We start from the raw sequence: 49,958 nt of genomic DNA, 5'->3' as shown, positions 1-49,958 counted from the left end.
CTTGCTCATCTTGATCGATTCGGGATTGGACGAATTGCCTTGCAGGCCGCGGCGGTAGACGCCCTGGGCGATGGCGGCGAGCCGGAACAGGGAGAAGGCGAGGTAGTAGTTCCAGTCGGGGATCGACGAGCGCCCCGTACGCCGGCAGTAAGCGGCGACATAGTCCTGCTCGGTCGGAAGCCCCAGCGCCGCGAAGTCGACCTTGGCGAAGCCGTGCGGCGGCTCCTCGAGGTGATAGCCGAGGCAGTTGTAGGCGACGTCGCACAGAGGATGTCCGAGGGTCGACAGCTCCCAGTCGAGAACCGCCACGACCCGCGGCTCGGTCGGATGCACGATCAGGTTGCCGAGGCGATAATCGCCATGGACGATGGTAGTGGGATCGCCGTCGTCGGGGATGTTCTCCGGCAGCCAGGACGAGAGCTTGTCCATGGCCGGGATGTCTTCGGTCTTGAGCTCGGCATATTGCCGGCTCCAGCGCGAGATCTGCCGGCCGATGTACTGGCCGCTGCGGCCGTAGTCACCGAGCCCGACCTTCGCGGGATCGACCTTGTGCAGGCGTGCCAACACCTCGTTCATCGAGTCGAAGATGGCGGTCCGCTCGGCCGGCGTCTGGTCAGGCATCGCCGGGTTCACGAGGATGCGGCCGGGCACGGCTTGCATGACGTAGAACATCTGTCCGATGACGGCGTCGTCGTCGCACAGCAGAAGGGCCGGCGCGACGGGCACGTCGGTCGCGGCGAGGGCGGAGATCACGCGGAACTCGCGATCAACCTGATGCGCTGAGGCGACCAGCTGACCGGGCGGTTTCTTGCGCAGCACGAAGTCGCAGCGGCCCTCCGCCATGTCGGCGGCGACGAAGAAGGTCGGGTTGGAATGGCCGGAGTCAAACTGCCGGACTTCGAGGCCTCCGCGATAGCCCTCGAGCTTCTCGCGGAAGTAGCGGTCGAGGGAAGCCACCTCGAAACGGTGGCGTTCCATCACGGGGACGGTGTCAGCGTATGTCGGCATGCGGCGTCGAGCCTAGGGTCCGCGAGAGGCCTTGTGCAAACGTCGGATCCCGCAGGGAGGAACACGCGGGAACTCGCCCTTCAACTGGGCGTTACTGCGGATCAGCGAGGTTCCGTGTCCCAGAATTCAGTCCTGCGGGTTCCGACTGTCCATTTACGCGGAGGGTCGGCGATACGGCGTCCGCTCATCGTTCTGGCGGTTTGCGCCGTCGGGGTCGTGGCCTATCTGGCGCGCGACTTTCTCATTCCGACTGCCGCTGCGATCGTCCTCGCGCTGATCCTCACGCCTGTGGCGAAGAAATTCGAGCGCCTGCGACTGCCGCCAACCGTTGCGGCAGGTGCATCGGTCTCCTTGCTCGCCCTGGTGGTTGGGGGCTTACTGGTGATCTCCGCCCCAGCTCTGTCCAGCTGGGCTGAGCAGGCGCCTTACCTGACCCGCACGCTGGAACGGAAGCTCGAGGGGCTGCGCAAGTCGCTGGCCTTCGTGAAGCAGCTCACGGATCGCGTCGAGCAGGCAACCCAGGCACAGCAACCGCAGACCAGCGCAAAGGAGGAGCCACCGGCACAGGTCGTGGTGCGGGACAAATCACTGATTTCGGAATTGATGAGCACGACGCCGGCGGTGTTGTTGCAGATCGGCTATGCCGCGGTGCTTTCGTTCATGATCCTGGCGCATCGCAACGACCATAAGAGGCAGATCCTGCGGGTGCCGATCAACTTCACCACGCGGGTGAGGATCGCGCGCGTCATGCGGGACATCAACGACCGGGTCGGCACCTACCTGTTCGCTCTCGTGGTCATCTACTCCCTCGTCGCCGTGATCTCGACCATCGTGCTCGCGCTGTTGGGGTTCCCCAATCCCATCCTGTGGGGCGTCCTCGTGGGGCTTGCGTCCTTCGTACCCTTCATCGGACCACCCGTGGCCATTGGGCTTGTGGCGTTCGTCGCGCTGCTGACCTACGACGACTGGACGCACATGTTGGCGGCGCCGGCGATCCTGGCGGCCATCCATTTCGTCGAGTCGCAGCTTATCACTCCGACCTTCGTCAGCCGCCGTTGCGCGCTCAACACCGTAGCGGTGTTTGCGGGTGTCGCGTTTCTGGGATGGATGTGGGGTGCGGTGGGCGCGATCGTGGCGGTGCCGTTGCTGATCCTGATCAGCACCGTGGCGGCCCACCTCCCCTCACTTCGCTGGCTGGAAGTCCTTCTCTCGGAGGACCGGCCGGTGAGCGAGCGACTGGCTGTTAAGCCTCCGCTCGCATCGGTTACGCCGATTCAGGTACGGCGACGGCGCGTGGCGACAAAATAGCTGCCGCCCAGCATTGCCCAGAACAGACCGACGATCGCGGACGCTCCCGCATGATCGAGCCGACTTTCTAGAAAAGCGTAGGCCGAGAAAGACAGGAACGTGGCGCCCACGGCAACGGCCAACGCCGCCCCTAAAGTCAGGAGGGCATTGTTCAGCGCACTGTCTGCGGCTGCGCGCAGCGAACGGGCCGCGACCGAATTGGCCGCGACCCGGAGCACGGGGCCGATCATCGAGGGTGCCGCCGACGCGACGGGCGAGGTGGTTGTTGGCTTCGGCCGATTACTGCCGACGACAAAGCCAGCCTGCGAGAAAGCCAATACCCGCGATCGCGGCCAGAGTCGTCAGCGGACGCGCTTCGGTCTGCTCCACGAGCGTGTCCGTCGCCTTGTTCTTGAGGGCCACCGTGTCGTCGGCAATCGCCTTGGCGGTGTCGCCGTACTTGGCGATCAGTTCGCGCGCCGCCTTGAGGGTGTCCTCCACGACCTCCTCGCCCCGGGCGACCATCGACTGGCCGGTACCGTTCATCGATTCGGCGAGGTCCTCGAGCTGGGCCTTGAGGGCGGCGATCTCCTTGCTCAGATCCTTGCCGTTGGCGTGGCTGGTAGCGCGCATGGTCGTCCTCCGGATGGTCATGGGGAATGTCTGTTAGAGAACGCTCCCCGGCGCCGGTGGTTGCCTCTCAGCCGTCCCAGACGTTCTTAGGCATCGGCAATCCCGCGAAATCCGCCTCCACGAGCGGCCGCGGATGGGAAACGCCCTCGCGCTCCAGGAGCATCATCCACTGCCGGACGTGCTGGCCGGAATGCCAGGTCGTGCGCTCCAGCAATTCATGCAGGCTCTGTGGGCCGTAGTAGGTCGGAAGGGTGCGGGTCGCGCTGGTATCGCCGTCGATCCACCAGGCGCGGAAGCTCTTCTGCACGGCGGCACCGTAGGCCGCGACCGAGGCCATGTCGGCGTCCGGCGCGGGCTCCTCGCGGAAAGCCGCCTGCTCGAGCGTCGTGCCCCGTTCGGCGTCGAGAAAGGCCGAGACGACCCGGAAGAGATGGAAGGCCAGGGCCCGATAGCTGCGCGGTCGCCCCGGCACGTGGATATGCAGCTTCTCGTAGGGCATGAGCGGCAGCAGAGCGATCGCCGCGGTCATGAATTTATCGAGACGCGCCTGGAGCTCCGTGGGTGAAAGTTGCGGCCCCGATTTTTCCTGCAGGCCAAGGAAGGTCACGATCTCCCGGGTGCTCTGGCCGAAGATGAAGTTACTGCCACGGGAAAGCACCGGCACTGAGCGCACGCCCAGCGCCTGAAGCTCGGCCAGGCCGGCCGGGTCTTCGAGGACGTTCACGGAGATGAAGTCGATCCCACGGACCGATAGAAACTCTTTGAGTCTCAGGCAGCTCGTTCAACCGGGCTGCCAGAAGACCTTCAGCGGCTCTGTCATGATCTGCTCCTCGCGCCGCCCAGTTGGCGGGCTGGAGGCGCCGCGTGTCAAGCCGTGCGCTTCGCCTCGCGAGCCGCGGCCTCCTACGCCTTGCGGTGGCAGACCACGCAGATCTTGTTGCCGTCCAGGTCGCGGAGATAGGCACCGTAGTAGTTGGGGTGATAGTGGGCCCGAAGGCCGGGTGCGCCCTCGTCCTTGCCGCCCGCTGCCAAGGCTGCCTTGTGCGCGGCATCGACTGCACTGCGGTCGGGCGCTTCGAGGCCGATCGTGATGCCGTTACCGGTCGAAGCGGCCTTCTTGTCGATCGGACTCAGGATCCAGAGCTGGGGTCGCCCGTCTGCGGGTCCGTAGCCGACCGCGTGCGGATAGTCCATGTGGCGCACCAGGCCGAGCGGTTGCAGCAGAGCGTCGTAGAAGAGCTTGGCCCTGCCCACATCGTTGCTGCCGATCGTGACGTGACTGAACATGGTGGTCTCTCCGCCTGGGGATTGCCTCAGGATGCTCCAGCCGCGGGGCGCGGCAAGCCGAAATGATCGCGCAGCGTCCTGCCGTCATAGGCGGTCCGGAACAGCCCGCGCTTCTGCAAGAGAGGTACGACCTCGGTCACGAATACGTCCAGCATCGAGGGCAGCAGGGGCGGCATGAGGTTGAAGCCGTCGGCGGCGCCGTCGTTGAACCAGTCTTCGATCAGGTCCGCGATCTGCTCGGGCGTGCCGGCGGTCGTGAAGTGGCCGCGCGCGCCGGCCAGATAGGCGAGGAGCTGGCGCAGGGTGAACTTCTCTCGCCGGACCAGCCCGACGATCACCTCGGTGCGGCTGCGGGCGGCCTGGACGGTGCCGGGGTCGGGGAAGTCCTCGGCCGTCAGCGGGCGGTCGAGCGGCAGATGCGAGAAATCGTGGCCCCCGAACCGGCCGCTCAGCCGCTTGCGCCCGACTTCGGGATCGGTGAGTTCGTTCAGCTCCTTGGCAAGCCGCTTCGCCTCCGTTTCGGTCGAGGCGATCACGGGACTGAGGCCGGGCAGGATCAGCACATGCTCCGACGGACGGCCCTCCGCCGCCGCGAGCGTCTTGAGGTCTGCATAGAATTCCTGGGCCGTGGTCTTTTCCATCTGGGCGGTGAAGACCGCCTCGGCATGGCGTGCGGCGAAGCGCCGGCCGGTGTCGGATGAGCCGGCCTGGACGAACACCGGTCGTCCCTGCGGTCCGCGCGGCATGTTGAGCGGGCCGGCCACGCGATAGTACTTGCCCTCGTGATCAATCGGCAGGATGCGATCCGCTCGCGCATAGTGGCCGCTGGCGCGGTCGTCGAGCACGGCATCGTCCGCCCAGCTGTCCCACAGGGCCTTCGCGACCTGCACGAACTCCTCGCCGCGCTCGTAGCGCTCGTCGTGGCTCACCAGACCCGCGCCGCCGAAGTTGCGCGCGGCCGGCGCAAGCCAGGAGGTGACGATGTTCCAGCCGACCCGGCCACCGCTGATATGGTCGAGGGAACCGAATTGCCGCGCGAGGTTGAACGGCTCGGAGTAGGTGGTCGAGGCCGTGGCGATGAGGCCGATGCGCTGCGTCGAGCCGGCGATGGCGGCAAGCGCCGTGATCGGCTCCAGCCAGGTGCTGGCGGCATGGGCCACGGTATCGGCCAGCGCCAGCTGATCGGCCAGGAAGATCGAGTCGAACAGGCCGGCTTCGGCGCGCCGCGCGAGATCGCGGAAATACTCGATATCCGTCAGCGCGAGCGGCGAGGAGTCGGGATGCCGCCACGAGGCTTCGTGATGGCCGCGGCTCTGGATGAAGAGGTTGAGGTGGAGCTGTCGCTTCATCCCCTCACTGTGCAGCCGGCGCGTAGACCGACGCAAGCTGACGCGACACGAGGCGAGCATAGAGACCGCCGCGCGAAACCAGAGAAGCGTGCGTGCCGCTTTCCGCTACCCGGCCCTCGTCGAGCACCACGATCAGGTCGGCATCGCGCACGGTCGAGAGCCGGTGGGCGATCACGATGGTTGTCCGGTCGGCCTTCAGGACGTCGAGTGCACGACGCACCGCCTGCTCGTTCACCGCGTCGAGATGCGAGGTCGCTTCGTCGAGGATCAGGATCGGCGCATCCTTCAGGAAGGCGCGCGCGATGGCGACCCTCTGGCGCTGACCGCCGCTCAGGCTGGTGCCACGCTCGCCGACCGGCGAGTCGAGGCCCTGCGGCAGCGCCGCGACCAGCTCGCCCAGCGACGCATGCTCGATGGCCGCGAGCAGCTCGGCCTCCGTCGCTTCGGGACGCGCGATCAGGATGTTGGCGCGCAGCGTGTCGTTGAACAGGTAGGTGTCCTGCGCCACCAGCGCCACGAGGCCGCGCAACTCGTCGAGCTTGTAATCGCGCAGGTCCGTGCCGTTCAGCGTGATACGGCCGGTGTCGGGATCCCAGAAGCGCATCAGGAGCTGCGCCGTCGTGGTCTTGCCGGCGCCCGACGTGCCGACCAGCGCCACCGTCCTGCCGGCGGGAATGGCGAAGCTGACGTCGGACAGCGCCTGCCGCGTCTGGCCGGGATAGGTGAAGTTCACCTGCTCGAGCGCGAGTGCCGCCGCCCCGCGCGCGGCGGGCACGCCGCGTCCGTCACGCACCGGGATCGGCTCGTTGGCCAGGGCATAGACGCGTCGCGTTGCGCCCAGCGTGTCGGCGAGCTGGCGGCCGATCTGCGCGATCTCCGAGACCGGCAGGAAGGCCGACATGGCAAGGATGGCCATCAGCGGCAGTAGACCCGGGTCGAGCGTGCCGCGCGAGGCCAGGATCGCACCGACCACGACGATGGCGAGGCCGCCCAGGCCCGTCAGCACTTCGAGGATGGCGTGCTGCATCGTGAGTTCGCTGAAGAAGGGCAGGCGCAGGGCGATGTGGCGCTCCGACAGCTCGTCGAGCTTGTCGCCACGCGCGCGCTCCTGCTGGTTGGCGACGATCTCGCCCAGCCCCTGCACCGAATCCACGGCGAAGGCGCCGAGCTCGCCGGCTGCCTCGCGCGCCTGGCTGCCGAGGCGATCGACCCTCTTGCGCATCAGGAAGGGGCTGAGGCCCACGGCCAGCAGGAACGGCACCAGGGTGATCGCCAGCCAGCCGCTCGCCGTCGCCAGCGCGATCACGACGGCGGCGGGGATGAGGATCGCCACGAAGGCCGGTGCCACCGTGTGGGCGAAGAAATACTCGACCAGCTCGATGTCGTGCGTGGCCAGAGCCATCAGGTCGCCGGTGCGGCGGCGGGTGAGATAGGCCGGCGCCAGCGCGTCGAGCTTGCGGAAAGCGTCGATGCGCATCTCGGCCAGCAGCCGGAAGGCCATGTCGTGCGCCAGCCAGGATTCGAACCAGTGCAGGATGCCAGAGACCGGCGCGAGGATGGCGAGTGCGATCGCGAGGCCGCCATAGGGCTCGTGGTTCTTGAGCGCGAGCACGATCAGGGCGGAGAGCACGCCGATGCCGATGAACGAGACGACACGGGCCACGCCCAGCAGGAAGGTGGCGGCGAGCTTGCCCTTCCACGGCATGATGACGCCCATCAGCGTGGCAACCACCTGATACCAGGTCAGGCCCTCGGCCTTGATGATGCCTTCCGTCAACGGCTTCACCGCGCCGCCCGAGGTGCTGGCCATCGTCTCGGCGCGCTGCGGTGCCGCGAGAGTGTCGAGTGTGACGCCGGCCTGCTGCTCGCGCGCCTGCTCGGCCATGAGCTGAGCGTAGACGCCGCCCCGGCCCATCAGCGCAGCATGCTTGCCTTCCTCCGCGACATGGCCGCGGTCGAGGACGAGGATGCGGTCGCAGTCGATGACGCTCGACAGGCGATGCGCGAGGATCAGCGTCGTGCGGCCCTGCATCAGCCGGTCGAGCGCCTCCTGGATCACGGCCTCATTCTCGGCGTCGACGGCCGAGAGGGCCTCGTCGAGCACGAGGATCGGCGTGTCGCGCAGCAGCGCGCGGGCGATGGCCACGCGCTGGCGCTGGCCGCCCGAGAGCTTGATGCCCTTCTCGCCGATGATGGTCGCATAGCCCTGCGGCAGGCTCTCTATGAAGTCGTGGATATTGGCGGCCCGCGCCGCGTCTTCCATCTCCTCGCGAGAGGCGCCCGGCCGGCCTAGGCGGATATTCTCCTCGACCGTGCCGTGGAACAGGAACGTATCCTGGTTCACCACCGAGATCAGCGAACGGATCTGCGCAAAGGACAAGGTGCGCAGATCGTGGCCGCCCAGCAGGATGCGGCCCTGGTCGGGATCGTAGAAGCGCAGCAGGAGGCGCACGATCGACGACTTGCCGCCGCCCGAGGAGCCCACGAGACCGAGCCGTTCGCCCGCGGCGGCCTTGAAGTTCAGTCGTTCGTGCACGGTGCGGCGCGTGCCGGGATAGGTGAAGCGCACATCTTCGAAGGTGATGGTGGGGGCCAGCAGCCCATCAAGACGGGCCGGTGCCGGGTCGACTACCGACGGCGTGTCGTCGAGGATGCGGTAGATGCCCTGTGCCGCCGATAGACCCACCATGCCCTGGTGCAGCACCGAACGCAGCTCGCGCATCGGCCGGAAGATCTCGATGCCCAGCATCAGGATCACCAGCAGCGAGGTGAGCGTCATGGTGCCGGCCTCGACCCTCGACGCGCCATAGATCAGTGCTGCGGCCGCGCCGCCCGCGATCGAGGTGTCGGTGATGCCGCGCGCGAGCGAGTTGGTGCCCAGCACCCACATGGTGCGACGGAACAGGTCGCGCGCCTCGATCTCGAGCTTGTCGGCCCGTGCCTTGCCCTGGCCGAACGCCTTGAGGGTCGCGAGTCCCTGGATCGAATCGAGGAACTCCGCCGCGAACGACTTGTAGGCCGTCATGCGCGCGATCGAGGCGCGGACGTCCCACTTGTGCCAGAGCGCCGGGGCGAACAGCGCGACCAGCGCGAAGCCCAGCATCACCAGCGCCACCGGCAGGTCGATGAAAGAGATCACCGCGAAGATCAGCAGCGGCGTCAGCAGCGCGATCAGGAACTGCGGCAGGAACTGGCCGAAATAGGTTTCGAGCTGCTCGACGCCGTCGATCATGGACAGGGTGAGACCGCCCGAGCGCTGGCGGCCGACCGTCGCCGGCCCGAGCGAGGCGACCTTGTCGTACAGCGTGCGACGCAGCACCTTCTGGACCCGCGCGGCCGTCTCGTGAGCCAGCACGGCCCGCCAATGTTCGGCGACGCCGCGCAGCACCATCACCAGGGCGATCAGCAGGATGGGCAGCACCAGCTCCCGCAGCGGTCGTCCGACAAAGATCTGGCCGATCAGCCAGCCGAGAAGGCCGAGCCGGGCGATGCCACAGCCCACGCCCAGCAGGCCGACGGCGACGGTGGCGGCGATGCGGGCACGGACGCCCTTGGTGAAGACGAGGAGGCGGGGTTCGATGTGCATGGGGCAATGCTAGGGCGAACATCCGTATTCGTCAGTCCACATTTCGGAAAGGCACCTGTACAATTCTGAACATGGACAAGAACTGGGACGATCTCCGCATCTTCCTCGCTTTGGCGCGTGGCGGCACGCTGACCGCGGCGGCGAAGGCGCTGGGCGTCAGCCATCCGACGGTGTCGCGGCGGGTGCAGGCCTTGGAAAAGCAGATCGGCGCCCGCCTGTTCGACCGGTTGCCCGATCGCTTCGTGCCCACCGGCGCGGGTGAGGAACTGCTGGCCGACACCGAGGCGATGGAGAAGGCGGCCCAGTCGATCCATCGCCGCAGCGCCGGCCTCAGCGACACGGTGAGTGGCACGGTGCGCCTCTCGGCCGAGGAGGCAACGGCCGCGCTGATCGCCCGCTACTCGGCCGAGCTTCGAAGCAAGCTGCGCCAGATCGAGTTCGAGGTGGTTTCAAGCCATACCCTGGCCAACCTGTCGCGTCGCGAGGCCGACCTCCTGATCCGCGAGCAGGTGCCAGAACTGGGCGGCATCGTCGCCCGCAAGCTGGGACGGCTGGCCTATGCGGTTTATGCGGCGCGCGATTTCCCGGTGAAGCGGTCCACCCCGGCTGCGCTGGCCGCGCTGCCGTGGGTCGGCTTCGACGACGATCATCTGCGCATGCAGGGCCAGAGCTGGCTGCTGGCCCTTCGCGGCGGCCGCCGACCCGAGATTCGCGGTAACAACTGGCTGGTGCTGCACGAGGCTGCCCGCACCGGCGCGGGCCTGGCGGTTCTGCCCTGCCATCTAGGCGATTCCGATCCGTTGCTGCGCCGGATCGGCGGCATCATCCCGGACGTCTTCGCCGACCAGTGGCTGCTGGTCCACCGCGACCTGCGCGCTCTGCCTCGGGTCCGTGCCGTCATGGACGCCGTCATTGGTCTCTTTCAACGCGAGCGCCCCCTGCTCGAGGGTCGCTCTCATGTGTCGAAGAGGGTTTCTGCAACGTCCTGACGGGCCGTCGGCCCTTGTGTTGCAGGTCGTTTGGGCTAACGATGGCGAAAAAGACGCTTCACTTCAGCGCGGGGTTGCCCCGCACGCAGTGGCGCGCCCCAGCGAGGAACCATGAAGACGATCTTTCTTGCTTTGGCTCTCAGTGCAGTCTCCATTGAGGCGAGCGCTCAGGAATGGGTGCTGCCGATGGCGGCAGAGCCTGAGGAAGTGGGGCTCTCGTCCGCTCAGCTCAAGCGCATCGAGGCGGTCACTCAGAAGCATATCGACGATGGGCTCGTGCCCGGCGCGGTCATGCTGGTGGCGCGGCGCGGGAAGGTCGCTTGGGTCTCGACGCTCGGCAAGCGCGACGTCGCGCAAGGCGATCCGATGAAGGACGACTCGATCTTTCGTATCTATTCGATGACCAAGCCGATCGTCAGCGTTGCGGTCATGCAGATGGTGGAGGAGGGGCGCCTGCAGGTCAGCGATCCGGTGGCGAAGTACCTGCCCGAGATCGACAAGATGAAGGTCGCGCACGAGAAGACCGGTTCCGACGGCACGCATACCCTGCTGCTCTCTGATCCCGAGCGGCCGATGACGGTGCAGGACCTGCTGCGCCACACGTCCGGCCTGATCTATGGCGGCCGAGGCGCCTCGCTGGTCAACAAGGCCTATGTCGCGGCAAAGATCGGCGACCGGTCGATGAGCAACCAGGAGTTCGTCGCCAAGCTCTCGACCCTGCCGCTGCGCTTTTCACCCGGCGCCCGTTGGGAGTATGGCGTCTCGACCGACGTGCTGGGACGTCTCGTCGAGGTCATCGACGGCAAGCCGCTGGGCGAGTCGCTGTCGGAGCGCATCTTCAAGCCGCTCGGCATGGTCGATACCCAGTTTCAGGTGCCGGCCGCCAAGGTGGCGCGGGCCGCGCAGCCCGGGCCGCGTCCGGGCGGTCAGCCGATGACGCCGCGCTTCAAGGTCGACGATGGCGCCAAGTATGAATCCGGCGGCGGTGGACTCACGTCGACGATGGCCGACTACCTGCGTTTCACTGCCATGCTGGCCAACGGCGGTGAGCTGAACGGCAAGCGACTGGTCGGCAGGCAGACCCTGGCCTTCATGACGGCCGACCATACCGGGATACGGCCGGGCCGGCCGCCGGGCCTGGGCTTTGGGCTAGGCTTCGAAGTCAGGACCATGACGGGCGAGGCGGCGCTGCCGGGATCCGTGGGCGAATATGGCTGGGCCGGCAATGCCGGGACGCTCTTCTGGGTCGACCCGAAGAACGAGCTGACGGCCATCTACATGGTCCAGGTGAGCGATCCCGACCGGGTGGCGCTCAGGAATCAATTCCGCACGATGGTGCAAGCCGCGATCATGGATTAGAAGAACCTCCTCCAGGGAGGGAGATACTTCATGATTCGTCGTTCGTTTCTGGTGCTGTCCGGTCTGCTTCTGGCCGGTCCGGCCGCCGCCCAGCAGCCGCCGCTCAAGGTGGCGCTGATCTACAGCAAGACCGGTCCGCTCGAGGCCTATGCGCGGCAGACCGAGGCGGGCTTCATGCTGGGCCTGGAATACGCCACCAAGGGCACGATGGAAGTCGATGGCCGCAAGATCCAGGTCATCCTGAAGGACGACCAGTTCAAGCCCGATCTCGCCAAGGCGGCGCTGGAACAGGCCTATGGCGACGACAAGGTCGACATCGCCGTCGGCACCACCGGTTCGGCCGGCGCGCTCGCCATGCTGCCGATTGCCGAGGAATACAAGAAGCTGCTGATCGTTGAGCCGGCCGTGGCCGACCAGATCACCGGCGAAAAGTGGAACCGCTACATCTTCCGCACCGGGCGCAACTCCACCCAGGACGCGCTGGCCTCCGCCGCGACCCTAAAGGATGAGAACATCAGCATTGCCACGCTCGCCCAGGACTATGCCTTCGGCAAGGATGGCGTCGCCGCGGTGAAGGCTGCGCTGGCCGCGGTCGGCTCCAAGGCCAAGATCGTGCACGAGGAATATGCCCCGCAGGCCACGACCGATTTCACGGCGTCGGCGCAGCGCATCTTCGACGCGCTGAAGGACAAGCCCGGCCGCAAGGTCGTGGTCGTGGTGTGGGCCGGCGCCCATCCGTTGCCGAAGCTGATGGACCTGAAGCCCGAGCGCTTCGGCATCGAGATGGCGCCCGGCGGCAACCTGCTGCCGGTGATGGCCGGCTGGAAGCAGTTCCCGGGTCTTGAAGGCGCGATCTACTACTACTGGGGCTTCCCGAAGAACCCGGTGAACGACTGGCTGGTCACCGAGTACAAGAAGAAGAACAACGGCGTGCCGCCGGACTTCTTCGTGGCCGGCGGCATGAGCGCCGCCATCGCGCTCGTGGAGGCGGTGAAGAAGGCCAAGTCGACCGACAGCGAAAAGCTGATCGCGGCTATGGAAGGCATGAGCTTCGAGACGCCGAAGGGCACGATGACCTTCCGCAAGGAAGACCACCAGGCCCTGCAGGAGATGTATCACTGGCGCATGAAGAAGGAGGCGCTGGACAATGTCGACTTGCTCGAACTGGTGCGCGTGATCCCGGCGAGCGAGATGACGCTGCCGATCAAGAACAAACGTTAAGGAGTCAGCGGAGCGCGCCCCTGTGGCGCTCATGATCATGATGCGCCAATGGAGTGGCGCGCTCCGATGAGCCCGATGCTCGAAACCAAAGACCTCACCATCCGCTTCGGCGGACACGCGGCCGTCGACGGGGTGTCGTGCGCCTTCGAGAAGGGCACGCTCACGTCGATCGTCGGGCCGAACGGTGCGGGCAAAACGACCTACTTCAACCTGATCTCCGGGCAGCTTCCGGCCACCTCAGGCCGGGTCACGTTGAACGGCGAGGACATCACCAACCTCGCGGCGCCACGCCGGACGCGACTTGGTCTCGGCCGCGCCTTCCAGCTCACCAATCTCTTTCCCAATCTCAGCACGCTCGAAAACGTGCGGCTGGCCGTGCAGGTGAAGAGCGGCAAGGGCTATGACCTGTTCAGCCGGACCTTGACGCATCGCGAGCTGATCGACCGGGCGATGGCGCATCTCGCCGCCGTGTCGCTGGCCGACCGCGCCCAGGCGATCGCCGCGACCCTGCCGCACGGCGACCAGCGCAAGCTCGAGGTTGCGATCCTGCTCGCGCTCGAGCCCGACGTCTTCATGTTCGACGAGCCGACGGCGGGCATGAGCATCGACGAGGTGCCGACGATCCTGGACATCATCGCCGCCATCAAGCAGCGCGGCGACAAGACCATCCTGCTGGTCGAGCACAAGATGGACGTAGTGCGCTCGCTGTCCGACCGCATCGTCGTGCTGCACCAGGGCAGACTGGTGGCCGACGGCAAGCCCGCCGAAGTCATCAACTCCGACATCGTGCGCGAAGCGTATCTGGGTACGGCGGCTGGCAATGGCTGAACCTCTTCTTTCCCTGCGCGGCGTGCAGACGCATATCGGTCGCTACCACATCTTGCACGGCGTCGAGTTCGACGTGGCCGAGGGTGGGCTCACCATGCTGCTGGGGCGCAACGGGGCGGGGAAGACCACGACCCTGCGCACGATCATGGGCATGTGGCGCGCGGTGGCGGGCGAGATCCGCTTCGACGGGCACGACATCACCCATCTGCCGACGCCCGACATCGCGCGGCTGGGCATCGCCTATGTACCCGAGAGCATGGCGATCTTCGCCGACCTGACGGTCCAGGAGAATCTCGTGCTGGCCGCGCGGTCGGGACCGCCCGACCGGAAGCGGCTTGACTGGATCTTCGCGCGCTTCGAGGCGCTCAAGCGGTTCTGGACCCTGCCGGCGGGACACCTGTCGGGCGGCCAGAAGCAGATGCTGGCGGTGGCGCGCGCCATCATCGAACCGCGCCGGCTGCTGCTGATCGACGAGCCGACCAAGGGGCTGGCGCCGGCCATCATCGCCAACATGATCGATGCCTTCCGCGAGCTGAAGGACGGCGAATCGACCCTGCTGGTGGTCGAACAGAACTTCGCCTTCGCCCGCCAGCTCGGCGACTCCGTTGCAGTGATGGACGACGGCAGGGTGGCGCACCAGGGCAGCATGGCGGCCTTTGCCGCGGACTCCGCCCTGCAGCAGCACCTGCTCGGACTGGGGATGGATACGCACCAATGAAACGCGCCCCATGAAACGTGATTGGCTTCCGCTGCTGCTCATCCCGGCGCTGATGATCGGCGCGCTGCCGCTGATCGGCTCGCCGGCGAGCTGGGTGACGCTCACCGTCGCCGGCCTCGCGATGGGCCTGATGATCTTCATCATGGCCTCGGGCCTCACGCTGACCTTCGGCCTGATGGACGTGCTGAACTTCGGCCATGGCGCCTTCATCGCCGTGGGCGCCTTCGTGGCGGCCAGCGTCATGCTGGCGCTGGCGCCTTGGATGACCGCCGATTCGATATGGCTGAATCTCGCAGCCATCGGCCCCGCCGTGCTGGCGGCCATGGTGGTGAGCGGCGTGCTGGGGTTCGGCTTCGAACGCGTCATCGTGCGGCCGGTCTACGGCCAGCACCTGAAGCAGATCCTGGTGACCACGGGCGGCCTGATCGTGGCTGAACAGCTCCTGAAGGTGATCTGGGGACCCGACCAGATCACGCTCAGCCGGCCGGCGGCACTGCGCGGCGCCTTCCTGTTCGGCGACGTGGCGATCGAGAAGTATCGCGTGCTGGCTGTCGCGGTCGGTCTGGCCGTGTTCGCCGCCCTGGCACTGACGCTGAACCGCACCCGACTCGGCCTGCTGATCCGGGCTGGCGTGGAGAATGGCGAGATGGTCGAGGCGCTGGGCTATCGGATCCGCCGCCTGTTCGTTGGCGTCTTCGTCGTCGGTTCGGCGCTGGCGGGCCTCGGAGGCGCGATGTGGGGCCTCTACCAGGAGACGGTAACGGCGGCGATCGGCGCCCAGGTCGCCGTGCTGGTCTTCATCGTCATCATCATCGGGGGGCTGGGCTCGGTCGGCGGCTGCTTCATCGGCGCCCTCCTGGTTGGGCTCACGGCCAACTACGTCGGATTCCTCGCGCCCAAGGTGGCTCTAGGCTCCAACATCCTGCTGATGGCGATGATCCTGCTGTGGCGGCCGCAGGGTCTCTATCCCGTGGCGAAGAGGTAGGGCCGATGCTGCGCTCGATCCTGTCCGACGACCTGCCGCGCAGCCGCTGGCTGGCGCTCGCGCTGGTCGCCATCCTGGTCGGCCTCGCCGTGGCGCCGTTCCTGTTCCCGGGCGCCAAGTCGCTGAACGTCGCCGCCAAGATCTGCGTGTTCATCGTGCTGGCCGCCTCGTTCGACCTGTTGCTCGGCTATACCGGCATCGTCTCCTTTGCCCACACGATGTTCTTCGGCATCGGCGCCTACGGGGTCGCCATCTCGCTCACACGCATGGGGGCGGGATGGGACGCGGTCGCCGTCGGCACCGTGGCGGGCCTCATGGTCGCGATCGTGCTGGCGACGGTGATCGGCCTGTTCAGCCTGCGCGTCCGCACGATCTTCTTCGCCATGATCACCCTGGCGGTCGCGAGTGCCTTCGCGATCCTGGCCTCGCAGCTCTCCGACCTGACCGGCGGCGAGGACGGGCTGAACTACCGGCTGCCGGCGGTCCTGCGCAGTTCCTTCTCCTTCGGCGACCCGCTGTTCGGGGTGCGGCTCAACGGTCGGCTGCTCGACTACTATCTGGTCTATGCGGCGTCGCTGATCCTGATCCTGGTCCTGCTGCGCATCGTGAACTCGCCGTTCGGCAGCGTGCTGATGGCGATCCGCGAGAATCCGTTCCGGGCCGAGGCGATCGGCTACCGCACCGTGGTCTACCGCACGATCGCGAGCTGCATCGCCGCCGCCACCGCGGCGCTGGCCGGGGCGCTGCTGGCGCTGTGGTCGAGCCAGACCAATCCCGACACGACGCTCAGCTTCGACATCATGGTCGACATCCTGCTGATGGTGGTGATCGGCGGCATGGGCACGATGTATGGCGCCGTCATCGGCGCGGTGCTCCTGGTTTTCGCCCAGAATTACCTGCAGGACCTGCTGGCGGTCGCCAACAAGGCGCTGGTCGGCGTGCCGCTGCTGGCCAACCTGTTCCACCCCGACCGCTGGCTGCTGTGGCTGGGCGTGGCCTTCATCCTCTGCGTCTACTTCTTCCCGGCCGGCATCGTCGGGCGTTTGCGCCAGAAGCGCTAACGCATCGCAGGGCGGCCCTGCTCGTATCGTGGAAGGCAATCAACGATCGAGCTTCTGTTCCGCAATGACGCGCGTGAAGCTTCGGACAACTTCAACAAAGGAGGATCGTCCGTGGCCATCAACAGGCGCGCTTTTGTAACGGGTACGTCCGCACTGGCGGCGTTTGCCGGTACCGGCATCCAGGGGGCGTTTGCGCAGAAGAAATATTCCGACGGGGTCAGCGACACCGAGATCAAGCTCGGCCATACCGGCCCCTACAGCGGCCCGGCATCGGCGTACGGCACGATCGGCAAGGGCATCGAAGCCTACTGGAAGATGGTGAACGACCAGGGCGGCATCAATGGGCGCAAGATCAACTTCATCACCTACGACGACGGCTTCTCGCCGCCGAAGACGGTCGAGATGGTGCGCCGGCTCGTCGAGAACGACAAGGTCTTCGCGACCTTCCAGACGCTTGGTACCGCGTGCAACACCGCGATTCACAAGTTCATGAACCAGAAGAAAGTCCCTCAGCTCTTCGTCAGCACCGGCGCGTCCAAGTGGGGCAACCCGAAGCAGTTCCCGTGGACGATCGGCTGGCAGCCCGACTACGTGACGGAAAGCGGCATCTACGCCAAGCACATCCTGGCCCAGCACAAGGGCGAGAAGATCGGCGTGCTCTGGCTGAACGACGATTCCGGCAAGGACTATGTCTCCGGCTTCATGAAGGGGCTGGGCAAGGAAAACGAGAAGCTGGTCTCGGCGGCGGTGAGCTATGAGGTCACCGATCCCACGGTCGATTCACAGATCATCCAGCTCAAGAGCTCCGGCGCGACCGTCTTCTTCTGTCATGCCACGCCGAAGCATGCGTCGCAGGCGATTCGCAAGGCGGCTGAGCTCGGCTGGAAGCCAGCCTTCTATCTCGTGAACGTCTCGATTTCGGTCGACGCCGTGCTGAAGCCGGCCGGCCTGGACAACTGCCAGGGCATCATCACGGCGGCCTACTACAAGGATCCGACGGATCCGCAATGGGCCAACACGCCCGACTTCGTGGAATGGAAGGCGTGGATGGCCAAATACCTGCCGGCCGCCAATGCGGGCGACGCGTTCTATACCTATGCCTACGCGGTCTCGGCGACGATGCACGAAATGCTGAAGCGGTGCGGCAACGAGCTGACGCGGGAAAACCTCATGAAGCAGGTTGCCGGCATGAAGGACCTCGAGGTGCCGCTGTTGCTGCCGGGCATCAAGCTCAACACCAGTCCGACGGACTTCTATCCCATCCAGTCAATGCAGCTTCAGCGCTTCGAGGGCGACACCTGGAAGCTGTTCGGCGGCGTCATCTCCAACGAAGGCAGCTAGGCATCGCCGCCCCGGAAGCCCTGGCGGCTTCCGGGGAACGGCTCGACATAGGTCTCGCCGCCGCGGCCGTAATAGACGGCGCGCTGGCCCTGCATGGAGACGAGGTAGCCGACGCAGCCGGCCTCCAGGATCTCGCGGCAGAAGGTCAGGTACTTCGTCTTTCCAGTCTGGATCACGCGCACCGCCGCGAGGACGCCCTCGGCCGAAAAGGAGCCGGCCGGTCGTGCGTCCAGGGCAGAGTAGGTCACGCGATGGGACCGGCCGTCGGGCATGAAATAGGTCGTCTCTCCGCGCACCAGATCGGCGTGATAGCGCTCGACGCCCGCGCCGATGAGGCGGCCGACGACTTCGCCGAAGGTGATGCGCTCCTCGTGGGAGGCACGGGTGCATTCTTCCATGACGGCGATGTCCATGGCTCTGTCCTACTTGGTGGGGATGGTCTTGAGATCGTGGCGGCGCACGATCTCCTTCAGCGCGTTCTCAAGCGCCGCGCGTTCCGCCGGTTCCAGATGGCCGAAGAACTCGGCATCGTTGCGGTCGGCCAGTTCTGCCAGCGTCGGCACCAGCGTGCGGCCGTCGTCCGTCAACGACAGCGTCTGCTGGCGCCGGTCCTCGGTCGAGGCGGTGCGCGCGATCAATTCCTTGGCAATCAGCCGGTCGGCCAGCTTCGAGATCGCCCCGCGGGTCATCCCCAGCCGGTCGGCCAACGTGCTGGGTTGGATATCGGCGAGGTCGAACAGCTCGCGCAGCACGACCCATTCGGCAACGGTAACGTCGCGCGCCTGCAGCTTGAGGCTGAAGGCGTGCGAGACTTGATTGGACACGAAGCGCAGCCAGTAGCCCAGATGGTTTTCAAGGTCGGACGTCATTTGTTGAATAGGAAACTATATGGATGTGATTTCCTAGTCAACTACTGTGCGTGCGCATGAAGCTGCGCCCCGGCGATATCGTCAACCAGCACAAACGAAATAAGCGAAATAAACGAAACATTCAAAACGGAGGGAGACTTCCGAATTTGTGGTAACCGCTTACCGCGCGAATCTCCGGGCCACACCGCTCATGACGCGCCACTTCAGCGCGGGGTACCCCGCGCGCAGTGGCGCGCCCCCGGCAATGATCAGAGCTCGATCTGGCGGATGCCGCCGCGCGGGCGGCCCGCCTCGATCTCCTGCCACAGGACCTCGTGACCCTGGGGCAGGGGGCGGTTGTTGCGCATGGTGAGCCAGAGGCGCAGCAGCATGCGGTCGTGGCCGGATGTGGCGTCGTCCTCGAACGGCGTGCGGCCGTGATAGGTGACGTGGCTGTTGATCAGCTGCAGGTCGCCGGGTTCGAGCGTCATCTCGAAGCAGAGCTCTTCGGCGGTTTGCATCAGCACGTCGATCGCCTCGCGCTGGGCGTCCGTCAGCTTCGGCACGCCGGGCGCCATCTGCGCTGCCTCGATGAAGGTCAGCGAATAGTGCGACGTGAACTTGCCGTCGCGCAGGCCGAAGATCGGCAGCGGATAGGCGGTCTCGCGCGTCGTCGCCTCGCCGTCCTTCTTGGTGCCCTCCTCGCCGAAGCGGCTGCGCCAGTAGTCCTGGAACAGCAGGTCGAGCAGGTCGGGCCGGCGCTCGAGCATCGCGTTGTGGATGGCGGGCGTCGAGGCGAGCTTGCTGACGCCGCCGGCGCGGGCCTGGCGCACGCACAGCAGGGTCACGACGTCAGTGCGGTCGGTGTGGAAGCGCAACGCGCCGTTGGTCAGGGTGCGGGCATAGGAGGAGAGAAAGGTCGAGCCCTTCTCGTCCTTGGTCTCGCCGTAGGTGCGACCGACATGGGCGCCCTCGTCGCGAATGGCGCGCATCAGTTCGCCATTGCGGTTCTGGAAGACCGGCGTGCCGACATGCGTGCCGATGGCGAAATAGAGGCGCCGCAGATCCTCCTCGCTGTAGCGATCGACCGGGATGCCGCGCAGCTTCACGATGCCGCTGCCATTCTCCAGCTCGTCGGCGATATCGTCGAACAGCTCGTCGAGGGTCGGCAGGTGGAAATCGTCGCGCGAAATCTCCGACCATTCCATGCCGCGCAGGCCCTTCAGCGCGGCGTCGAGCTCGTCGACGCCATCTTGCGTGAGGGTGCGAATCCAACGCGTGGAATTCTTGATGTCCTGGCCATGCCAGACAGATGGACCGGTGAGGGGTGTGCGGCTGCTCATGCCTTTCAGAATAGCAGATCGTGCCCCCGGTTGCTCAACGGTCAATCGGTCGCGTCGGTGCGAGGCACGGAAGAATTTCGGTCAGGAAAGTGACTTGCGCATGTTGATCGAGGTCGGATAGTCGAAACCCGGATGGGCCTCGCGCGATGTCTCGCGGTAGCCAAGCGCGTGGAACAGACGCTGGTTGTCCGTGAGCACGATGCGCACGGCCAGGCGGATACCCGAAAGGCTGCGACGGCGGGCCTCGGCTTCGACGGCATCGATCAGTTGCCTGGCGAGGCCCTGGCCGCGCGCCGACGGGAGAACCGAGAGGCGGCCGAAATAGAGGTCACCCTCCTTTTCCTCGACGAGCACGCAGCCGATCATTTCGCCGTTCCGCTCCGCGACGATCGCGCTGGCGCCGCCGTCGAGTTCGGCGGCGATGGTCGCGGCCGTCTCGCGAAAGGCGCCGGATTCCGGCACGAGCCTGCCGCGATATTGGGCGAACGATGCGGCGATCACGGCGGCCATGCCGGCGGCGTCGTCGGCGGTCGCGGTGCGCAGGACGAGGGTGTCGCTCATCCGTAGGTTCTCGCGTAGGCTGCGGCCAAAATCGAGAGGAATTGCCGGATGGCCCTGATCACTTACCTGACCCGTATCCAGTTCGACTTCGGCGCTCTGAAGCTGCTCGAGCAGGAATTGCAGCTCATGGGCATGCGGCGCCCTCTGATCGTCACCGACAAGGGCGTCATCGCGGCCGGCCTGTGGGCCAAAGTCAAGGAACAGCTGCCAGGCAACATGCCGATTACGATCTACGACGAGACACCGGAGAATCCGACCGAGGCGGCGATGCGCGATGCGCTCAGGATCTATAAGGAAGAGGGCTGCGACGGCATCATCGCCATCGGCGGCGGCTCGCCGATGGATCTGGCCAAGGCCGTCGCACTGATGGCGACGCATCCCGGCCCGTCGCTGCAGGCCTATTCGTTCGTCGAGGGTGGGGCAGGCAAGATCACCGCGGCGGTGGCGCCCATGGTGGCGATCCCGACCACCTCCGGCACCGGCAGCGAAGTGAGCCGCGGCGGCGTCATCATCATGGATTCGGGCCGCAAGCTCGCGATTGGCAGCCCGTACCTCATTCCGCGGCTGGCGCTGATCGACCCAGAGCTGACGATGAGCCTGCCGCCGCATCTCACGGCTGGCACCGGCATGGATGCGCTCACGCATAATATCGAATGCTATCTCGCCAACGTCTTCAATCCGCCGGCCGATTCGATCGCGCTCGATGGGCTGGAGAAGGCCTGGAAGTACGTAGAGCGCGCGACCAGGGACGGGCAGGATCGCGAGGCGCGCTACAACATGGCGGTCGCTGCCATGGAGGGCGCCATGGTGTTCCAGAAGGGGCTGGGCGCCGTGCATGCGCTCTCGCATCCGACCGGTGGGCTCAAGGGTTACCGCCTGCATCACGGCACCTTGAACGCGATCTATCTCCCCGCCGTGCTGCGCTTCAACGAGCCGGCGGTGGGCGACAAGTTCAAGCGCGTGGCGCAAGTGATGGGCCTGTCCGAAAGCGAAGCCAATGCCGACGGCGTGGCCAATGCCGTGTCGGCGCTCAACGAGCGGCTGGGCATCCCGAAGGGGCTCGGTGCGGCGGGGCTGGCGCAGGAGACGATCGAGAAGATCGCCGAAGGCGCGATGGGGGACCATTGCCACCTCTCGACGCCGCGTCAGCCGACCAAGGCGCAGTACATCGATCTGATCGAACAATCGTGGGGCTGACATGAAGGTCAAGGGCAAGGTCTGCGTCGTCACCGGCGCGGCGGGCGGCATCGGCGAGGCGATCGCCCGGCGCTTTGCGAAGGAAGGCGCCAAGGGGCTGGTCGTGGCCGACATGGACGCCGGCCGACTCGGCAAGGTGGCTAAGGACATCGGGGCCCTCGCGGTGGCGGGCGACATCGGCCAGGAGGCCGAGGTGAAGCGCCTGATCGCCGAGACGGAGAAGACGTACGGCGAGATCGACATCTTCTTCTCCAATGCGGGCATCGGCCGCGGCGGCCACGAGGATGCGACCGACAAGGACTGGGCCGATTCGTGGGCGATCCATGTCATGGCGCATGTCTATGCCGCGCGGGCGCTGGTGCCGCAGATGCTGAAGCGCGGCGAGGGCTATCTACTCAACACCGCGAGCGCGGCCGGCCTGCTGGCCTCGATGGGCTCGGCGCCCTATGGCGTCACCAAGCACGCGGGCGTGGCGCTGGCCGAGCATCTTTCCATCCAGTACGGCGACCGCGGCATCCGCGTCTCCGTGCTCTGCCCTCAGGCCGTCGACACCAACATGCTGCGCATGGCCGGTGCGACCGCGGCCTCGGTCGACGGCGTGATCAACACCGACGCGGTGGCCCAGACGGTGATCGAGGCGATGGACGAGGAGCGCTTCCTGATCCTGCCGCACCCCGAGGTGAAGGAATACATGGTGCGCAAGCTCGACCGCGACCGCTGGCTGCGCGGCATGCGCCGCCTGCGCGACAAGACAGGTGAGGGACAGGAGAAGCGCTAAACTCAACCCAGCTTCCTCCTCCGTCAAACGGGGGAGGTGAAAGAGATGGGTTAACGGCCTCCCATGCTCCCCTACATCCAATCGTTGTTCGCCGAGACCGGCCTGTGGATCGCGCTGGGCGTAACGCTGGTCGCGGGCCTGATGCGCGGATTCGCGGGCTTCGGTTCGGCTATGCTGATGGCGCCGATCTTCGCCATCCTGTTCGGCTCGGCCGAAATGGTGGTGACGGTGGTCGCCATCGAGCTCGTCGTGTCGCTGCAACTCTTCCCGCAGGTCCGTCGGCATGCCGACTGGACGGTGCTGACGCCGATGAGCATCGCGGCCTGTCTCGCGATGCCGGCGGGTGTCTGGCTGCTGGCCAGCGTCGACAAGAACACGATCGTGACGGCGGTGTCGGCCGTCATCGTGGCCTTCGTGCTGCTGATGTGGACCGGCTGGAAATATACCGGCCGGCGCTCGGCGGCTGCGACGGTGATCGTCGGCGCCGTCTCGGGCGCGATGATGGCCACGACCAGCGTCGGTGGGCCGCCGGTGCTGCTTTATCTCCTGTCGGGCAACGATCCACCGCAGGTCAACCGCGCCAACATCGTCACCTATTACTTCCTGACGCAGTTCCTGCTGATCGTGATCGTGCTGGCCACCGGCGTCGCGGGCGTCGACGCGCTGGTCCGCGCCGTCGTGCTGTTTCCGGTCATGGTGGTGGGGGCCTGGGCCGGCGGGCGGCTGTTCCACGGGCTCGCCAGCGAGCGACTCTACCGCAACGTCGCCCTCGCGATCCTATTCCTGACCGGCCTGTTCGGTCTTTTGAGGAACTGGCTGGTGAGCTGAGAGGCGGTGTATGCTGCACCATCCATGGAGATTTGCATGCGTATCATCGCCGCCGGATTTACCGCTCTCGTCCTGACCGTGAGCCTGTCGTCTGCCTCCCGTGCCGACGACCTCCTGAAGGAGTGCATGGTCACGGCCTCCGAGAAGATGTGCCAATGCATCATCGGGCGCATCCCGGCCGACCAGCGTGCCAACGCGATCCTCGGGCTGCGCAAGTCGAACCAGTCGGTGAGTGTGAGCGGCAACCTGCTCAACCCGTCGAACCTGTCGCCGCAGGAAATGCAGGGTCTCAACGCGGTCGTCGCGGCCCAGGCCTACTGCATGTAGCCTGCGGAACGTCAGGCGCTCCGCAATCCTCTAGGCTTGCGCTGAACGTCGCGTTATCCTGCCGCCCATAGAGTTGATGCCGGTTAACGGCGCGATCCATGGGAGGGCCTTAATGGCACTGTTTTCACGCAGATTCGGTCTGGTGGCGGCGCTCGCCGTCGGTCTTGCGGCTCCGGCCTTCGCTCAGGCGCCGGCCGCAGCCCCGGTGCGCGGCGGCGCCTTGACGATCGGGGTCGAGAGCGACTTCGAAGGCTTCGATCCTATCCGGGCCGGCGTTTATTCGAATTCGACGGTGACGGCGGCCTCGCTGTTCTACGAGACGCTGATGCGGCTCGACGACAAGGGCAACCTGCTGCCTGCGCTCGCTCTGTCGATGACACCGAACGAGGATGGCAGCGTCTGGACGGCCAAGATCCGCCCGAACGTAAAATGGCACGACGGCACGCCGTTCACCGCCCAGGGCGTTGCCGATCATTTCAACCGTCTGCTCGATCCGGCCAACCGTTTTGCCGGCCGTGCCTATCTCGCGATCGAGAAGGTCGAGGCGCCGGACGATCTGACCGCCGTGTTCAAGATGCGCGGCCCCAACGCGGCACTGCCGAAGACACTGGCGCAGCCGACCGTCACGACGCTGATCATTTCAGTCAAGGCCGCCCAGGAGAAGGGCGCCGACTACAACCGCAATCCCGTCGGCACCGGCCCGTTCGTGTTCAAGGAATGGCGCGCCGCCGACCGCCTGGTCGCCGAGCGCAACCCCGACTACTGGGACAAGGACAAGCCCTATCTCGACCGCGTGACCGTGCGGCCGCTCCCCGATTCCGACGCCCGCTACGCCAGCCTGGTGAAGGGCGACGTCCAGGTGATCTGGGAAGATCGGGCCGAGAACATCGTCAAGGCCAAGAAGGACAAGAACCTGCGCGTGCTGACCTGGGTGGGCAGCGGCGCGCTCGTCATTCCGCTCAACACCCAGCGCGAGCCGCTGAACGACAAGCGCGTGCGCCAGGCCGTCTCGATGGCGCTGAACCGCAAGGCCAACGCCGCCGTCCTGACCCAGGGGCTTCGTCCGGTCTACGACGATCCCTATGGGCCGAGTTCGGGCATCGAGTGCAAGGATAGCGGGGCGCTGAAGTACGATCCGGCAGCCGCGCGCAAGTTGATCGCGGACTACGGCAAGCCTGTGAAGCTCACCATGACGGTCACCGCCTCGCCGCGCGGCCGCGAGGGCGCGCAGGTCTTCCAGGCCGACATGAAGAAGGCCGGCATCGACGTCGAGATCAAGCCGGTCGACCAGACGCAGCTGGTGAAGGAGGCGCTGACGCGCGACTTCCAGGTCACCGGCTGGCGCATCATCGATCTGGCCGACGTCGATCCGCAGATGTTCGCCAACTTCCACTCCAAGAGCCCGATCAACTTCTCCGGCTACAACAACGCCGAAGTCGACCGGCTGCTGCTGGTCGGCCGCACCAGCCTCGACGAGAATAAGCGCAAGGCGGCGTACTGCGACCTCATCAAGATCCTGAACGACGATGCGGTGTGGCTGTGGTCCGGCAGCAACATCGACTTCGCCATCACCCGCGCCAACGTGCACGGCATTCCGGGGCTGCGCGGCGGCGCGGTGCAGGTCGAAGGCGCGTGGCTCTCGAAGTAGGGGAAGTGCGAGGCGAGTAGCGTAGGGTTTCCGATGCAGTGGCTTGCGCGCCAGATGGTGCGGCTGGTGGTCGTGCTGTTCTGCGTCACCCTGCTCACCTACATGATCGTGAACATCCTGCCGGGGGACGTGGCGATCGTGATCCTGGGGAGCCTCGCCACTCCGGAGGACATTGCGGGCCTCCGCGCCGACCTCGGCCTCGACCGGCCGATGCTGGTGCGCTACTTCGACTGGCTCGGGTCGGCGCTGTCGGGTGACCTCGGCCGCTCTTACCGCAGCGGCGAGCCCGTGGTGCAGGCGATCCTCGACCGTCTGCCGGTGTCGCTGCAGCTTATGGTGATGGCGCAGGTCATCGCGCTGGGAATCGCGGTTCCTGTGGCGCTGCTGTCGGTGCGGCGACCCGGCGGTCTGTTCGATCGCATCTCGGCCTCGGCCGCCTTCGGTTTTCTCGCGATGCCCAACTTCATGCTGGGGATCGTTCTGATCTACCTGTTTTCGGTCACCTTCGATCTTCTGCCGGCGACCGGCTTCACGCCCATCTCGGAAGGACTGTGGGAGAACATCGAATCGATGATCCTGCCGTCGCTGACGCTGGGGTTGATCGAGTGGACGGTGCTGATGCGCGTCCTGCGCTCGGACCTGCTGACCACCCTCAAGGAGGATTTCATCCTGCTGGCGCGGGCCAAGGGCCTGCCCCAGTGGCGCGTCCTGATCCAGCACGCGCTGCGGCCCTCGTCGTTTACCCTGATCACCATCCTCGGGCTCAACATCGGCGGGCTGATCGGCGGCGCGGTGATCGTGGAGCAGATCTTCGCGCTGCCGGGCGTCGGCCGCCTGCTGCTGGGCGGCATCTTCAATCGCGACCTGATCCTCGTGCAGGGCACCGTGGCCTTCATCGCGGTGGGCTTCGTGGTCATCAACTTCCTGGTCGACATGCTCTACGCCGTGCTCGACCCGAGGGTGCGTCATGTCCGCTTCCGCAGCTAAGGTCGCCGCCATCGCCGCGGCGGGGCCACGCCGCCGCTGGCCCTGGGCGCTCGCCCTGCCGCTGGGTTGGTTGCTGCTCGTCGTCTTTCTGGCGATCACCGCCGACTGGATCGGGCTGCCCGACCCGTCGGCGCAGGAACTGATCCTGCGCCGCAAGCCGCCCTCGGCCGAGTTCCTGCTGGGCACCGACAATCTCGGCCGCGACATGCTCTCCCGCGTGATCTACGGCGCCCGTACCTCGCTGATCGTGGGCATCTGTGCGCCGATCCTGGGCTTCCTGATCGGCGGCGCCATCGGCATGAGCGCCGGCTACTTCCGCGGCAAGGTCGACATGCTGGCGGTCGGCTTCATCGACATCCTGCTGGCCTTCCCGTCGCTGGTGCTGGCGCTCACCTTCACCGCCTATCTCGGGCAGAGCCTGTTCAACGTCACCCTGGCGCTGGGCATCCTGTCGATCCCGGCCGCGGCACGGGTGGCGCGGGCCAATACGCTCGCTTGGGCAAACCGCGACTTCGTGCTGGCCGCCCGCACCGTCGGCGCCAGCGACTGGCGCATCCTGACGCGCGAGATCCTGCCCAACCTGCTGCCGCCCATGTTCGCCTTCTGGCTGGTGGCGATCAGCGTGATCATCGTCGCCGAAGGCGCTCTGTCCTTCCTGGGACTCGGCATCCCGGCGCCGCAACCGAGCTGGGGCGGCATGATCGCCGACGGGCGCGAGGCGCTCGACGTGGCGCCCTACACGGCGCTGATCCCGGCGGCCGTGATGTTCGCCACCGTCCTGTCGCTCAACTTCGTGGGCGACATGGTGCGCAACATGGTCGATCCGCGGAGGTCGGCGCTGTGAGCGTCCCGGCGAAAAGTCCCGCGACGCTCCTGTCGGTGCGCAACGCCCAGGTGAGTTTCTCCACGGCACGCGGCCCGCTGCGTGCCGTCGACGGTGTGTCGTTCGATCTGCACGAGGGGCAGACGCTCGGCATCGTGGGCGAATCCGGATCGGGCAAGTCGGTGCTGGTGCGCTCGCTGATCGGCCTGGTCGGCGCCGGGGCGGGCGCCGGTGTGGCCGGCCAGGTCCTGTTCGAGGGGCGCGATCTTCGCGGCCTGCCGCCCCGGGAGTTTCGCAAGGTCCTCGGCACCGAGATCGGCATCGTGTTCCAGGATCCAATGACCTCGCTCAATCCGGTGATGAAGATTGGCCGCCAGATCGGGGAGGGGCTGCGCCTCAACCGCGGACTGGATGCGAAGGCGGCCGCGCGCCGCGCCGTCGAATTGCTGAACGAGGTTGGCATCCCGGAGCCAGAACGCCGCGCGGGGCAGTATCCGCACGAGATGTCGGGCGGCATGCGGCAGCGTGTGGCGATCGCCATCGCGATTGCCTGCGCGCCCAAGCTCCTGATCGCCGACGAGCCGACGACGGCGCTCGACGTGACGGTGCAGCGCCAGATACTCGACCTGTTGCAGGGCGAACAGCGCCAGCGCGGCATGGCGATGATCCTGATCACCCACGATCTCGGCGTGGCGGCGGGCCGCAGCGACGACATCATGGTCATGTATGCCGGCCGCGCGGTGGAGACGGCAGCAACCCGCGAGATCTTCCGCTCGCCGCGCATGCCGTACACCGAGGCGCTCCTGCGCTCGCTGCCGCGGCTCACCGATCCCACCCACACGCGGCTCAGTGCCATTCCCGGCCGCCCGCCAGACCTGGCGCGGCGCAGTGTTGGCTGTGCCTTCGGACCGCGCTGCCTCTATCGCACCGAACGGTGCGACACGGATCAGCCGGCGCTGACGATGGACGGCGGGCGCGGCTACGCCTGTTTCTATCCGAGGGGCATGGAGCCGGGAGGGGCGGCATGAGCGATCTCCTCTCGATCCGGAACCTCGTGGTCGAATACCCGGTGGGGGGTCGCCGCCACGTTCATGCCGTCAGCGATGTCACGCTGTCGGTGAAGCAGGGCGAGACGCTGGGGCTCGTCGGCGAATCGGGCTCGGGCAAATCCTCGCTGGCGCGCGCGCTGTTGCAATTGCCGCCGCCCAAGGCCGGCGGCGTCGTGTTCGACGGCAAGGACCTGACGCAGATGCGCGGCCAGGCACTGCGGGCCATGCGGCCGCGCTTGCAGATGATCTTCCAGGATCCGATCGCCTCGCTCAATCCGCGCCGTAGGGTCGCCGAGATCATCGCCGAGCCGCTGATCGTGTCGGGCCTATCCGATGCCGCCGAACGCACCCGCCGCGTCCGCGCCGTCATGGAGGCGGTCGGGCTCGATCCCGACCTCGTCTGGAACAGAAGGCCACACGAATTCTCCGGCGGTCAGTGCCAGCGCATCGCCATCGCGCGCGCCCTCGTCCTCGAGCCCAGCCTCATCGTATGCGACGAGCCGGTGTCGGCGCTCGACGTCTCGATCCGGGCGCAGATCGTCAATCTGCTGGAGGACATGAAGGCGCGATTCGGGCTTACGCTCCTGTTCATCGCCCACGATCTCGCGGTGGTGAAGTCCGTGTCGGACCGGGTGGCGGTCATGTATCTCGGCAGGCTCTGCGAGGTGGCCGATTCGGACTCGCTGTTCGCGACGCCGGCGCATCCCTATACCGCCGCGCTGATGGCCGCGATCCCCGTGCCAGATCCGGACGTGCCTCTGGGCGATACGAGACTGAAGCCCGGCGACCCGCCATCGCCGCTCGATCCGCCCTCGGGCTGCCGCTTCCGCACGCGCTGCCCGTATGCGCAGCCCCGTTGCACGGACGAGGTGCCGCCGCTGCGCCAGTTCGCGCCCGGCCGCGAGGTCGCCTGCCACTTCCCGCTGGTGGGCTGACGCCGACTACAGCGTCCGCGCCGTTGTGCCCTTGTAGAGGATCGGTCCCGTCGGGCGGCCGGTCGGCGAACCACCGGACGGTTCCAGCGTGATCTCGAAGAGCTGGTCGGCGGCCGTGGTCGGCAGCCGCTCGAGATCGAGAGATGTCGCGCGGGCGCGGTCGAGCAGGCCGACCGATCGCGGGCCGACCTCGCGATTCCAGAGCGTCCAGACCTGCAAGGAGCGGCCGGCCGGTACGGTAATGTCGACGAGCGGGATCATCTCGACCCTGCCATTGGCGAAGGCGTTCACGATGGCGCCGGCCTGGCGCGTCGCATCGTCGACCAGGATGGCGACATAGACCGGCTTGCGGGCCGCCACCTCCTGGGCGTGCCGCACGGTCACCGTGGTCACGACCGCGAGGGCAAGAGTGGCGATGACCCCGGACAGCGCCGCGATCCGCAGCGCGCCGAGGCTGTTCCACAACCGGGGCAGAAGGCCGTTCGGCGTCTCCGGCGGAGTGGGAACCGCCGTGCCCATGCCGGCCTCGATGCGGCGCCACAGCTGTTCCGGCGGCATGACCGGATCTGCGGTGTCGTCGAACGCCGCGAAATGTGTCCGCCAGGCCGCGACCTCGCGGGCGAAGCCGAGATCGGAGGAGAGGCGGCGCTCTGCCGCAGCGTGCGTGTCGGGCTCCAGCAGGCCCAGGACAAATTCGGCGGCGTGGATTCGGTCGTCGCGGTCGGGCGTCATCCCAGGCACTCCTGCAGGGAGACGAGTCCGCGGCGTATCCAGCTCTTGATGGTGCCGAGCGGCATGCCGAGGCGCCCCGCCAGCTCGCCGTGACTGAAGCCGTGCACATAGGCCAGGACGATCGCATTGCGGCGGCCCGTATCGAGCTGCTCCAGGCAGTGCCGCAAGGCGCTGGACTCAGGGAGGCGCGATAGTGCCGAATCAGGCTCCGGCAAGTCGCCGTCCGCCGGCTCATCGGTGCCAAAACGCCCTTCGTCGCGCAGGATGGTCAGCGCCTGGTTCCGCACGATCGTGAAGATCCAGGCGCGCGCGGAGCCGCGCGATGGATCGTAGCTGCGCGCGCTGCGCCAGATGCGCATGAAGGCGTCGTGCGTTGCCTCTTCGGCAAGATCCCGGCGGCGCAGGATGCGGATCGCCACGCCGACCATGCGGGCAGCCTCGAGATCGTAAATGACGCGCAGAGCGGACGACTCGCCGGCGGCGCATCGCACGATCGCGGCCGAAACTTCCGCTTCGAGCGCCGACTGATCGGAGGACAAAACTGCCGCCATCGCTTCCTGGCCTACCTCCCTGTGGTCGTTCGCGCCGGTCGACGCCGTTGCGACTTCTTCAAGAATACTTCCGAAACCGGCGATTGGATGCATCCGAGATGCAATCTCGATTCTTTTTTCGGGCGCTGCATCCAATCGCACCGGTCGGCCGGTATCCGCTGCATGACCCGCTTATGGGTCGGCAACGGATGGAGAGACCCAATGACAGTGAAGGCATTCCTGGCGGCTTCGACCGCCCTGGTGGCGCTGACGGGTACGGCGCAGGCGGCGGACGTCGCCGCCCTGATCGGAAACGACACGATCGCCATCGTCGACACCTCGGCGAAGAAGGCGACGAAGAAGATGAAAGTCGAGGGCGTTGCGGGCCCGCTGGTCGGCATCGACGTGCGGCCGGCCGACGGCATGCTCTACGCGCTGGCCGCGGACGGCACGCTTTACACGATCGCGATGGATGGCAAGGCCACGAAGAAGTCGAAGCTCGAGACGATGCTGCCGGCCGGCTCGGCCGCGACGGTCGACTTCAATCCGGTCGCCGACCGGCTGCGCGTCATCGGCAGCGACGGCACCAACCTGCGCGTCAACGTCGACGACGGCAAGGTCATCAAGGACGGCGGCCTGAAGTACGCCGACGCCGATGCCAACAAGGGCAAGGCGCCGAAGGTCATGGCCGGTGCCTACACCAACTCGGTCAAGGGAACGAAGGAAACGACGCTCCTCAACGTCGACACCACGACGGGCGCCCTGGTCAAGCAGGCGCCGCCGAACGACGGCATCCTCAACACGGTCGGCGCACTCGGCCCGAAGGTCGACGCGATCGCCTTCGACATCTGGTCGGACGGCGCGAAGAACGAAGGCTGGGCCATGACCGGCGACCAGCTCTGGTCGGTCGATCTGGCGAGCGGCAAGGCGACGCCCGTGGCCAAGATCGAAGGTCTGGGCGGCACCGTCATCGACATCGCCATCCTGCCGAAGAAATAGCGGCGCCCTGAAACGAAAACGGCGGACCCCAGGGTCCGCCGTTCTCTCGTAACCGATGCCATTGGCATCGGCCTCGCCGATTGGTCGGAGCGAGAGGATTCGAACCTCCGGCCCCTAGCTCCCGAAGCTACAGCCCGTTTCATAAGTGGTTGATTTCATTGAATATCGTCAACAGGAAGTGCCCCGGAATACTCCCAAACGACCCACCCTTTCCCAAACCGATCTCCAAACACGCTAGGCTCGTTTCTTGGGCCGCGGCACGGCCTCGAGGGCGCGCGCGACTTCCGCCCCTGCGATGGCCGTGTATCGCGCCGTGGTAGCCGGATCCTGGTGCCGGGCGGCCTCCTGCGTCGTGGCCGAAGAGGCGACCTTGGCGACCTCGGTGATATAGCGGGCGCGCACGTCGTGGACGCGGTGCCCTCGCGCGACGCCGGCCGCCTTTGCTGTCGTGCCCCATGATCGCCGGATGCTGGCAAGCGGCACCCACTCGACATCCTTCGGCTTCTTGCCGTCCAGCCACGCCCGCCAGTGCGCCCGGCCAGGCCATGTGACGAGATGCTGGACGCCACGGGCGCGCGCCTGCCGTGCCAGCCGGTTCAAGACCTCCCATCCGCCTGGCACCGGCCGTGCGAACTCGTCGCGCCGGCTCTTCGTCGTCGAGCCGGAAAACCGCAGCGCACGCTCCTCCCGATCGATATGCGCCAGCGTGACCGACAGTGCCTCGGCGCGCCGGAGGCCGAAGTAGCGGGCGAGGTCGAGGGCGTCGATCACCCATGGCGGCGCCTTGGCTAGACGCGCGAACAGCTCGGCATCGGGCATCGGTGCCGGCCTCCGCTTCGGCGCAGGCACCGGCTTGACCTCCGGCGGGAACGGCAACATCGGCTGGCCGCTCACGGGATCCTTGATCCGGTGGGCCTGGGTGAACGCCGCCCGCAGGCAGTTCAGCCGGTGGTTCACGCTGGCCGGCGATCGCTTCCGCTCGATCTTACCAGCCTTGCCCGGCGCCTTGTCGCGCTTGCGAGGTCCGCCACGCCAGACCTGCACCGGGGCTTCGGACGCATGGACGCGGTAGGCGTCGACCCGCTCCTGTCCGATGCCGGCGACCGGCGTGTCGGCGCCGAAAAAGACGAGCAGCTCCCGCCCGTAGAGCTTGAGGTTGGCGACGTGCTGGGCGGAACTCCCGACCTGAGACTTGATGTGGAGAGCGACGGCCTGGCCGAACGTGAAGCTGCCCGGGCGAGAGATCGATCGACTGGCCGTCTGACCAGCTCGAGCGCGTCCGCGGGCCAGCGCCTCATGCTCGCGCGCCTCCTTCTCGCTACGCGCCGGGCGGCCCGTTACGGGGTCGACGCACGGCCCGTGATGCCGGACGCCGTTCAGCCGGAAGTCGTAGCGCCACTCGCCGTTGCGCTGCCTGTTCTGAAAGACCGTCACCGGCCGGACGCTATTACAGCATGCCCATCGCGCGCAAATACCGCCGCGCCTCGGCGGCGCCTGGGCTGGCGGATTGCCGGCCGCTTTCGGCGGGTGCCGGCGTCGGCCGTTGGGCGGGGCCCAGCGTGTTGCGGCCCTTGTAGTGGCGGATCGAGGCGGCGTGGACCCGCACGCCGCGAGGGCTGGTGCCCTTGCCGACACGATGGCCGGTCAGGTCGCCGGAATCGATCAGCGCCCGCACCGTCGATGTCGCGCAGCCCAGCCGGCGCGCGGCCTCGGCGACGGTCACCGATTCCTCGGTGTCGTCGTCTTGGCTGGCGTCGGTGTGGGCGAGGCGGAGCATGGGTTATCGCACCTCGATCACGCGAACGCCGGCCGCCTTGGCGCGCCGCACCATGTCAGCCGTGCCAGTCCCGCCGGGGAAAGCCACGACCAGATCGGGCCTGCCCTCGTCGAGCATCTGCTGGTTCCGGATCGGTCCCGCGGCGCGACCGTGCGTCTTCCAGTCCGCCGCAAACCTTTGCTCCGGCACGCCGCGCTTGTAGGCCCATTCGGACGCGCACGAGTCCGCGCCGAACGCGCCACCGTGGATGATCAAGGTCGGCTTCGGGGCGAGGCCGTCGAGCACGCGGGAGACCTCGCGCATATCGCGGTAGGTGCGCCCGCCGCAGACGAGCACGCGATGCTCGTCATTCATCGCCGCCAGCCTCCAGCTCGCGCACGTACTTCTCATAGTCGCGATCCGACGCGGCCTCGGCCTTCGCGCGCAAGGTGGCCGACGCGCCCGCCACCGCCTTGCGGCCCGCCGCCGTGACCCAGCCATAGATGTAATCCGTCTTCGTCTTGAACGGGTCCGTGCGCAGGCGGAGCAGACCTTTCCGGATCAATGACTGGTGGTGGCGATTGCGCCAATGGATTGTCATCAGGCCGGTCTTGCCGCCGCCCTGTTCGATGAACTGCAGCGTGTTGAATTGTGCTGGCGTCAGTTTGGCGCTCATCGTGTCGTCCTCCTGTTGTGGTAGCCCATGGCGAGCATCGTGGCGGCGGTCATGGGCGCTAATCCCAATGTTCCTGGTCGGCGCGCTCCTGCGCGTCGCGGGCGATGGCAACCTGCTCGGCGGGCGTCAGAGAATCCCAGATCGCACGGGTCCGCCTCCCGACGTAGTTCCGCCAGTCGTGAACCCTTCCGCGGGCCTCCCAGTCCGGTGTGTTCGGCGTCGAGATCAAGACCGGGTCATCGTCCTCATCGGCCGCCGGTGGTTGCGAACGCCGGTCGAGAAGGTTCAGCGCTGCGGCGATCATGGCCGAAGTATCGAAGATATGTCCGGGCGCCGCCGGCTTCATCTCGACGATGGGGTGTCCTTCGAATCGGAGCACGAACAGCTTCCCGTCATTTGACGCAGATGTGACAGTCCATTTTCCAGCATGGGCTGGGTCGCTCATCCCGCCTCTCCTTCCTTGTCTGGCGCTTTCCCGTCATGGGAGAGGGAACGGATGGCGGCGGCGAGATTCCGCGCCGTTACCCAAGCCCCATCCAAAAAGCCAGCGCCGTAGGAATAGGGGTCGTAGTCTTTGCCCTCCGCTTCCTTGTCGGCGAGTTTTTCTTCGCGTTCGTTATCCGCCATTTCATCCGCCACCTTCGCCGCCTCTTCCAACCCCAGTCTGCGGCCCTCAGAGGGGAGGGGGCGGCGAATAGGGACGATCTCGTAGCCGTTACCCGCGAGGGATTTGACGAAGAGTTCGTCGTCGTAGTTCGACCCGCCGGGGAAATCGACCATCGCGTCTTGCAACGCGACGTCCACAATGTTCGACAGCGTGCACGGCTTCAGTTCTGTCTCGCTGTTCTCGCTCATGTCAGGACCTGGGGGTGGGGAGGAGCTTGAGAAGCTCAAGCCAGTCGTTGATGTCGGCTTGGGTGGTGAAGTCGCGAACGTCGCCGCAGTCGTCGAGGAACACCTGACAGGTCTCCGCTGCGGCCTTTAGCGCCCTCTCCAGCTCCTTCACCCGCTCGGAAGAGGAGAGGAGGGCGCGGGCGAATCGAACCGAGTCAGGTTCGCCGCCAACCACGCCGATATAATTCCACTTCCGCATGTGTTCGCGTGCCGCCTCTACTGCCTTTTCCATCACGTTCTCCTGATCTTCCTTCTCGCTCATGCCGCCCTCGCCGCGTCGATGTTTCGCCGCTCGACGGTGAAGGTGATGGCGACTCTACCGAACCGACTTCCAGTCGCGCTTGCCAGCGGCCATCGACCCATTCGGTGGCGTTCGTGACGAGCTCGGCGGCTCGCTCCAGTTCCACCTTGCCCGGCGGATTGTTGTCGCCAATGCCGCGGCTCTCGGCGATGTCGGCTAGCGTGTCCATGTCTGATCCCGCTCCTGTTGCTTGGCGTTGTAGGCGGCCTCTGCCGCGTCGCCTTCCGGCGTGCCGCGATCACCCCAGGTCTCGCAGTCGACATCGACATGCTCGAAGATGGACGGCACCGCGCGGCCGCAAGTCGGACAGCGGGCCATCAGCGCGTCACCGAGTCAGTCTTGGGGAACACCCGCACGCCGGGAATCTTGAGCGTGCATTTGCCCTCGACCGTGGCCGCCCGGATCGCGCTGGCGATGAGGCCGTCATCGACCCGGCAATACTGGCGCGGCACTTTGGCGTGGTCCGTGACCTCGTGCTCATACACCGTGCGCAGGGATGAGATCGCACCGAGGTCGGTTCGGATGCGCGACATCTCGGCTTGCGAGGCGCCGGCGGCCTTCTTGGTTGCATTGGCCCGCTGCGCCGCCGCGGCGGCATCGTCGCGCGCCTTGTCGGCGATGCGCTGCTGTTCGCGGCGCTCGGCGTTCGCACGCTCGATCTCGGCTGCGGCGTCGCGCTTCTCCTGGTCGGCCTTCGCCTTCGCCTCAGCGGCCTCGCGGTCTCGCTTGGCCTTGGCGTCGGCAATGGCCTGGTCGGCGGCGGCCTTCTCGGCCTTCGCCTTGTCGGCAGCCTCTTTGTCCTGCGCGGCCTTGGCGTCGAGTTCACGTTGACGAGCCTCGCGCTTCTCCCGCTCGGCCCTCTCGATCTCAGCCTTGGCTTCGGCTTCGGCGCGCGCCTTGGCCTCGCGGCGCTCGCGTTCGACCCGCTCGGCCTCGCGACGGGCGTCTTCCTCAGCCTTCTTGGCATCGGCGAGCCGCTTCTCCTCCTCACGCTTGAGGCGCTCCTGCTCCTTGCGCGCCTCTTCGGCAGCGCGGGCTTCCTCGGCGCGGCGCCGCTTTTCCCGGTCGGCCTTCTCCCGCTGGTAGGGTGTCAGATACTCGACGTTCAGCTTCTTGTTGAGATTGTCGATGGGCGTGATCATGGCGTGGAAGAATCCATCGTTCGCCGCGATCATCTCCCGGAAAGGCTCGTTGGCGGCCTTGCGGGACCCCGCCATGGACGCCATCGGCGCCGTAGCGGACGACATGCTCGTTGCCGTCGACCATCACGGCGGCGACCAGCGGACCGCGCACGCCCTTGAGGTCGTCGGCCAGGATCCGGTAGGGCAGGTGGCCGGCGGTGAGGCCGGTGTCGTTCGTGCGCCAGGTCACGCAGCATCCCCATCACCAAGCCGCCGCCGCTCCAGCGCCCCGAACAGCCGACCGGCCTCCGTCGCGATTGCCGCGTTCCTCGACCTGCAAAGCCTGCGGATGTCCGGGCGAAGCGCCTCGGCCGCGATGGGATGGCTGGCGTTGAGACGCGCCGTGAAAAGGGTCTGCGTCTCGGTCAGGAAAGCGTCGGTCGTCATGGCTTCGACCCCTCGGGCATCGGCATCCACGCCTCGGGCTCGTGCTTCACTGGCGAGTGATTGCGGACGGTCGAGCCATCGTCGAACGTCCAGCCGTTGTGCATCTGCATCTGGTTCCACGACGACACGAACGCCTTGAATTCGTCGTGCCAGAGCATGCGGATGGCATCGCTCCCGACCTTTCCCCAGAACGGAGAGCCGTCGCGCGGGGCAGTGGCCATCGGACGCCATGCGGGGAGATCGGCGTCAGTGGCGGAGGAGGTCGAGAACGCTGCCAGGATGCGTTCATAACGCTCCTTGTTGGCCGTCCAGCCACAGGCGGTGCATCGGTCAAGCCGATGCTGCAGCCACTGCTGGTCTGTCATGGCGTTCCATTCGTCATCCGACATCGTGTGCCCGCTCATGGCTTGGCCACCCGGTCGCATCGCGTCCGCGTCCCGCTCGCGACGACAATCGCAACGCCGCGGAGGTCCATGTCGCAGGCAACCTTGCTGACCGGCACGCCGCGCGGCTTGCAGGGCTCGGCCGGCGGGCAGACCACGACGATGTGCGTCCGCAGCGGGTCGGCGGGCTCGTCGAGGCCTTCCTGTGCTGCGCGACCGGCGCGCGGTCCGAAGGCCACCATCAAGATCAGGCCGCCCAAAATCATCGCCGGGCCAATCAGCAACCATGTCCGGGCGCGGCTCACAGCCAACCTCCCGACAGATCGACGCCGCACCAGTCGGCGACCAGCCCGGCGTGGACGCCCCTGGCATAGTGAGGCTCGTGGTTGGCGTAGTAGGTCCGGACGGGAACCGCGTCGGTTCCTGCGAGGTAACCGGCCAGATACTCGGCGTGGTCGAGGCGCGCGCTCATGCCGGGCCTGTCGGCTTGAGGGCGGCGCGGGCGCGAGCTTCGGCATTGCGAAGATCGGAAGACAGCAGGTGGTCGGGTTTGACGGCTCGATCGGCGGCGCCCCCAAGCTCGATGGCCGCCTGCAACAGCGCGGCCCGCATCGCCTGATATCCGCGCACCGCAGCCCCTATCGCGCGTGCATGCGCGTGATCGACCGGAAACTCGGCCTCCGGGAACAGCGCGATCTCGGTTTCCATGCGGGTGACCGCGGTTTCTAGGATGATGGGGTCGGGGGCGGTCGTCATGCCGTCACCTCTTGCGCCGGCATCCAGTGCGTCGCGTTCGTGACAGCGTCGTCGTAGCCAACCGTGCCGTCCTTGTGGTCGGGATACAGAGCGCCTTGAAAGCGGGTGACCTGCAGGATCAGGAAGCGCGCGACGCCATTGCCGGGCGTCATGACGAGGAACGGCACGTCCTCTTTCGTCGGCGCGGTCTCAATCGGTTGCCATTGATATGACTTCGCCGCAGCCTCACAGGCGACGAAGCCATGGCATATCTCGACCACTACATCCGGCCTAAGTTGCGACACGATGAGGCGTGCCTCCGCATGTGATCGCTTCGCCAGCACGCGAGCCGCCGCCAGCGAAATTTCGCTGTGGTCAATCATGGCGTCACCGTCGATTCGCCCAGTCCGGTCGGCAGCACGTTCTCCGCGTGTGTCACGGCTGCCTCGATCGCGGCGGCCATCGCCTTCGCCTCGGCGATCGGCAGCATGAACGGCACGAGACCGACACGGATGATCGGCATGCTCAACACGATGTGCGTCGTGCCGAGCGCGTGCGCATTCCCGCGGAGGTCGTTCACCGTGAAGCTGTAGGTGTCGTCCCGCGTCGAGAAGCCCGACGGATAGACCGGGGAGAGGGAGGCGGGCATCAGGCGACCACCGGCGTCATGTCGACCGGCTGCCCGGCGCGCTCCGGCGGCCAGACCATGCGCGGCTGCGGAATGGCGGTCGGCGTCAGGTCGTCAGCAAAGCACCAGCACGGCGCCGTCGGATTGTTCGGGAAGCGGACGTCGTACTTTGCTGGCCGGCCCGGCAGCAGCGGATAGCTGATGTTCTGGATCGTGCCGACCGCATTGCGGCGGGCATGCCGGACCGTGGTGCCGATCCTGAGGGTGGTCGTCTCGGACATGCTAGCTCCTCTCAGTTCTCGACCGCCGGCCCGCCCAAGCGGTACCGGCTGTTCATCGTCTCGATCTCGCCCGTGGCCTCGTCGAACGAGACGACCTCGCTGGTTGTGACGTCGGCGGCCGGCTTGGTCGGGTGGTCGGCATTCCAGCCCTCGACGAACCAGCCGAGGCCGCGTTCGCGCTGGCACTCGACGCGGCGCCAGCCGGTGATCGTGCCGTTGAAGGGCTTCAGGGCGGGGGTGGTGGGCATGGTCTCCTCGGGCGGCGGGTGGGCCGGTGAGGAAGAGAGTGTCGAATATTTTCGACGACGTCAACTGATCGTCGAAAAAAATAGACGATTATTGTGAAGCGTCTTCAGGCAAGAAGCCGAAAGGTTGTTTTGCGAGCTTCACTTGCTCGCTCCGGCCGTGGCGTTGACGCTTGGGCGGGGCGAAGGAGGATCAATGTTGTGGAATCAAGTGGCGGCGCTGGTCATCTTCGCCGCGCTGTGCAGCGACGCGAGCGCTCAGGAGATTTCGGTCGACCCGAAAGCGGAGGCGGCAGGGCGAGTGCAATTCCCGGAGTCCCTTGAAGATGAGGTGGACCGGTTGACGAAGGAGCGTGCTGGGCAAAAGCCTAGAGAAATCAACGAACAAGCCTGCCGGGACGACTGGTCGAAGTGCGCTGACAACAAGCAACTCGCGGAGACCTATCGGAAGTACATCGAGATTCGGACGGCCTGCCAGATCGCCGCCGGGCGCCTCGCCAAATACGGAAAGCCAAACTGGGGTGGCTGGACTCACCGGGTCTTCGGGCAATTCCTGCCCGGAGACACTGGCCCATCGTCGGGATACGCGATCCTTTTCGACAACGAGGTGCAGTTTCAGAACGGCTTTGGCGCGATGGTGAACTCAAGTGCGCGCTGCAAGTACGATCTCCGGAACGAGAAGGTTCTCGAAGTCACGGTGCGGGCTAGATAACTATGCGCGCATTCTGGATCGCAGCCCTCACCCTCCTCACGACCCCCGCCTTGGCTGCCAACTTCACGCCCTGGCCGGTCAAGGATGCGCCGCCGCCGCAGACCGAGTGGCTGGAGCTGGCGCAGAAATCCTGCTGCAAGCGCTGTACGAAGGGCCAGCCGTGCGGGAACACCTGCATCAGCAAGAAGTCGACGTGCCGGAGCGCGCCGGGGTGCGCGTGTTGAGGGTGTCCCGGCTGATCTCCGTGCTGATGCTGGTCGCCCTTCCGGTCGCCGCCCAGCCGATCATCACCGACGGGGATACGATCAAGCTCAACGGCACGATCTATCGCCTGCACGGAATCGACGCGCCCGAGACGAAGCAGGACTGCCCGGACGGCTGGCCGGCGGGACGACTGGCGACGACGCACCTGCAGGCGCTGATAGCGGGGCGGAACGTAATCTGTGAGCGGAAGGATACCGACCGCTATGGCCGAACGGTCGCCGTCTGCCGGGCAGGGGGCGAGGATCTTGGGGCGATCATGGTGCGCGACGGCTACGCCTGGGCGTTCGTGCGGTACAGCCGCGATTATGTCGGCCAGGAAGAGCGGGCGAAGGCGGGCGGGGCAGGCGTTCACGGGCACGGGTGCGTGCCTGCGTGGGAGTGGCGGCAGAAGCAGAGGGGGCAGCCATGAGGGCGTTTGGAATTATTTTGGTCCTGATCGGCGTTGTCGCCGCGGTGGCCGCCTTCGGCATGGGTGGCGCCGCTCCTGGAGAGCGCGTCCTGAACATCGGCTTGCTGAATGAGAAGGTGTTGCTTGCCACGATCGGCGGCGCCCTGTTGATCGGCGGCCTGGCTCTGGTAGGGGCGGGCGGTGTCGTGGCGGCAATCGAAGACCACAAGACGGCAGTGCTGGCGGAAATTAGGGGCGAGCGAGAAGACCTGCGGATCGGCTTCAAGTCGCTATGGGATGAACTCGATCAGGTTCGGGCGAACACCGCAGCCGGCGCGCCTGTCCCTGTGCACGGCGCCACTCCAATCGTCAGCGGCAAAAGCGCTCTGGATCAGCGACTCTCGTGAGATCGATCTTTCGCGTGACTGACCCGGCGTGGGTGTGGCGGGCGGAGCGGCGGAAGTGACGGCGCGCTACAGTTGGTGTAGCGTTGCTGTATGCCCGATATCAGCGGAGACCTTTTCAAGGTCGGTCTAGATGACGCCCGCGCCCGCCACGCCGCCGTCGTCAACCTGATCCTCTTTACGGATACCCAGGCGTTGGGGTTGTTGAGGCTGTACATCCCCCTCGGGATCGCCACAGCATCGGGCGCCGTGGCTTCGTTCTCCGTCAACCCGTCCATACCGAAGGTGGTCGGCGTGGCGCTCGGCGCAGCAACGGTCTGCCTCATCCTGGCGGCGTGGCTATGCTTCCGCGCGATGGCGACAAGCAAGATTAATCTCCAAGGCAGGGGCGCAGAGTTCTGGGAGTGGGCCGCCAACCAAAGCGCCGGCGAAGTATTCCGATCCTACATGCGGAACCTGCGAGAGAAGCAGGTCAACAACAACGATCTGAACGCCCGCACAGCGCGAATGCTTCGGTTCGCCAAGATCTGCGCCATTGCGTCGCCGGCGGTTGCTGCTGTGGCGGGCGGGGCCGCTGTCTGGGCGGGGCTTTAGCGAGTCTTGCGCCCACGAGGATCGTTGCTTTTCACGTTGTCCCAGTCCGGCGGCGGACCCTTCGGCGCCTCACCTTTCGCCGGCTCCTGTGGCTTCTTTTCTTCGTCCTTCTTTTCCTCGTTCGGCATCTCGGCTCCTTTGCTCTGATCTCACCGCCTGTACGTCGCCAGCAGCGCCACCCGCCCCATCACATCACCACTGCGACGGCGTAGACCTCGCCCCGCTTGGCATTGAGGAAATCCAGCAGGATGTCGGCTGCCTCGCCGAACACCAGCGTCTTCTGGTCCGGTGTCAGCTTCTTCCGCTTCCGCAGGACCTCGACGGCACGCTCGCTATCGGCGACAGCGACGATGAAGTGCTCGACGTCCGGATCGCTGCCGCCCAGGCGTTCGGTCGCCACAACGATTTGCCAGCCCTTCGCCATCACGACCTCACCGCTTGTATGCCGCCAGCAACGCCGCATAGGCCGCCAGCCCATTCATGCTCGGCGACCCGCCGCTCTCCTTGAGGAACCGCCGGAACCCGGCCGGCCGCACGTCGAGAAGCCTGGCCGTGTATCCTTCCTCGGCCAGCTCGACCTTGCGGGCGTCTAGCATCCGCTCCCAACGCCAGTGGTTGTTGGGAAAATCCTCATCATCGGCCAGGATCTCGGCGAACTCGGCGAAGTCGTCGGCGGCGATCCGGGGAAGGGGGTAGAATTGCGGGTCGTCGGGCATGGGGCACCTATTCGGCGGGTTTCACCCAGCCGATCTTGGCAATCGACATCACCGGGCGGTCTTGGAGGACCGGCGTGTTGGGATTGATACTCAACAAGTGAAAGTGCCCGCGCTTCGAACCCTTCAACACCTTCTTCACGTACAGCGGACCGCCGCGAACCTCGACGATCAGGGGTTTGGCGGGATTGGCCACGGAGGGTGGTTCGCGCTTCTGGAAGAAGAGCAAGTCCCCGCTATTGAAGACGGGCTGCATTGAGTCGCCCCGGACAATCACCGCGCCACCACCCTCATAGCCGGGCGGCGCTGCCGTGGTACCAAGACCACCGTCGACACCGATCATTTGCACTTCATCGCCAGCGCCGACGTAGGATTCGATCCTGATATCAGCGGTCCAAGGGGCCTCGTCGCGTAGCTGGGCGGCCCGTATCCTTGTGTCGAGCAGCTCACTGGCGGCATCAGCGAGAGCTTCGTAGGTGTCGTCCGTCAGAGCTTCCGTCGGATTGACCTTCTTGCCGAGGAAAGGCCACAGGGCGCTTTCGCTCAGACCCGCCGCGCGAGCCCAAGCCTTGGGCTGCAAGTTGTGGGTTTTCATGAAGTTCCGAAGCGCCTGGCGCCGTTGTTCGCTGTCGTAGGGCATCGCTAACACTTTGGCGCAGCGTCGAAAAATATGCGCGGCGAACGATTTCGACGGTCAACCGTTGACGCGTCGAAAATAATCGACGATGCTCAATGCATGGACACACCCGCCACCCAGCTTGCAGTGCTTGCCCGGATCCGAGCCTTTGCCCGCGCCAACAGTTGGACCGCCGGCCGGCTGGCGTCTGAGGCAGGGTTGAGTCGCGGTACGCTTGCCCGCCTGTTCGAGGCGGACTGGCTGCCGTCAAGCTCGACGGTCTTGCAGATCGAGAAGCTGATCCCCCGCGACTGGCGCGTCGGCGACCCGCTGCCCGCGCCGAAGAAGCGGAAGGCGGCGTGATGATCCACGCGGCTCCCCTCGGCCACGTCGCCAAACTCCCCGCGCACGTGAACACGGCGAAGGCCAGCCTGCCGGCCAGCTATGAAGCCGCGAAGGCCGCGCTCGCGAACTGCGTCTCCATCGACGAATGCAAGGACTGGGCGGACAAGGCCCAGGCGCTCGCGTCCTACGCCAAGCAGGCGAACGACGACGAAATGATGCGGCAGTCGACGCGCATTCGTGACCGCGCGATCCGCCGGTGCGGCGAGTTGCTGAAGCAAATCGAACCGCAGCAGGGCGCGCGGAGCGACCTTACTTCGGGTGGTCGCCCTCCCGAAGTTACACGCAACCGGGCGGCCCGCGATGTCGGCATGTCGCCGCATCAGGCGAAGCAGGCCATCCGCGTCGCCAACGTTCCAGCCGCTGACTTTGAGCGCCAGGTCGAAAGCCCCAGGCCTCCGACCGTCACCGCCTTGGCAGAGCAGGGCAAGAAGGCTGCGCCCCGTCCCGTCATCGACTTGAAGGGCAGGGCTCCAGACGAATTCAACCTCGCGCTGCACTACGTCGGCGGATGGGAACAGGTGGCGCGCGATCTCGCGGCGCTCAGGCACGACAGCGCGGTTCCTGTCCTCACGCCAGCTGAACGAGCCCGTCTGCGCAAGGCGATCGCGGCAATCGACGCGATCACCGACCGCATTATCACGAGGATCTAGCGCATGAGCGACACCAGCATCCGCACCGAGGTTCGCGCCGTCATCGAGGAAAAGATTTCCGCCGGTGTGGCGATCCGCGCCGATTGGGTTGCGGTCGGAATTCTCGAAACGAAGAGCAAGGTCGAGGGCGACGACGCTGAGTTCTATCGCGTCTGCGCCTACAACGAGATTCGCCGGATCGCGAAGGAAGTCCTCGGCAAGTGGAAGGCCACAGACGAGACGCCCGCACAACTCGTGCTGCCTGGGTTCACGCATCTTTGCAAAGCCTACCCGATGGAGCGCGACGGCGAGGTTGTGCTGGTGCCGGTCGATCAATGCAGCGCGTCGGAGTTGCTGCTGCGGGCCGAACAGCTCGACGAAATGGCCGCCGGATGTCGCGCGCACGCCAAGGAAATCCGCGCGTATCTGCTGGCGAAGTCTGAGGCCGCCTGATGCGCCCGCTCGCCCGCCGCGCCCTGTTCGCGCTGCCGCTGGTGGCGCCGCTGGCTGTGGCGGCGGCAGCGCAGGCGACGCCGTCGCGCGTTTCGACGATCAAGAAGTTCCCGCTGCCGAGGGTCGTGTTCAATAAGCCTTTCTTCGAACTGACGGAGATCTCGCCGGTCTGGCCGCGCTTCGAGTTGCGCAGGTTCGACACGATCGGCGAGGCATTCGATGCGTTGGAGCGCGAATCGCCCAGCCGGAGCCAGCTCGCCACCACCCTAGGCATCCCGCACGAGGAGCCGCACGTCTGGACGGACGACGAGGTCGCCCTGACCCTCGGCATCGACGTCCAGCGTGACGGCATCGTCATCAGCGCCGCGACGGTGCGGACATGAACGCCATCCCCCGCCGCACCCTAGCCGAGCTGCTGGCCCCGATGTCGCCGGCGCCGGCTGATCCCGAGCAAGCCGCAGCGCGTGACCGCCTCATCGCGGCCGGCGTCGTGACGGGGCGGGAGCCGTCGGCCATAGCGGCGCTGGAGCGGTTCGTGGCCTGCGAAGAACGCCCGGCACGGCGCGAGCTGCTGGGCGATCTGCTGGACGAGAAGGGCGGCGCCTGATGTCGACCGCGCGCGAACGCTTTGCCACCACCAAGAACCCGCCGCGCTCCGTCGGCACGGTGTTCGATGCAATGCGCAACTTGCCGTCCGGCTATCGCGAAGGTGCGCTGCGGGGCGCCAGAGCTGCGAACGCCAAGGTGCGGGAACGGCGACTCAAGGACGCGCTGGTCGTGGACTTCTCCCGCAAGCGCGGGGGGCGATAAATGTCCTTCATCCGCCAAGCCTCCAGCGGCCACTACGAAGACCTCGTCGCCCAACGCGCCCGCGTGCTGGCGATCTGTCCGCCCTCGCATCGTCGCCGGATACTCGGCCAGGCTCCGCGCTACCGGCATGCCAAGACGCATGAGATCACGGTCGATCTCAAGAGCGGCCAACGCAAGATCGCATCGGCAGAAGCGACAAAGCCCGTCGTCCAGTCGATTCCGGCGCCTCACTCGCCATTGCCGATCGAGGCCCGAGAGATCGTTACATGCGAAGCAAACGGCAGGCGGATGACCGCCTCTGCGATCATCGAAGCGGTCTCCGCCGTTTGGGGCATCCCGGTCGTTGATCTGCACTCTCCACGCTGCTCGAAGCGGATTAGTCGTCCCCGATTTGCTTGCTTCCACCTGTTGCGGCTGATGTTGAAATTCTCGTCTCCGAAGATTGGGCGCATCCTGGGTGGCCGCGATCATTCGACCGTGCTTGCAGGCATCGATCGGGCCAAGGACCTCTACGAACACGACGCCGACTGGCGGTCGAAGTTCGATGCGGTCGTCGCCGTGCTCGACGGAGGCGCGAAGTGAACGGCCGAGACGGCGCGCGGGGGCATGGGGCTTTTCGCCGTTTCGGCCGGGCGCGGCGGGGGTGCCGCGGTCTCTCGAACTCGAATGCTGCGCCTGCCTTCCCCCTCGTTGGCAGTGCTGCGCAGGGGCGGCGTCTTACCCGTGGCGGGCGCCGCCCCGTCTTCTCCTGCGGGCTCGACCCGCTCACCCCTGGCGGAGCTGACGCTCGACGCCGGGGCGCTGAATTCTTCGTGGCGCCGCCTAATCCCTGGCAGGACGCGGCCCACGATGATGTCGCTGAGGCGCGTCATGCGCCCGGTTCGGTTCTCCTTGGTTCGGCTGCTCTCCATGCACGCAACGTCGCGCATGGAGGTCATCAGTGTCCGGGCAAGAATCAACGCGTAACAAGTTTCGGAGCGTCAAAGTGAGTATCGCGCTTGAGAACACCTACGATCTGGCGGGCGCTTGGGGCGCGGCTCTGCGCAACTTCGCGCCGCAGGCTCTGGCGCGCCGCCTAGGTATCTCGCCACGCACCATCGAGAACTGGAAAGACGGCGCACACGGCCCGACTTGGCGGCACACCGTCGCCATGCTGCGCGATGACGAGCTCTGCAAGGCGTTGCTTGAGGCAGCCGGCCGCAGCGATCTCGCGAACCATCAGGAAACCATAGCGGCGCTCAAACGGGCGCTCGTGAGCGAGGGGAAATGAACAACAAGAGCGAGGCTACGTCTTCGGGCGGCATCGGCGTTCTCGGCCTGTTGGGCGTGCTGTTCGTCGGGCTCAAGCTGACGGGCGTGATCGACTGGTCTTGGTGGTGGGTGGGCGATCTACGTGACGCCCTCCTGGATCGCGTCCGCAACCTGCCGAAGCCTTGGGCGATGATGTCGCCGGATGAGCAGCGCGACCAGGTCGAGGGCTGCACCATGATCGCCGAGCATCTCGTGCAGGAAGCCGTGCGCATCATCGCGTCGAAGGGCTTCCCCACGATCCACGGCAAGCTGGTCAAGGTGCAGGTCAAGGACGGCATGCAGCTTCAGGTCGACGTCTCGCGCCACGATCCGCAGCGCCTGATCGTGATCGACAGCGTTGAGCGTCCGGTTCTCCTCGTCGTGCCGGAACCCGACATGTTCATGGGCGAGAAGGACAAGCCGAAGACCTCGCTCGACGAGAAGCTGGGCCTCTAGGCGAACGGGCCCGCGCATGACCGGAAAGCAGATCATGGCGGCATCGCGCGGCGATGCCGAATACCGGGCCGCCCTCCTGGCCGTGCGCAATGCGCGGCCGGGCCAGAAGGAACGCAAGAAGCGCGAGTTGGTCCGGCTGGTTGCCGAACGCCTCAAGGAAAGGACCTCCGATGCAGCGCAATAAGTACGGCGCCCGCAAGACCGTGTCGGGCGGCATCACCTTCGACAGCAAGCGCGAGGCAAATCGCTGGGATGATCTGCAAGCGCTACTGCGTGGCCGGAAGATCAGCCAGCTCGAACGGCAGGTGAGGTTCGTGCTCGCGCCGGGGGTGACCCTGGCCGGGGAGACCCGCAAGAAGCCGGCAATCCGCTACGTCGCGGACTTCCGGTACTTCGACGTCGAGAAAGGTCGCTTCATCGTCGAGGACGCCAAAGGCCGCGACACGCCGGTCAGCCGGATCAAGCGGCACCTGATGAAGTCCGTGCACGGAATTGACGTGGTGCTCTCATGACCGATTCCGCCGCCAACCACTTCGCCGCGATCAAGGCCCGCCGGCTGCTCGGGCTGCTGCGAGCGGAGTGGTGGGCTCAGCCGGAAGACGACTTTGACTTGGTTTTGGCGTGCGCGCTGATGAGGGGCGGGAAGTGATGCGGAAAATTCGTGTGGCCGACCTCTTTTGTGGTGCTGGCGGATCAAGCACTGGCGCCCGCCAAGCCATTGAAGCCCTCGGCCGCGACATGGATCTCGTCTGCGTGAACCACTGGGATCGCGCCATCGAGACCCACAAGCGCATGCACCCCGAGGCGCGGCACTACTGCCAGGATGTCGCCTCTGCGCGCCCAATCGAGTGCGTGCCCGGCGGCCACCTCGACCTCCTGATGGCCTCACCGACCTGCACCTATCACAGCCGCGCGCGTGGCGGCCGTCCGACCTCCGATCAGCAGCGGATGGACCCTTGGCACGTCGTGACCTGGCTGACCGAGCTGATGGTCGACCGGCTCATCATTGAGAACGTGCCGGAGTTCGCGGACTGGGGTCCGGTTGACCCGAAGACCGGGAAGCCGATCAAGTCGAAGAAGGGCGTCTATCACGCCGAGTGGGTCGCGGCCACCGATGCCAACGCCGAGATCGCCGGGGCGAAAGTCAGGCTCCGCGGCATCAGCCGCGACATGGTGCGCAACAACCCGATAGCTGCCCGCGCCGTCCAGATCATCGACCAGAACGTCATCGGCGCCGGCATCGTCCCGACGGTGAAGTCGCGGAGCGAGCCGCGGGCCGAGCGGATCCGCAAGCTGATCAAGCGTCACCTCGAAACGACGTCCTTCGACGTCCTGGGGCAACACGACCTCTACGGCGTGCAGGGGCTGGTGATGCGGTGCCTCGTCGAGAGCGGAGAGGTGCTGGTGAGGCGGCTTTGGTCGTCGGATCGCAGTCTCGCGTTGCCTTTTCAGGTGCAGGTGCTTGAGCCGGATTACCTCGACAGCCTGGTCGACGGGCAACTCGCCAACGGCAATACGGCGCGCCAGGGCATCGAGTACGGCAAGGAGGGCAAGCGCGTCGCGTATCACCTCTACCGCAACCATCCCGGTGCGCTGGACAGCTTCAACCAGGAGACCATGCGCATCCCGGCGCGTGACATCATCCATACAGGCCTCGCGCGCACCTCGGCGACTTCACGCCGGAGGTCGGGCTGCGAACCATCGGTGTCGGCCTGGCGGCGAGCGGAATCACGGTGAGGTCGGCATGACGCGATTCTCGAGCACGGCCCTCGATCTCAGCCGCGTCGACCGCGCCGCGCTGTGGCCGGAACACTCGTTCGCGCAGATCGAGATCGAGCGCCTCGCCGATCTCAAGGCCAGGTTCACCTCGGCAGGCGTCCCGTTCGACGTCGAAATGCTTGAAACCGATCCGTCCCGGGTGCTGCAACAGTCCAGCGGCTACCGTGAGCTGCTGGTCCGCAGCGCCATCGATGACGCCCAGGCTGCGGTACTGCTGGCCTTCGCGACGGGCCCGTTCCTTGACCGGCTGGGCGATTCGCATACCGCCCGTGCCGACGGCGAGACCGACGACCGCTATCGCGCCCGCATCCAGCTGGCGCCCGAAGCCTTCGCCAGCGCCGGCACGCCGGGCGGCTACATCTATCACGCCGTCTCGGCCTCGCCTCTGGTGCGCGACGTCGGCCTCACCGTGGTCAACAAGGCCACCTGGGATGTCGGCGTCGAGATCACGATCCTGCCTCCGCGACCACAACGAAGGCTCCGTCGACAATGAAACCTGGGGCGCCCTCGTGGCCCCGCTGGCTGCCGCGACGGCCGTCTCGTCGATGCCCGATAAGTTCGGCGAGCGCGTGTGTCGCGTGGCCCGCCAGCACCTTGCGGCCAAGGCGCGCGAGGTCGGCGGCGATAACCGGGGCGCGTGGGTGCGCCACTACGGTCGCGGACTCGACCAGTCCGTCGTCGGCTTCTTCCCGTGGTGTCAGGCCTTCGCCAACGAGCCGTGGTTTGCGGCCTCGCGCGAATTGAACGTGCCGCTGCCGTTCCCCCTGACCGATGCCGGCGGCTCGCCGTCCTACTACGTGCCTTGGGTGGCCGATTCGGCGCGTCGCGCCGGCAAGTTCCGCAACGGCGCCACCCTGAAGGAGATCGTGCCCCCGGGCTCGATGTTCTTCGTGCCCGGCGCGCGGGGTGGCGAGCACTCACACATCCATGTCGGCATCGTCCTGGCCGATGACGGCACCACGATCCGCTGCGTGGAGGGGAATACCAACGAGGCCGGCGGCTCCAACGGCTACTGCGTCGCCGAGCGCTGGCGCAAGAAGGCCGCCAACGACTACGGCCTGATCTGAGGGGGCGACGATGTGGAGCAAGGACGAAGTCGCCGCCTTCATGCGGCATGTCTACACCGCCGTCGGCGCCGGGACCGTGGTTGCCGTGGCGTTCGGTTTCATGGGCCAGGAAGACGCCGACAAGGTGATCGAGCTGGTCAAGCAGCTGGGCGAGGGACTGGGCATCGTGGTCGGCGCCATCGCGGCGCTGCTGCCGATCATCAACGCCCTGCGCGCCAGTCGGAGCGCCAGCCCGACGGCCCAGATCCGCAAGGTCGAGAGCATCCCCGATGTGACGGTCGTGGCGGTCACCCCGAAGGGCGACGAGCTCGTCGAGAAGTCGAAGAAGTAGCTGCGGGCCGGGGCTTGATACCGGCTCTCTTTCCCTTGGGCCCAAGGTACTCGAACTAATCTCGTCGTTTTCGCCGCCACCAGCATGCCTTCAGGCATCGAGGACTCGAACCTCTACTCACGACGAGATGCACGTCCATCCGTTCCGCCGCAGCGCCTGAAGTCTACCACCCCCGAAAGGAAGTCGACATGAAGAAGATGGCAACGGCCCTCGTGGCCGCGATGATGCTTGCGCTGACGGCCTGCGGGGGAACCCAGCAGGAACGGCAGGACAAAGCCGACCAGACTTTCGGCCGCGCCAAGCTGGCCTTGGTCACGGCAACAGCGACCGTCGGCCTCTACAA

At 66.4% G+C, this 49,958-nt stretch carries 74 protein-coding genes (1 of these 74 running past the window's edge); 39 read left to right on the top strand and 35 right to left on the bottom strand.

The features are described 5' to 3' along the window. Positions 1-1,008 carry the 5' portion of a phosphotransferase gene (locus ACT6UX_RS10150; RefSeq protein WP_444775034.1) on the bottom strand. It extends 45 nt beyond the left edge of the window, so the window shows 1,008 of its 1,053 coding nt (coding positions 1-1,008); its start codon is at positions 1,006-1,008; its stop codon lies off the left edge, out of view. On the opposite strand from ACT6UX_RS10150, the gene ACT6UX_RS10145 reads away from it, so the two are divergent. Continuing rightward, positions 967-2,316 (top strand): AI-2E family transporter, encoded by a 1,350-nt coding sequence (locus tag ACT6UX_RS10145; protein WP_444775033.1) that lies wholly within the window; start codon positions 967-969, stop codon positions 2,314-2,316. The two genes, ACT6UX_RS10150 and ACT6UX_RS10145, sit on opposite strands and share 42 nt — an antisense overlap. Here the strand turns inward: ACT6UX_RS10145 and ACT6UX_RS10140 are convergent. The 6 genes from ACT6UX_RS10140 to ACT6UX_RS10115 all read right to left on the bottom strand — a co-directional run bounded on the left by ACT6UX_RS10140 (position 2,283) and on the right by ACT6UX_RS10115 (position 9,150). Continuing rightward, positions 2,283-2,546, bottom strand: a complete 264-nt coding sequence (locus ACT6UX_RS10140) for a hypothetical protein (RefSeq protein ID WP_444775032.1) — start codon at positions 2,544-2,546, stop codon at positions 2,283-2,285. The two genes, ACT6UX_RS10145 and ACT6UX_RS10140, sit on opposite strands and share 34 nt — an antisense overlap. Before the next feature lie 49 nt (positions 2,547-2,595). Then, positions 2,596-2,928, bottom strand: coding sequence for a hypothetical protein (locus tag ACT6UX_RS10135; protein ID WP_444775031.1), 333 nt, complete (start codon positions 2,926-2,928; stop codon positions 2,596-2,598). Positions 2,929-2,995: 67 nt separating this feature from the next. Beyond that, positions 2,996-3,700: a glutaredoxin domain-containing protein gene (locus ACT6UX_RS10130; RefSeq protein ID WP_444775231.1), complete on the bottom strand. Its 705-nt coding sequence runs from the start codon at positions 3,698-3,700 to the stop codon at positions 2,996-2,998. Positions 3,701-3,831: 131 nt separating this feature from the next. Further along, positions 3,832-4,215 (bottom strand): VOC family protein, encoded by a 384-nt coding sequence (locus ACT6UX_RS10125; RefSeq protein WP_444775030.1) that lies wholly within the window; start codon positions 4,213-4,215, stop codon positions 3,832-3,834. Between the two features lie 26 nt (positions 4,216-4,241). Continuing rightward, a complete protein-coding gene (locus tag ACT6UX_RS10120; RefSeq protein ID WP_444775029.1) occupies positions 4,242-5,564 on the bottom strand; it encodes an LLM class flavin-dependent oxidoreductase in 1,323 nt (440 codons plus the stop codon). Between the two features lie 4 nt (positions 5,565-5,568). Further along, entirely contained in the window at positions 5,569-9,150 is a 3,582-nt protein-coding gene (locus tag ACT6UX_RS10115) for an ABC transporter ATP-binding protein (protein WP_444775028.1), read from the bottom strand. A gap of 71 nt (positions 9,151-9,221) precedes the next feature. Here ACT6UX_RS10115 and ACT6UX_RS10110 point away from each other — a divergent pair, with 71 nt between their 5' ends. The 8 genes from ACT6UX_RS10110 to ACT6UX_RS10075 all read left to right on the top strand — a co-directional run bounded on the left by ACT6UX_RS10110 (position 9,222) and on the right by ACT6UX_RS10075 (position 17,652). Then, on the top strand, positions 9,222-10,139 hold the full coding sequence (locus tag ACT6UX_RS10110; RefSeq protein WP_444775027.1) for a LysR family transcriptional regulator: 918 nt from the start codon (positions 9,222-9,224) through the stop codon (positions 10,137-10,139). 111 nt (positions 10,140-10,250) lie between these two features. After that, on the top strand, positions 10,251-11,498 hold the full coding sequence (locus ACT6UX_RS10105; protein ID WP_444775026.1) for a serine hydrolase domain-containing protein: 1,248 nt from the start codon (positions 10,251-10,253) through the stop codon (positions 11,496-11,498). A 30-nt stretch (positions 11,499-11,528) separates the two neighbouring features. Beyond that, positions 11,529-12,719: a substrate-binding domain-containing protein gene (locus ACT6UX_RS10100; protein ID WP_444775025.1), complete on the top strand. Its 1,191-nt coding sequence runs from the start codon at positions 11,529-11,531 to the stop codon at positions 12,717-12,719. A gap of 66 nt (positions 12,720-12,785) precedes the next feature. Then, positions 12,786-13,547 (top strand): ABC transporter ATP-binding protein, encoded by a 762-nt coding sequence (locus ACT6UX_RS10095; RefSeq protein ID WP_444775024.1) that lies wholly within the window; start codon positions 12,786-12,788, stop codon positions 13,545-13,547. Next, a complete protein-coding gene (locus tag ACT6UX_RS10090; protein WP_444775023.1) occupies positions 13,540-14,265 on the top strand; it encodes an ABC transporter ATP-binding protein in 726 nt (241 codons plus the stop codon). Before ACT6UX_RS10095 ends, ACT6UX_RS10090 begins: the two co-directional genes overlap by 8 nt. 10 nt (positions 14,266-14,275) lie before the next feature. Continuing rightward, entirely contained in the window at positions 14,276-15,250 is a 975-nt protein-coding gene (locus ACT6UX_RS10085; RefSeq protein ID WP_444775022.1) for a branched-chain amino acid ABC transporter permease, read from the top strand. A gap of 5 nt (positions 15,251-15,255) precedes the next feature. Continuing rightward, positions 15,256-16,311: a branched-chain amino acid ABC transporter permease gene (locus ACT6UX_RS10080; protein ID WP_444775021.1), complete on the top strand. Its 1,056-nt coding sequence runs from the start codon at positions 15,256-15,258 to the stop codon at positions 16,309-16,311. 111 nt (positions 16,312-16,422) lie between these two features. Next, a complete protein-coding gene (locus ACT6UX_RS10075; RefSeq protein WP_444775020.1) occupies positions 16,423-17,652 on the top strand; it encodes an ABC transporter substrate-binding protein in 1,230 nt (409 codons plus the stop codon). Here the strand turns inward: ACT6UX_RS10075 and ACT6UX_RS10070 are convergent. The 4 genes from ACT6UX_RS10070 to ACT6UX_RS10055 form a co-directional block, all read right to left on the bottom strand. Continuing rightward, entirely contained in the window at positions 17,649-18,065 is a 417-nt protein-coding gene (locus ACT6UX_RS10070; protein WP_444775019.1) for a DUF1398 family protein, read from the bottom strand. The two genes, ACT6UX_RS10075 and ACT6UX_RS10070, sit on opposite strands and share 4 nt — an antisense overlap. 9 nt (positions 18,066-18,074) lie before the next feature. After that, positions 18,075-18,521, bottom strand: coding sequence for a MarR family winged helix-turn-helix transcriptional regulator (locus ACT6UX_RS10065; protein WP_444775018.1), 447 nt, complete (start codon positions 18,519-18,521; stop codon positions 18,075-18,077). Positions 18,522-18,769: 248 nt separating this feature from the next. Continuing rightward, positions 18,770-19,843 carry a TauD/TfdA family dioxygenase gene (locus ACT6UX_RS10060; RefSeq protein ID WP_444775017.1) on the bottom strand — a complete coding sequence of 358 codons (1,074 nt, stop codon included), beginning with the start codon at positions 19,841-19,843 and terminating at the stop codon, positions 18,770-18,772. A gap of 81 nt (positions 19,844-19,924) precedes the next feature. Then, positions 19,925-20,404 carry a GNAT family N-acetyltransferase gene (locus ACT6UX_RS10055; protein WP_444775016.1) on the bottom strand — a complete coding sequence of 160 codons (480 nt, stop codon included), beginning with the start codon at positions 20,402-20,404 and terminating at the stop codon, positions 19,925-19,927. A gap of 48 nt (positions 20,405-20,452) precedes the next feature. Between ACT6UX_RS10055 and ACT6UX_RS10050 the strand changes: the two genes are divergently transcribed. The 9 genes from ACT6UX_RS10050 to ACT6UX_RS10010 all read left to right on the top strand — a co-directional run bounded on the left by ACT6UX_RS10050 (position 20,453) and on the right by ACT6UX_RS10010 (position 28,976). Further along, on the top strand, positions 20,453-21,601 hold the full coding sequence (locus tag ACT6UX_RS10050) for an iron-containing alcohol dehydrogenase (RefSeq protein WP_444775015.1): 1,149 nt from the start codon (positions 20,453-20,455) through the stop codon (positions 21,599-21,601). A gap of 1 nt (position 21,602) precedes the next feature. Continuing rightward, entirely contained in the window at positions 21,603-22,379 is a 777-nt protein-coding gene (locus tag ACT6UX_RS10045; protein WP_444775014.1) for an SDR family oxidoreductase, read from the top strand. Positions 22,380-22,442: 63 nt separating this feature from the next. After that, positions 22,443-23,207, top strand: a complete 765-nt coding sequence (locus tag ACT6UX_RS10040; protein ID WP_444775013.1) for a TSUP family transporter — start codon at positions 22,443-22,445, stop codon at positions 23,205-23,207. A 36-nt stretch (positions 23,208-23,243) separates the two neighbouring features. After that, the gene (locus tag ACT6UX_RS10035) at positions 23,244-23,534 is read left to right on the top strand and encodes a hypothetical protein (protein WP_444775012.1); all 291 of its coding nucleotides are present in this window, start codon (positions 23,244-23,246) and stop codon (positions 23,532-23,534) included. Positions 23,535-23,646: 112 nt separating this feature from the next. Further along, on the top strand, positions 23,647-25,182 hold the full coding sequence (locus ACT6UX_RS10030) for an ABC transporter substrate-binding protein (RefSeq protein WP_444775011.1): 1,536 nt from the start codon (positions 23,647-23,649) through the stop codon (positions 25,180-25,182). Positions 25,183-25,215: 33 nt separating this feature from the next. Next, on the top strand, positions 25,216-26,169 hold the full coding sequence (locus ACT6UX_RS10025; RefSeq protein ID WP_444775010.1) for an ABC transporter permease: 954 nt from the start codon (positions 25,216-25,218) through the stop codon (positions 26,167-26,169). Continuing rightward, positions 26,150-27,013 carry an ABC transporter permease gene (locus ACT6UX_RS10020; protein WP_444775009.1) on the top strand — a complete coding sequence of 288 codons (864 nt, stop codon included), beginning with the start codon at positions 26,150-26,152 and terminating at the stop codon, positions 27,011-27,013. Before ACT6UX_RS10025 ends, ACT6UX_RS10020 begins: the two co-directional genes overlap by 20 nt. Then, entirely contained in the window at positions 27,010-28,020 is a 1,011-nt protein-coding gene (locus tag ACT6UX_RS10015) for an ABC transporter ATP-binding protein (protein WP_444775008.1), read from the top strand. The genes ACT6UX_RS10020 and ACT6UX_RS10015 overlap by 4 nt, the downstream gene beginning before the upstream one ends. After that, positions 28,017-28,976: an ABC transporter ATP-binding protein gene (locus ACT6UX_RS10010; protein WP_444775007.1), complete on the top strand. Its 960-nt coding sequence runs from the start codon at positions 28,017-28,019 to the stop codon at positions 28,974-28,976. The genes ACT6UX_RS10015 and ACT6UX_RS10010 overlap by 4 nt, the downstream gene beginning before the upstream one ends. 6 nt (positions 28,977-28,982) lie before the next feature. On the opposite strand, the gene ACT6UX_RS10005 is transcribed toward ACT6UX_RS10010, so the two are convergent. Further along, complete coding sequence (locus ACT6UX_RS10005) at positions 28,983-29,708, bottom strand: anti-sigma factor (protein ID WP_444775006.1); 726 nt, start codon at positions 29,706-29,708, stop codon at positions 28,983-28,985. Further along, the gene (locus ACT6UX_RS10000) at positions 29,705-30,352 is read right to left on the bottom strand and encodes a sigma-70 family RNA polymerase sigma factor (RefSeq protein ID WP_444775005.1); all 648 of its coding nucleotides are present in this window, start codon (positions 30,350-30,352) and stop codon (positions 29,705-29,707) included. The genes ACT6UX_RS10005 and ACT6UX_RS10000 overlap by 4 nt, the downstream gene beginning before the upstream one ends. 108 nt (positions 30,353-30,460) lie before the next feature. On the opposite strand from ACT6UX_RS10000, the gene ACT6UX_RS09995 reads away from it, so the two are divergent. Continuing rightward, entirely contained in the window at positions 30,461-31,237 is a 777-nt protein-coding gene (locus tag ACT6UX_RS09995; protein ID WP_444775004.1) for a DUF4394 domain-containing protein, read from the top strand. A 234-nt stretch (positions 31,238-31,471) separates the two neighbouring features. Here the strand turns inward: ACT6UX_RS09995 and ACT6UX_RS09990 are convergent, their stop codons facing one another. The 18 genes from ACT6UX_RS09990 to ACT6UX_RS09905 all read right to left on the bottom strand — a co-directional run bounded on the left by ACT6UX_RS09990 (position 31,472) and on the right by ACT6UX_RS09905 (position 38,707). After that, complete coding sequence (locus tag ACT6UX_RS09990; RefSeq protein WP_444775003.1) at positions 31,472-32,671, bottom strand: tyrosine-type recombinase/integrase; 1,200 nt, start codon at positions 32,669-32,671, stop codon at positions 31,472-31,474. A 13-nt stretch (positions 32,672-32,684) separates the two neighbouring features. Then, on the bottom strand, positions 32,685-33,014 hold the full coding sequence (locus ACT6UX_RS09985) for a helix-turn-helix domain-containing protein (RefSeq protein WP_444775002.1): 330 nt from the start codon (positions 33,012-33,014) through the stop codon (positions 32,685-32,687). Positions 33,015-33,017: 3 nt separating this feature from the next. Continuing rightward, positions 33,018-33,368, bottom strand: coding sequence for a DUF2493 domain-containing protein (locus tag ACT6UX_RS09980; protein ID WP_444775001.1), 351 nt, complete (start codon positions 33,366-33,368; stop codon positions 33,018-33,020). Next, positions 33,361-33,669 carry a hypothetical protein gene (locus tag ACT6UX_RS09975; RefSeq protein ID WP_444775000.1) on the bottom strand — a complete coding sequence of 103 codons (309 nt, stop codon included), beginning with the start codon at positions 33,667-33,669 and terminating at the stop codon, positions 33,361-33,363. Before ACT6UX_RS09975 ends, ACT6UX_RS09980 begins: the two co-directional genes overlap by 8 nt. Before the next feature lie 58 nt (positions 33,670-33,727). Beyond that, positions 33,728-34,114 carry a hypothetical protein gene (locus tag ACT6UX_RS09970; RefSeq protein WP_444774999.1) on the bottom strand — a complete coding sequence of 129 codons (387 nt, stop codon included), beginning with the start codon at positions 34,112-34,114 and terminating at the stop codon, positions 33,728-33,730. Beyond that, positions 34,111-34,524 (bottom strand): hypothetical protein, encoded by a 414-nt coding sequence (locus tag ACT6UX_RS09965; RefSeq protein WP_444774998.1) that lies wholly within the window; start codon positions 34,522-34,524, stop codon positions 34,111-34,113. The genes ACT6UX_RS09970 and ACT6UX_RS09965 overlap by 4 nt, the downstream gene beginning before the upstream one ends. 1 nt (position 34,525) lies before the next feature. Beyond that, on the bottom strand, positions 34,526-34,825 hold the full coding sequence (locus ACT6UX_RS09960; protein ID WP_444774997.1) for a hypothetical protein: 300 nt from the start codon (positions 34,823-34,825) through the stop codon (positions 34,526-34,528). A 195-nt stretch (positions 34,826-35,020) separates the two neighbouring features. After that, positions 35,021-35,182 carry a hypothetical protein gene (locus ACT6UX_RS09955; RefSeq protein WP_444774996.1) on the bottom strand — a complete coding sequence of 54 codons (162 nt, stop codon included), beginning with the start codon at positions 35,180-35,182 and terminating at the stop codon, positions 35,021-35,023. Continuing rightward, positions 35,182-36,111, bottom strand: coding sequence for a hypothetical protein (locus ACT6UX_RS09950; protein ID WP_444774995.1), 930 nt, complete (start codon positions 36,109-36,111; stop codon positions 35,182-35,184). Before ACT6UX_RS09950 ends, ACT6UX_RS09955 begins: the two co-directional genes overlap by 1 nt. Before the next feature lie 120 nt (positions 36,112-36,231). Beyond that, on the bottom strand, positions 36,232-36,432 hold the full coding sequence (locus ACT6UX_RS09945) for a hypothetical protein (protein ID WP_444774994.1): 201 nt from the start codon (positions 36,430-36,432) through the stop codon (positions 36,232-36,234). Next, positions 36,429-36,836, bottom strand: coding sequence for a hypothetical protein (locus ACT6UX_RS09940; RefSeq protein WP_444774993.1), 408 nt, complete (start codon positions 36,834-36,836; stop codon positions 36,429-36,431). The genes ACT6UX_RS09945 and ACT6UX_RS09940 overlap by 4 nt, the downstream gene beginning before the upstream one ends. After that, the gene (locus ACT6UX_RS09935; protein WP_444774992.1) at positions 36,833-37,120 is read right to left on the bottom strand and encodes a hypothetical protein; all 288 of its coding nucleotides are present in this window, start codon (positions 37,118-37,120) and stop codon (positions 36,833-36,835) included. The genes ACT6UX_RS09940 and ACT6UX_RS09935 overlap by 4 nt, the downstream gene beginning before the upstream one ends. Beyond that, positions 37,117-37,287, bottom strand: coding sequence for a hypothetical protein (locus tag ACT6UX_RS09930; RefSeq protein ID WP_444774991.1), 171 nt, complete (start codon positions 37,285-37,287; stop codon positions 37,117-37,119). Before ACT6UX_RS09930 ends, ACT6UX_RS09935 begins: the two co-directional genes overlap by 4 nt. Next, a complete protein-coding gene (locus tag ACT6UX_RS09925; RefSeq protein WP_444774990.1) occupies positions 37,284-37,571 on the bottom strand; it encodes a hypothetical protein in 288 nt (95 codons plus the stop codon). The genes ACT6UX_RS09930 and ACT6UX_RS09925 overlap by 4 nt, the downstream gene beginning before the upstream one ends. Next, complete coding sequence (locus ACT6UX_RS09920; RefSeq protein WP_444774989.1) at positions 37,568-37,933, bottom strand: hypothetical protein; 366 nt, start codon at positions 37,931-37,933, stop codon at positions 37,568-37,570. The genes ACT6UX_RS09925 and ACT6UX_RS09920 overlap by 4 nt, the downstream gene beginning before the upstream one ends. Continuing rightward, positions 37,930-38,199, bottom strand: a complete 270-nt coding sequence (locus ACT6UX_RS09915; RefSeq protein WP_444774988.1) for a hypothetical protein — start codon at positions 38,197-38,199, stop codon at positions 37,930-37,932. The genes ACT6UX_RS09920 and ACT6UX_RS09915 overlap by 4 nt, the downstream gene beginning before the upstream one ends. Then, a complete protein-coding gene (locus ACT6UX_RS09910) occupies positions 38,199-38,459 on the bottom strand; it encodes a hypothetical protein (RefSeq protein WP_444774987.1) in 261 nt (86 codons plus the stop codon). Before ACT6UX_RS09910 ends, ACT6UX_RS09915 begins: the two co-directional genes overlap by 1 nt. Positions 38,460-38,470: 11 nt before the next feature. Next, positions 38,471-38,707: a hypothetical protein gene (locus tag ACT6UX_RS09905; protein ID WP_444774986.1), complete on the bottom strand. Its 237-nt coding sequence runs from the start codon at positions 38,705-38,707 to the stop codon at positions 38,471-38,473. Positions 38,708-38,900: 193 nt separating this feature from the next. On the opposite strand from ACT6UX_RS09905, the gene ACT6UX_RS09900 reads away from it, so the two are divergent. From ACT6UX_RS09900 to ACT6UX_RS09885, 4 genes are all read left to right on the top strand, one after another. After that, positions 38,901-39,416: a hypothetical protein gene (locus tag ACT6UX_RS09900; RefSeq protein WP_444774985.1), complete on the top strand. Its 516-nt coding sequence runs from the start codon at positions 38,901-38,903 to the stop codon at positions 39,414-39,416. A 106-nt stretch (positions 39,417-39,522) separates the two neighbouring features. Next, a complete protein-coding gene (locus ACT6UX_RS09895; protein ID WP_444774984.1) occupies positions 39,523-40,089 on the top strand; it encodes a thermonuclease family protein in 567 nt (188 codons plus the stop codon). Continuing rightward, positions 40,086-40,475: a hypothetical protein gene (locus tag ACT6UX_RS09890; RefSeq protein WP_444774983.1), complete on the top strand. Its 390-nt coding sequence runs from the start codon at positions 40,086-40,088 to the stop codon at positions 40,473-40,475. The genes ACT6UX_RS09895 and ACT6UX_RS09890 overlap by 4 nt, the downstream gene beginning before the upstream one ends. Positions 40,476-40,565: 90 nt before the next feature. Beyond that, positions 40,566-41,066 carry a hypothetical protein gene (locus ACT6UX_RS09885; RefSeq protein WP_444774982.1) on the top strand — a complete coding sequence of 167 codons (501 nt, stop codon included), beginning with the start codon at positions 40,566-40,568 and terminating at the stop codon, positions 41,064-41,066. On the opposite strand, the gene ACT6UX_RS09880 is transcribed toward ACT6UX_RS09885, so the two are convergent. Genes ACT6UX_RS09880 through ACT6UX_RS09865 form a run of 4 tightly spaced genes read right to left on the bottom strand, consistent with a single transcriptional unit; the run spans position 41,063 to position 42,419 of the window. Further along, complete coding sequence (locus ACT6UX_RS09880) at positions 41,063-41,194, bottom strand: hypothetical protein (protein WP_444774981.1); 132 nt, start codon at positions 41,192-41,194, stop codon at positions 41,063-41,065. The genes ACT6UX_RS09885 and ACT6UX_RS09880 overlap by 4 nt on opposite strands. A 59-nt stretch (positions 41,195-41,253) precedes the next feature. Beyond that, the gene (locus ACT6UX_RS09875) at positions 41,254-41,490 is read right to left on the bottom strand and encodes a hypothetical protein (protein WP_444774980.1); all 237 of its coding nucleotides are present in this window, start codon (positions 41,488-41,490) and stop codon (positions 41,254-41,256) included. A 7-nt stretch (positions 41,491-41,497) separates the two neighbouring features. Further along, positions 41,498-41,782 (bottom strand): hypothetical protein, encoded by a 285-nt coding sequence (locus tag ACT6UX_RS09870; protein WP_444774979.1) that lies wholly within the window; start codon positions 41,780-41,782, stop codon positions 41,498-41,500. Positions 41,783-41,789: 7 nt separating this feature from the next. Then, positions 41,790-42,419: a S24/S26 family peptidase gene (locus ACT6UX_RS09865; protein WP_444774978.1), complete on the bottom strand. Its 630-nt coding sequence runs from the start codon at positions 42,417-42,419 to the stop codon at positions 41,790-41,792. A 96-nt stretch (positions 42,420-42,515) separates the two neighbouring features. On the opposite strand from ACT6UX_RS09865, the gene ACT6UX_RS09860 reads away from it, so the two are divergent. From ACT6UX_RS09860 to ACT6UX_RS09785, 16 genes are all read left to right on the top strand, one after another. Continuing rightward, on the top strand, positions 42,516-42,758 hold the full coding sequence (locus ACT6UX_RS09860) for a helix-turn-helix domain-containing protein (protein ID WP_444774977.1): 243 nt from the start codon (positions 42,516-42,518) through the stop codon (positions 42,756-42,758). Beyond that, positions 42,755-43,450, top strand: coding sequence for a hypothetical protein (locus ACT6UX_RS09855; RefSeq protein ID WP_444774976.1), 696 nt, complete (start codon positions 42,755-42,757; stop codon positions 43,448-43,450). The genes ACT6UX_RS09860 and ACT6UX_RS09855 overlap by 4 nt, the downstream gene beginning before the upstream one ends. A gap of 3 nt (positions 43,451-43,453) precedes the next feature. Then, positions 43,454-43,882 carry a hypothetical protein gene (locus ACT6UX_RS09850; protein ID WP_444774975.1) on the top strand — a complete coding sequence of 143 codons (429 nt, stop codon included), beginning with the start codon at positions 43,454-43,456 and terminating at the stop codon, positions 43,880-43,882. Next, positions 43,882-44,265, top strand: a complete 384-nt coding sequence (locus tag ACT6UX_RS09845) for a hypothetical protein (RefSeq protein ID WP_444774974.1) — start codon at positions 43,882-43,884, stop codon at positions 44,263-44,265. Before ACT6UX_RS09850 ends, ACT6UX_RS09845 begins: the two co-directional genes overlap by 1 nt. After that, positions 44,262-44,489: a hypothetical protein gene (locus ACT6UX_RS09840; RefSeq protein WP_444774973.1), complete on the top strand. Its 228-nt coding sequence runs from the start codon at positions 44,262-44,264 to the stop codon at positions 44,487-44,489. Before ACT6UX_RS09845 ends, ACT6UX_RS09840 begins: the two co-directional genes overlap by 4 nt. Then, entirely contained in the window at positions 44,489-44,692 is a 204-nt protein-coding gene (locus ACT6UX_RS09835; RefSeq protein ID WP_444774972.1) for a hypothetical protein, read from the top strand. Before ACT6UX_RS09840 ends, ACT6UX_RS09835 begins: the two co-directional genes overlap by 1 nt. Beyond that, positions 44,693-45,274: a helix-turn-helix domain-containing protein gene (locus tag ACT6UX_RS09830; RefSeq protein ID WP_444774971.1), complete on the top strand. Its 582-nt coding sequence runs from the start codon at positions 44,693-44,695 to the stop codon at positions 45,272-45,274. It abuts the gene before it with no gap. Positions 45,275-45,677: 403 nt separating this feature from the next. Further along, a complete protein-coding gene (locus tag ACT6UX_RS09825) occupies positions 45,678-45,962 on the top strand; it encodes a hypothetical protein (protein ID WP_444774970.1) in 285 nt (94 codons plus the stop codon). After that, the gene (locus ACT6UX_RS09820; protein WP_444774969.1) at positions 45,959-46,438 is read left to right on the top strand and encodes a hypothetical protein; all 480 of its coding nucleotides are present in this window, start codon (positions 45,959-45,961) and stop codon (positions 46,436-46,438) included. Before ACT6UX_RS09825 ends, ACT6UX_RS09820 begins: the two co-directional genes overlap by 4 nt. A 16-nt stretch (positions 46,439-46,454) precedes the next feature. Further along, entirely contained in the window at positions 46,455-46,622 is a 168-nt protein-coding gene (locus ACT6UX_RS09815; RefSeq protein ID WP_444774968.1) for a hypothetical protein, read from the top strand. After that, complete coding sequence (locus ACT6UX_RS09810) at positions 46,609-46,950, top strand: DUF1064 domain-containing protein (RefSeq protein ID WP_444774967.1); 342 nt, start codon at positions 46,609-46,611, stop codon at positions 46,948-46,950. The genes ACT6UX_RS09815 and ACT6UX_RS09810 overlap by 14 nt, the downstream gene beginning before the upstream one ends. After that, a complete protein-coding gene (locus tag ACT6UX_RS09805) occupies positions 46,947-47,087 on the top strand; it encodes a hypothetical protein (protein ID WP_444774966.1) in 141 nt (46 codons plus the stop codon). Before ACT6UX_RS09810 ends, ACT6UX_RS09805 begins: the two co-directional genes overlap by 4 nt. Continuing rightward, on the top strand, positions 47,087-48,175 hold the full coding sequence (locus ACT6UX_RS09800; RefSeq protein ID WP_444774965.1) for a phage portal protein: 1,089 nt from the start codon (positions 47,087-47,089) through the stop codon (positions 48,173-48,175). The genes ACT6UX_RS09805 and ACT6UX_RS09800 overlap by 1 nt, the downstream gene beginning before the upstream one ends. Before the next feature lie 7 nt (positions 48,176-48,182). Next, positions 48,183-48,710, top strand: coding sequence for a baseplate J/gp47 family protein (locus ACT6UX_RS09795; protein ID WP_444774964.1), 528 nt, complete (start codon positions 48,183-48,185; stop codon positions 48,708-48,710). Positions 48,711-48,726: 16 nt separating this feature from the next. Continuing rightward, positions 48,727-49,284, top strand: coding sequence for a hypothetical protein (locus ACT6UX_RS09790; protein ID WP_444774963.1), 558 nt, complete (start codon positions 48,727-48,729; stop codon positions 49,282-49,284). Between the two features lie 10 nt (positions 49,285-49,294). Beyond that, positions 49,295-49,615: a hypothetical protein gene (locus ACT6UX_RS09785; protein WP_444774962.1), complete on the top strand. Its 321-nt coding sequence runs from the start codon at positions 49,295-49,297 to the stop codon at positions 49,613-49,615. Positions 49,616-49,958 lie beyond the last annotated feature (343 nt).

This window comes from Reyranella sp. (assembly GCF_052439685.1).
Lineage (GTDB): Bacteria > Pseudomonadota > Alphaproteobacteria > Reyranellales > Reyranellaceae > Reyranella.
The sequence above is the reverse complement of the archived record's forward strand: the minus strand, read 5'-3'. Positions and strand labels throughout refer to the sequence as shown.

Excerpts from the sequence above, each read along its gene's own strand:
- ACT6UX_RS09830 (WP_444774971.1), top strand. The coding sequence starts at position 44,693 with ATGTCCTTCATCCGCCAAGCCTCCAGCGGCCACTACGAAGACCTCGTC.
- ACT6UX_RS10105 (WP_444775026.1), top strand. The coding sequence starts at position 10,251 with ATGAAGACGATCTTTCTTGCTTTGGCTCTCAGTGCAGTCTCCATTGAG.
- ACT6UX_RS09930 (WP_444774991.1), bottom strand. The coding sequence starts at position 37,287 with ATGAGCGCGCGCCTCGACCACGCCGAGTATCTGGCCGGTTACCTCGCA.
- ACT6UX_RS10020 (WP_444775009.1), top strand. The coding sequence starts at position 26,150 with ATGTCCGCTTCCGCAGCTAAGGTCGCCGCCATCGCCGCGGCGGGGCCA.
- ACT6UX_RS09820 (WP_444774969.1), top strand. The coding sequence starts at position 45,959 with ATGAACAACAAGAGCGAGGCTACGTCTTCGGGCGGCATCGGCGTTCTC.
- ACT6UX_RS10030 (WP_444775011.1), top strand. The coding sequence starts at position 23,647 with ATGGCACTGTTTTCACGCAGATTCGGTCTGGTGGCGGCGCTCGCCGTC.
- ACT6UX_RS09795 (WP_444774964.1), top strand. The coding sequence starts at position 48,183 with ATGACGCGATTCTCGAGCACGGCCCTCGATCTCAGCCGCGTCGACCGC.
- ACT6UX_RS09910 (WP_444774987.1), bottom strand. The coding sequence starts at position 38,459 with ATGTCCGAGACGACCACCCTCAGGATCGGCACCACGGTCCGGCATGCC.
- ACT6UX_RS10095 (WP_444775024.1), top strand. The coding sequence starts at position 12,786 with ATGAGCCCGATGCTCGAAACCAAAGACCTCACCATCCGCTTCGGCGGA.
- ACT6UX_RS09840 (WP_444774973.1), top strand. The coding sequence starts at position 44,262 with ATGAACGCCATCCCCCGCCGCACCCTAGCCGAGCTGCTGGCCCCGATG.
- ACT6UX_RS10045 (WP_444775014.1), top strand. The coding sequence starts at position 21,603 with ATGAAGGTCAAGGGCAAGGTCTGCGTCGTCACCGGCGCGGCGGGCGGC.
- ACT6UX_RS10070 (WP_444775019.1), bottom strand. The coding sequence starts at position 18,065 with ATGGACATCGCCGTCATGGAAGAATGCACCCGTGCCTCCCACGAGGAG.
- ACT6UX_RS10125 (WP_444775030.1), bottom strand. The coding sequence starts at position 4,215 with ATGTTCAGTCACGTCACGATCGGCAGCAACGATGTGGGCAGGGCCAAG.
- ACT6UX_RS10055 (WP_444775016.1), bottom strand. The coding sequence starts at position 20,404 with ATGAGCGACACCCTCGTCCTGCGCACCGCGACCGCCGACGACGCCGCC.
- ACT6UX_RS09805 (WP_444774966.1), top strand. The coding sequence starts at position 46,947 with ATGACCGATTCCGCCGCCAACCACTTCGCCGCGATCAAGGCCCGCCGG.
- ACT6UX_RS09900 (WP_444774985.1), top strand. The coding sequence starts at position 38,901 with ATGTTGTGGAATCAAGTGGCGGCGCTGGTCATCTTCGCCGCGCTGTGC.
- ACT6UX_RS09850 (WP_444774975.1), top strand. The coding sequence starts at position 43,454 with ATGAGCGACACCAGCATCCGCACCGAGGTTCGCGCCGTCATCGAGGAA.
- ACT6UX_RS10060 (WP_444775017.1), bottom strand. The coding sequence starts at position 19,843 with ATGAGCAGCCGCACACCCCTCACCGGTCCATCTGTCTGGCATGGCCAG.
- ACT6UX_RS10040 (WP_444775013.1), top strand. The coding sequence starts at position 22,443 with ATGCTCCCCTACATCCAATCGTTGTTCGCCGAGACCGGCCTGTGGATC.
- ACT6UX_RS09965 (WP_444774998.1), bottom strand. The coding sequence starts at position 34,524 with ATGAGCGAGAACAGCGAGACAGAACTGAAGCCGTGCACGCTGTCGAAC.
- ACT6UX_RS10035 (WP_444775012.1), top strand. The coding sequence starts at position 23,244 with ATGCGTATCATCGCCGCCGGATTTACCGCTCTCGTCCTGACCGTGAGC.
- ACT6UX_RS09980 (WP_444775001.1), bottom strand. The coding sequence starts at position 33,368 with ATGAATGACGAGCATCGCGTGCTCGTCTGCGGCGGGCGCACCTACCGC.
- ACT6UX_RS09785 (WP_444774962.1), top strand. The coding sequence starts at position 49,295 with ATGTGGAGCAAGGACGAAGTCGCCGCCTTCATGCGGCATGTCTACACC.
- ACT6UX_RS09810 (WP_444774967.1), top strand. The coding sequence starts at position 46,609 with ATGCAGCGCAATAAGTACGGCGCCCGCAAGACCGTGTCGGGCGGCATC.
- ACT6UX_RS09970 (WP_444774999.1), bottom strand. The coding sequence starts at position 34,114 with ATGAGCGACCCAGCCCATGCTGGAAAATGGACTGTCACATCTGCGTCA.
- ACT6UX_RS09925 (WP_444774990.1), bottom strand. The coding sequence starts at position 37,571 with ATGACGACCGCCCCCGACCCCATCATCCTAGAAACCGCGGTCACCCGC.
- ACT6UX_RS09905 (WP_444774986.1), bottom strand. The coding sequence starts at position 38,707 with ATGCCCACCACCCCCGCCCTGAAGCCCTTCAACGGCACGATCACCGGC.
- ACT6UX_RS10000 (WP_444775005.1), bottom strand. The coding sequence starts at position 30,352 with ATGCATCCAATCGCCGGTTTCGGAAGTATTCTTGAAGAAGTCGCAACG.
- ACT6UX_RS09835 (WP_444774972.1), top strand. The coding sequence starts at position 44,489 with ATGTCGACCGCGCGCGAACGCTTTGCCACCACCAAGAACCCGCCGCGC.
- ACT6UX_RS09845 (WP_444774974.1), top strand. The coding sequence starts at position 43,882 with ATGCGCCCGCTCGCCCGCCGCGCCCTGTTCGCGCTGCCGCTGGTGGCG.
- ACT6UX_RS10090 (WP_444775023.1), top strand. The coding sequence starts at position 13,540 with ATGGCTGAACCTCTTCTTTCCCTGCGCGGCGTGCAGACGCATATCGGT.
- ACT6UX_RS09995 (WP_444775004.1), top strand. The coding sequence starts at position 30,461 with ATGACAGTGAAGGCATTCCTGGCGGCTTCGACCGCCCTGGTGGCGCTG.
- ACT6UX_RS09915 (WP_444774988.1), bottom strand. The coding sequence starts at position 38,199 with ATGCCCGCCTCCCTCTCCCCGGTCTATCCGTCGGGCTTCTCGACGCGG.
- ACT6UX_RS09945 (WP_444774994.1), bottom strand. The coding sequence starts at position 36,432 with ATGACGACCGACGCTTTCCTGACCGAGACGCAGACCCTTTTCACGGCG.
- ACT6UX_RS10135 (WP_444775031.1), bottom strand. The coding sequence starts at position 2,928 with ATGCGCGCTACCAGCCACGCCAACGGCAAGGATCTGAGCAAGGAGATC.
- ACT6UX_RS10080 (WP_444775021.1), top strand. The coding sequence starts at position 15,256 with ATGCTGCGCTCGATCCTGTCCGACGACCTGCCGCGCAGCCGCTGGCTG.
- ACT6UX_RS10025 (WP_444775010.1), top strand. The coding sequence starts at position 25,216 with ATGCAGTGGCTTGCGCGCCAGATGGTGCGGCTGGTGGTCGTGCTGTTC.
- ACT6UX_RS09875 (WP_444774980.1), bottom strand. The coding sequence starts at position 41,490 with ATGGCGAAGGGCTGGCAAATCGTTGTGGCGACCGAACGCCTGGGCGGC.
- ACT6UX_RS09960 (WP_444774997.1), bottom strand. The coding sequence starts at position 34,825 with ATGAGCGAGAAGGAAGATCAGGAGAACGTGATGGAAAAGGCAGTAGAG.
- ACT6UX_RS09985 (WP_444775002.1), bottom strand. The coding sequence starts at position 33,014 with ATGCTCCGCCTCGCCCACACCGACGCCAGCCAAGACGACGACACCGAG.
- ACT6UX_RS09920 (WP_444774989.1), bottom strand. The coding sequence starts at position 37,933 with ATGATTGACCACAGCGAAATTTCGCTGGCGGCGGCTCGCGTGCTGGCG.
- ACT6UX_RS09870 (WP_444774979.1), bottom strand. The coding sequence starts at position 41,782 with ATGCCCGACGACCCGCAATTCTACCCCCTTCCCCGGATCGCCGCCGAC.
- ACT6UX_RS09885 (WP_444774982.1), top strand. The coding sequence starts at position 40,566 with ATGCCCGATATCAGCGGAGACCTTTTCAAGGTCGGTCTAGATGACGCC.
- ACT6UX_RS09880 (WP_444774981.1), bottom strand. The coding sequence starts at position 41,194 with ATGCCGAACGAGGAAAAGAAGGACGAAGAAAAGAAGCCACAGGAGCCG.
- ACT6UX_RS09975 (WP_444775000.1), bottom strand. The coding sequence starts at position 33,669 with ATGAGCGCCAAACTGACGCCAGCACAATTCAACACGCTGCAGTTCATC.
- ACT6UX_RS10115 (WP_444775028.1), bottom strand. The coding sequence starts at position 9,150 with ATGCACATCGAACCCCGCCTCCTCGTCTTCACCAAGGGCGTCCGTGCC.
- ACT6UX_RS09890 (WP_444774983.1), top strand. The coding sequence starts at position 40,086 with ATGAGGGCGTTTGGAATTATTTTGGTCCTGATCGGCGTTGTCGCCGCG.
- ACT6UX_RS09815 (WP_444774968.1), top strand. The coding sequence starts at position 46,455 with ATGACCGGAAAGCAGATCATGGCGGCATCGCGCGGCGATGCCGAATAC.
- ACT6UX_RS10120 (WP_444775029.1), bottom strand. The coding sequence starts at position 5,564 with ATGAAGCGACAGCTCCACCTCAACCTCTTCATCCAGAGCCGCGGCCAT.
- ACT6UX_RS10110 (WP_444775027.1), top strand. The coding sequence starts at position 9,222 with ATGGACAAGAACTGGGACGATCTCCGCATCTTCCTCGCTTTGGCGCGT.
- ACT6UX_RS10085 (WP_444775022.1), top strand. The coding sequence starts at position 14,276 with ATGAAACGTGATTGGCTTCCGCTGCTGCTCATCCCGGCGCTGATGATC.
- ACT6UX_RS10010 (WP_444775007.1), top strand. The coding sequence starts at position 28,017 with ATGAGCGATCTCCTCTCGATCCGGAACCTCGTGGTCGAATACCCGGTG.
- ACT6UX_RS09860 (WP_444774977.1), top strand. The coding sequence starts at position 42,516 with ATGGACACACCCGCCACCCAGCTTGCAGTGCTTGCCCGGATCCGAGCC.
- ACT6UX_RS09955 (WP_444774996.1), bottom strand. The coding sequence starts at position 35,182 with ATGGCCCGCTGTCCGACTTGCGGCCGCGCGGTGCCGTCCATCTTCGAG.
- ACT6UX_RS10050 (WP_444775015.1), top strand. The coding sequence starts at position 20,453 with ATGGCCCTGATCACTTACCTGACCCGTATCCAGTTCGACTTCGGCGCT.
- ACT6UX_RS10140 (WP_444775032.1), bottom strand. The coding sequence starts at position 2,546 with ATGATCGGCCCCGTGCTCCGGGTCGCGGCCAATTCGGTCGCGGCCCGT.
- ACT6UX_RS10100 (WP_444775025.1), top strand. The coding sequence starts at position 11,529 with ATGATTCGTCGTTCGTTTCTGGTGCTGTCCGGTCTGCTTCTGGCCGGT.
- ACT6UX_RS10065 (WP_444775018.1), bottom strand. The coding sequence starts at position 18,521 with ATGACGTCCGACCTTGAAAACCATCTGGGCTACTGGCTGCGCTTCGTG.
- ACT6UX_RS09950 (WP_444774995.1), bottom strand. The coding sequence starts at position 36,111 with ATGTCGTCCGCTACGGCGCCGATGGCGTCCATGGCGGGGTCCCGCAAG.
- ACT6UX_RS09865 (WP_444774978.1), bottom strand. The coding sequence starts at position 42,419 with ATGCCCTACGACAGCGAACAACGGCGCCAGGCGCTTCGGAACTTCATG.
- ACT6UX_RS09800 (WP_444774965.1), top strand. The coding sequence starts at position 47,087 with ATGCGGAAAATTCGTGTGGCCGACCTCTTTTGTGGTGCTGGCGGATCA.
- ACT6UX_RS09940 (WP_444774993.1), bottom strand. The coding sequence starts at position 36,836 with ATGAGCGGGCACACGATGTCGGATGACGAATGGAACGCCATGACAGAC.
- ACT6UX_RS10005 (WP_444775006.1), bottom strand. The coding sequence starts at position 29,708 with ATGACGCCCGACCGCGACGACCGAATCCACGCCGCCGAATTTGTCCTG.